A 56,339-nucleotide genomic window follows, 5' to 3' on the forward strand; every position below is an offset into this window, starting at 1 on the left:
GGTTTGCCTAACCGCGCCCTCGAACCGATCTCGAGAAGCTGGTCTTTTTGTGCCAATGACATCGAAGCAGGTCCCGCACAGGATCTGGTTCAGGCGACAATCCTTTGGATTGCGCGGACGCTAACTCCGTAAGGGTTTGGCTGAAGCGACAATTCCTTCGGAATTGCGCGGGTGGGCATTGGCAATGAGAACGATCAAGTGTCTTAAGGGCAATTGGTGGATGCCTTGGCATGCACAGGCGATGAAGGACGTGATACGCTGCGATAAGCTACGGGGAGGTGCGAATACCCTTTGATCCGTAGATTTCCGAATGGGGAAACCCACCTAAGGTGCTTGGAAAATCAGAGTAGCAGGGTGACTTGCTGCTGTGGTTTCCAAGTATCTGATATAGGTAACTTATCCTGAATACATAGGGGTAAAGTGGCGAACGCGGGGAACTGAAACATCTAAGTACCCGTAGGAAAGGACATCAACCGAGACTCCGGAAGTAGTGGCGAGCGAACCCGGACCAGGCCAGTGGCGATTGAGAGACAAGCGGAACCTTCTGGAAAGTAGGGCCATAGTGGGTGACAGCCCCGTACGCGTAATGCAATCAATCGTCCTCGAGTAAGGCGGGACACGTGAAATCCTGTCTGAAATTGGGGGGACCACCCTCCAAGCCTAAGTACTCGTGCATGACCGATAGCGAACTAGTACCGTGAGGGAAAGGTGAAAAGCACCCCGACAAGGGGAGTGAAAGAGTACCTGAAACCGATTGCCTACAAACAGTGGGAGCCCGCAAGGGTGACCACGTACCTTTTGTATAATGGGTCAGCGACTTAGTGTGACGAGCAAGCTTAAACCGCTAGGTGTAGGCGCAGCGAAAGCGAGTCTGAACAGGGCGTTCAGTTCGTCGCATTAGACCCGAAACCGAGTGATCTAGCCATGAGCAGGTTGAAGGTAAGGTAACACTTACTGGAGGACCGAACCCATAACTGTTGCAATAGTTCGGGATGACTTGTGGCTAGGGGTGAAAGGCCAATCAAACTCGGAAATAGCTGGTTCTCCGCGAAATCTATTTAGGTAGAGCGTCGACCGAATACCCCAGGGGGTAGAGCACTGGATGGGCTAGGGGTCCTCACCGGATTACCAAACCTAACCAAACTCCGAATACCTGGGAGTACTAGTCGGCAGACACACGGCGGGTGCTAACGTCCGTCGTGAAAAGGGAAACAACCCTGACCTACAGCTAAGGTCCCCAAGTTATGGCTAAGTGGGAAAGGATGTGAGGATCCCAAAACAACCAGGATGTTGGCTTAGAAGCAGCCATCATTTAAAGAAAGCGTAACAGCTCACTGGTCTAAATAAGGGTCTTTGCGCCGAAAATGTAACGGGGCTAAAGCCATACACCGAAGCTTAGGGTTCGTGAGCAATCACGAGCGGTAGCGGAGCGTTCTGTAAGCTGATGAAGCCATACCCGTGAGGGGTGGTGGAGGTATCAGAAGTGCGAATGCTGACATGAGTAACGTAAGGGGAGTGAGAGACTCCCCCGCCGAAAGACCAAGGGTTCCTGCTTAAAGCTAATCTGAGCAGGGTTAGCCGGCCCCTAAGACGAGGCGGAAACGCGTAGTCGATGGGAACCACGTTAATATTCGTGGGCTTGGAGGTAGTGACGGATCATTGAGGTAGTCCAATCTTATCGGATTGAACGGGCTGCTGCGTGGTTCCAGGAAATAGCTCCTCCTTATAAACCGTACCCGAAACCGACACTGGTGGTCTGGTAGAGTATACCAAGGCGCTTGAGAGAACTATGCTGAAGGAACTCGGCAAATTGCACGCGTAACTTCGGAAGAAGCGTGACCCTTTTCTGCGCAAGCAGAGGAGGGTGGCACAGACCAGGGGGTAGCGACTGTTTATCAAAAACACAGGGCTCTGCGAAGTCGCAAGACGACGTATAGGGTCTGACGCCTGCCCGGTGCTGGAAGGTTAAGAGGAGGGGTGCAAGCTCTGAATCGAAGCCCCAGTAAACGGCGGCCGTAACTATAACGGTCCTAAGGTAGCGAAATTCCTTGTCGGGTAAGTTCCGACCTGCACGAATGGCGTAACGACTTCCCCGCTGTCTCCAGCATAGACTCAGTGAAATTGAATTCCCCGTGAAGATGCGGGGTTCCTGCGGTTAGACGGAAAGACCCCGTGCACCTTTACTATAGCTTTACATTGGCATTCGTAGTGGCATGTGTAGGATAGGTGGTAGGCTTTGAAACCTGGGCGCCAGCTCAGGTGGAGCCACCCTTGAAATACCACCCTTATTACTATGGATGTCTAACCGCGGCCCGTTATCCGGGTCCGGGACAATGTATGGTGGGTAGTTTGACTGGGGCGGTCGCCTCCTAAAGAGTAACGGAGGCGCGCGATGGTGGGCTCAGAACGGTCGGAAATCGTTCGCTGAGTGCAATGGCATAAGCCTGCCTGACTGCGAGACTGACAAGTCGAGCAGAGACGAAAGTCGGTCATAGTGATCCGGTGGTCCCGCGTGGAAGGGCCATCGCTCAACGGATAAAAGGTACGCCGGGGATAACAGGCTGATGACCCCCAAGAGTCCATATCGACGGGGTTGTTTGGCACCTCGATGTCGACTCATCGCATCCTGGGGCTGGAGCAGGTCCCAAGGGTATGGCTGTTCGCCATTTAAAGCGGTACGTGAGTTGGGTTCAGAACGTCGTGAGACAGTTCGGTCCCTATCTGCCGTGGGTGTAGGAATATTGAAAGGATCTGTCCCTAGTACGAGAGGACCGGGATGGACGGATCTCTGGTGGACCTGTTGTGGCGCCAGCCGCATAGCAGGGTAGCTATATCCGGACGGGATAACCGCTGAAGGCATCTAAGCGGGAAACCCACCTTAAAACGAGTATTCCCTGAGAACCGTGGAAGACGACCACGTTGATAGGCCGGGTGTGGAAGAGCGGCAACGCTTGAAGCTTACCGGTACTAATAGTTCGATCGGCTTGATCGTTCTCATTCCTTATGCCCATTTGACGAAGTCAAATGGTCTTGCCAGCGCTCACGCATGAGCGGCCCTGACGGGCCAAAGCTTAAGCGAGGGCGCCGGAAAACCGGCGACGCGCAGTCGCGCTTGCGGGCTTACGCCCGAAAGCCAACTGTAGATGTCGCCTTGGCACGGAAAGACGGGCAAACAGCACAGCCGATAGTGAGCAGCATCTCTGCTCACTATTGCCTACTGCCTAATCCCTAACCCAGCTTCTCGAACAACGTGCGTTTTGCCGACCTGGTGGTTATGGCGGAGCGGCTGCACCCGATCCCATTCCGAACTCGGCCGTGAAACGCTCCAGCGCTGATGGTACTTCGTCTCAAGACGCGGGAGAGTAGGTCGCTGCCAGGTCTGCCAAACGCACGTTTTATGTGTCACATCGTACTTTCCAAAATCGAAGCCGATTTTTGGGTCGATGTGATGAAATCTTCTCTGTACGACAAGGCCCGCCAAGGGATCTCGGGCCGCGCAAGCGGCCCTTTCATTTGGTGAGCAATATACCTATCTGTAGGCCATCCTGTCCAAGGTCTCGGCTTACGTCCAAAGCAAGCAAACGCTTGCTCAGATCAGCAAGCAAACGCTTGCCTAGGGGTATCGCAGTCGCCTTCGGCGATCGCGGGTAACGCGGGGTGGAGCAGCCCGGTAGCTCGTCAGGCTCATAACCTGAAGGTCACAGGTTCAAATCCTGTCCCCGCAACCAAATCAAAAACAGCCCGCCTGGATCATACCAGGCGGGCCGTTTTGCTTTTCCACACCGAAGACGTGTCGATTTCGCCAAAGTGCGGCGAATGGGACGCGACGGTTCAACTGGGCTGAATGGCAACCGTGCTGACTTGTCCATTCGCGACCCTTCGGAGGCCGACGTCAAGCTCCGGTATCTGCTGGCAATCCTTGAGGCAGGCAAGGATCTGGCAATTGTATGTGCGGGCGATAAGGTGGGCCGTTGACGCTCTTCGAGCAACCCGACTGCACATTGCTTGACACTGTTGGTGCGTCGAGCCCGGTGGCCGAGGCTGCGGGCTTCTTTCTTGCCGCCTGATCGCTTCAGGCGCTTCGGCGCCCGGTGATGGAACTCTCCCTTGGTAAGGGAGAGCGCTACCACTGCATGGCGCCGATTTTCTTCGCAGCACCACGGGTTACTCATTTGCCACTATTGTGATTGGTGTAAGCGCTTGCGCGCTTAGTCTCGTGTTAGAACCCACGATGCGATGTCTCAATCATATTGCGAGGTCGGCTCGAGGCCGCCCGGAGCGGCAGGATAGCCAGCTGGCCTGCTGCCGGTTTTTGTCGGCCAATCCAGGTGTGGTCCAAAGAGATTTGATCCAACTCAAGGCGCTTCCGCATGTCCGGCGCTTAGATGCCTGCCTGCTGAGACGGCTCGCGTGGGAGGAAATCGATGAGCTATAGAGATATTCTGGTCTTTCTCGACGGTTCCACGGACAACAGGGCGCGGATGGAATTTGCCTTCTCTCTAGCACGAGCCCATGGCGCGAGACTGACGGGTGTTGACGTCAATGCGGCTGCCGCCTTTGAGGGAGAATGGGCCGAGCGCGCCAAATCGCTTTCAGAAACGTTCCATGCCGGCGCCGAGGACTCTGGCGTGCCAGTTCGTTTCAAGATTGCTGATCGGGATGCGGTGGGATGGAAGAACTTCTACGCGCATTATGCGGATTTGCTGATCGCAACACAGCCAAACCCCGAGGCTTCTGGCAAGGTTCTCCCCGGAGTGCCGGAGCAGGTCCTGATGTCGGCGGGAGTACCGATGATAGTGCTGCCGCAAAGCTGGAAGCCGGGGCCCATCGGCCGGCAGGTCGTAATCGCGTGGTCGCCCAGCGCTCAGGCTACGCGCGTCGTGCACGACGCCATGCCGATCCTTGCCCTTGCGCAGAAAGTGACGGCTTTTGCGTTCGATCCACTGGCCGACCAGGAGGATGCGGACGTCGAGATGCTCCGCGCGCATCTGCAGGCCCATGGGATTAAGATTGCCATCGACAAGTGGTCCAACACCGGCGACCTAGCGCCGATCGAGGCGCTGTTTGCCTCTCGTGCATTGGAAGAGGCAGATCTTATCGTGGCCGGGGCATACAGTCATTCTCGGTTCCGCGAAGCCCTATTTGGCGGGATGACGAAATCCCTGATGCAGCAATTCTCGTTGCCGGTGCTGGTGTCGCACTGAACGTCGGGCCTATGGCCACATGATCGCGCCAGCATTCTATCGGGGAACAGTCCTCGCGAGCCGGATCTTGGCATAATAACAATCGGGAAAAATCGGCCTGTTCGTGGCGATCGAATGCGACGTCGACGATGAATATTGCATTGTTCGACCAGGGAGGGTGGCTTGAGGGACGGTGCCGAGTTCGAGTTGCGTTGCTTAATGCAAAGACATCACCAAGAACCGCCGTTCGGAGGCTAATTGCTGCCCTCGCAGCCACCCGATGCGGTGCGCGCGCTTACCGTGGACTTGTCGGTGGACAGCCCTGCCGGGCCGACGACCGCTACATGGTCTTCTGCGAAGCCTACGCAAAGGCGAGCTTGAAGAAGTTCCTCAGGTTACCGCCCTGGCCGGCAGCGCGACTTCGCCGAGGGAAGGCCACAGCGCCACTGCCGTTATCGCGTCATCTAACACTGCTGAGAGCAACGGGCGATGTCATGGCCTTGCCAGACTTTGATCAGGGTCAAGGCGATGCAACTCGATCCGGGTTTTCCTGCTTGGCAAAAGGCGCACGCTAGCTCCCGTGGAGAAACACATGATCCTCAATAATCACACTCTTGTCGCGGTTACCGATGGCGAGAGCCTGCGGCTCTTCCACACCAAGGGACACGAACTGAAACTCGATCTTTTGGAAGTCGAAGGTCCAGTCCTTCAAATCGCGCATGCCGGATCCGGCGGCAGGCATCGAAGTTCAACCGCCAATCCGGACCAGTCGCGGTTGGATGAAGACGATTTTGCCGCATCGATTGCGAGGTATCTCAATCGTGAGGCCCACAATGAAGCATGGCAGCATGTACTGGTGATCGCCGATCCACGCACGCTTGGTGAAATGCGCAAGCACTACCAGCCGTCTTTGAGTGCGAAACTGGTGGGCGAAATAGGCAAGGATTACGTCAAGCATTCGGTGGAGGCGATCAAGGTCGCTGTTTCGACCGCCTAAAAGGTCGGTCTGTTTCCACAGGTGGCTCATTGTCATGAGCATGGCGTCATCACGCATGGCGAGCCGCTTTTACGGAATATCTTGGATCCTTTGGCTACCACGTTGTTGATTTGGCGCAAAGCATCCGAAGCGATTCGCCCTAACACTTAAAGAAATGTTTTCGGACGGGCCGCGATGCTGCAAACCAACACCCAATTCAATCCCGTTACCGCGCCGGGATCGGCGCGGCGAACATTTCTCGACTTCCTGTCGGCCAACAGATGGCTTGTCGGTGGACTTCTGATTGTCGTCGCCGTGGCAGCGTGGGGTCTCGCGCGCTGGCTCATCGGCCCCGAGGTTGCTGTCTATCCCGTTATACGAGGCGATCTGGTGAGGACGGTTGTGGCCAGTGGCCATGTCGAGACGCCGTTCCGCGTCAATATTGGCAGCCAGATCACCGGAACGGTCCAGGATGTGTTGGTGGGCGAAGGGCAGAGTGTTAGGCAGGGACTGCCGTTGATCGCGCTTGAACCCGGCGAGCTCAAGGCAACGGTGGTGGTCGCCGAGGGCGCGGTGGCGCAGGCCGAGGCGAGGGTGCGCCAGATGCGTGAACTTACGCTGCCGGCGGCGCAAGAGGCGCTCAAGCAGTCCCAGGCAACGCTAACTGATGCGCAAGCCACTTATCAGCGCGCGGAAGATCTGTTCAAATCTGGTTTCGGGACCAAGGAAACGTTGGACGGGGCCACCAAGGATCTCGACGTCGCGCACACGCAGGTGCGCACCGCCGAACTGCAGGTTTATACGTCTCAGCCTGGCGGGAGCGACTATGTGATGGCCGAGACCGAGCTCAATCAGGCCAAAGCAAATCTCGCCACTGCCCGGGCGCGGCTAGGTTACGCCACCATCACGTCGCCGCGCGACGGTGTCCTGATCACTCGCAACGTCGAGCGCGGCGCCGTCGTCCAGCCGGGAGGGGCGCTCCTTGTGTTGGCGCCGGCCGGTGACATCCAGCTCGTACTGCAGATCGACGAAAAGAACCTGGGACTTCTCGCTCTGGGCCAAAGCGCTCAGGCATCGGCCGATGCATATCCGGACCGACGCTTCGACGCCAAGGTGACGTATATAAATCCATCGGTCGACATCGCGCGGGCTTCGGTCGAGGTCAAGCTTACCGTCGCGAACCCGCCGGCCTATCTGCGGCAAGACATGACCGTATCGGTTGATATCGCGGTCGACCGTCGCCCATCGACGCTTATTGTTCCGGCGCGCGTCGTCCACGATCCCACCTCGGCCTCGCCTTGGGTGCTTGTCGTGCGCGATGGTCGAGCGCGCCAGCAGGCGGTGCAAATCGGGCTGCGTGCCAGCGACCAGGTCGAGATCTTGAGCGGCCTCGGTCGGGGCGACCTCGTGGTGCCAATCGCGGCGGGTGTTCGTGCTGGCCAGCGCGTTCGACCGGTGAATTCATGAGGCGCTGGCTGACATTCGCCTGGATCGCCGCGCTCCGTTTCTTGGGCGAGGGGCGCATGCAGACCGGGTTCATCCTGGGCGGCATAGCGATCGGGGTGGCTGTGATTGTCTTCATGTCGGCGATGCTGACGAGTGTGCAGACCAATTTCACCAACCGAGTGCTTACTTCGCAGCCACAGATCGAACTTCAGCCCCCCGATGAAGTAGCGCGCCCGCTGCGGCAGGAGGAGGGGGTGATAGAGGCGGCCATCGTCCAGCGCCCTACGCAGCGCGTACTCTCTGTCGACCAATGGCAGACGATCCTGACCCGGATGCGGGCCCGGTCCGACATTGTCGTCGCGACGCCTTCCGTCTCCGGCTCGGCGCTGGCGGTGCGCGGCGATGCCAGCCGCAGCATCGGCGTCGTTGGTATAGAGCCGGATGACTATTTTCGGATCGTGCGCCTGCCGGACTACATCATCGCCGGCGAGCCCAGCCTGGGGACCGACGACATTCTCGTCGGTATCGATCTCGCCAATGATCTTGGCGCTACTGTAGGCGACAAGCTGAACGTCACAACAGGAACCGGAGGCAGCCGCATCCTCACCATCCGGGGAATTTTCGACCTTGGCAGCAAAGGGGCCAACGAGCGCAATACCTATGTCCAACTGCGTACGGCGCAAAGCCTGCTCAACCTGATCGGGGGCGTCACAGGCATCGACCTGACGGTCAACGATGTCTACGCGGCTGAGACCATCGCCCAGGACATTGGCGCGGTCCTGCCGGTGAAAGCCCAGAGCTGGATCATGACCAATGCGCAGTTCTTCACCGCGATCTGGGCTCAGACCCTTTCCAGCCTTCTCATTCGCATCTTCGTCGGCCTCTCCGTCGCCTTTGGCATTGCAGCCGTCCTGGTCGTTTCCGTGCTTCAGCGCTCCAAGGACATCGGCATCCTGAGAGCCATGGGCAGCTCCCGTGGCAAGATATTGCGGGTCTTTCTCATCCAGGGCGGCATTCTGGGCTTTCTGGGGTCGCTGGCCGGAAGCGCGCTGGGTGGAGTGGCCTTGCTTATCTGGCATCTCTACGCGCGTCAGGCCAATGGGGCGGAGCTCTTTCCAATGATTGTCGAACCCAGCCTGTTCGTGACGTCAGCTCTGCTGGCGACGCTCACGGGCGTGCTCGCGGGAATGGTCCCGGCGCTGCGGGCCGCGAGACTCGACCCGGTGGAGGCGATCCGTGGCTGACCTCCTCGTCCTCGACGGGATCCGCAAATCCTACAATGTTGGCACCCCGATCGAGACCGAGGTGCTGCACGGCATTGACCTGGCCATGAAGGCAGGTGAATTCGTGGCGCTGATGGGGCCATCAGGCTGCGGCAAGAGCACGCTCCTCAACATCATCGGACTGCTGGACCGTCCAACATCGGGCCGACTGCTGATTCAAGGCGAAGACACGACGTCGCTGCCGGAATCGGCGCTGACCAGCCTGCGCGGACACGCGATCGGGTTCGTGTTCCAGTATCATCACCTCATCTCTGCATTCACCGCCCGCGAGAATGTCATCATGCCGATGCTCGTCGACCGCGGCCGGCCGGATGGTGAGATGGAAAGGCGCGCCGACGAACTGCTGGATCGGGTCGGCCTCATCAAATGGCGCGACACCCGCGCTCTGAACATGTCAGGCGGCCAACAGCAGCGTATCGCCGTGGCCCGCGCCCTGGCGATGAACCCATTCCTGGTGCTGGCGGACGAGCCGACTGGAAACCTCGACACTGCTTCCGCCCAGGGAGTGTTCGAATTGATGCGACGCTTCAACCTGGAGCGAGGCACCACCTTCCTGATCGTAACCCACAACCACGATCTCGCCGCACAATGCGACCGCATCATCGAGTTGGTCGACGGCCGGCTCACCGGCGACCGGCGCAATTCGGCCATTCGCAACGCCGCCGAGTCCGGTTGATCTTCCGTTTGGCTGCCGCCATGGAGGGCACGTCCGTCACGTCCGTTTAGTTCCGTTGTCCATTCTTCTGCTCAGACCGTTCCAAGAAGGGCTGACCAAGGTGGACGGACTGGGGCGCCAAGGCGCCATAGGTCGAGAAAGGCTCCGCCGGCGAAGCCTCGGCGCCCGTAGGCACAGGACCATCCGGGAATTGCTGCGCGTCCATTTCCTGCGTCCACACAGCCAGGGCACTTTGCCGGGTCGCTTCAGCAATTATACAGTAGCCCCTGGGATCGAGAATCGAAAGCACGGCATGATCGTCATTGCGCGCCAGGCGGAAGGCGCGGTCGATCACCTCCAGGCAAGCGGTCAGGTGGCGCGCATCGGGCAGACGCGTGTTGCGCAGCATGTCGGAAAGCCGGAAGGCCTCGAGCCCCTGATCGTGGATCGTTGTCCCCTTACGAGCGAATTCGAAGAAGACGCTGACGACGGGCAGCATGCTCCTGATCGAGGCGTAGATCGCCGCTGCCTCCTGCGGACTGCAAGCAACGAGATGCGGCGCGTCCGGCGGCACCGGTTTAGTTGCAGGACCAAATCCCAGAGAATGCGCGATCTCGGTTTCCAGCCATTGCCGAACTTCCGGCGGTGCGGTTCGAATCTGCTCGGGACTCAAGGTGATGCCGACCATTTTAGCGTCTCCCATTGATTGCTCGCAGCATCAAAGCAGCTCGGAAGCGCAATGGCCTTGATCCGCATCAACCGTCTCGGCAGGCTCAGCCAATGCAACGACCGCTTGCTGGCAAATTTTCACACAAGAGAAAAATGTGACCGCCTGAAGACGAGAGACTGACCGGTGATCAGAGGAACGCTCAAAACCGGGCCATCCTTTCCACTACCCTGGACTGGTTGTCCACGGACGCAGGGATGCGCCTTCAGGATATCCCTCCAGATCGTTGGAAAGTCCGTTCCCTTGGTCCTTTCGGCGTTGCATGTGTCGACAAGCCTCGCAACAGCGTTTTTCATTAAGTGCAATTATCCTGAATGCTTCATCGCGGTTATATGACTGAATATGACGGGAAACATTTGATCTCGATCAATGCATCGAAAATCGTCACTCAAAACGGCACCCACCAGTTTCCTTCCTTGTGGTGACGACGCTTCACGGCGGTCTACGCGACCCGGTGAGCAATCTCCTCGCGCTCTCCCGGTCTAGCTGGGAAACAACATCATGATCGACGCTCCGGCCATCACCGCCGTTGCAATCCAGCCAAGAATGATGATTGGCCGGCCGGAAGTGAAAGGCCCCATCACGGTTCGGCTTGAAGCCAGCATTATGACGACCACCATGAGCGGCACCGCGACAACGCCATTGATGACGGCGCTCCAGAACAAGGCCTTCATCGGGCTGATGGGGAGATACTGGATGATTAGCGCCACCAGGATGCTTACGGCGATGATGCCGTAGAAGCCGCGCGCGTCGTTGGCTTTCAGCTCGAGGCCCTCTTGCCATCCCATCGTTTCCGCCAGCGCGTATGCCGCCGAGCCCGCCAGCACCGGCACGCCGATCAATCCCACGCCCAGTATGCCGGCCGCAAAAAGCACGAAGGCGAAATCGCCTGCCAGTGGCCGCAGTGCGCTGGCCGCTTGTGCCGCGGTCTCAATGTTGGTGACACCCTCGACGTGGAGCGTTACGGCGGTTGCCAATATGATGAAATAGGATGTCAGGTCCGAGTAGAACATGCCGCTCCATGTGTCCCAGCGCAGCCGGCGCAGTTCGCGATCGGATTGCGTCGCCTCCTCGAGGAGAGAAGGGACGCCTTTCATGTCCTCGACCTCTTCGGACGCCTGCCAGAAGAAGAGATAGGGGCTGATCGTCGTGCCGAATATGGCCACCGCCATCGTGGCCGTATCGGAGTTCAGTGGTAGCTTGGGCCAGACGGTGCGAAGTGCCACCTCGCTCCAAGGCACGTGAACCATGAAAAGCACGGCGGCGTAGGCGAGAAGCGATAGCGTCAGCCATTTGAGGAAGCTGACATAGCGATGGTACGGAACGAACACCTGCAGGATCAGGGTAGCGAGAGTGAAGCCCACTGTGGCCAGATGCCTGTTAACACTGGTGACAAGTTCCGCGACCTCGCCCATGGCCGCTATGTCGGCGGCAATGTTCAGCGTGTTGGCCGCCAGCAGCAATACAACCACGACCCTGAGTACGACCGGCGGGAAGAACGCCTTTATGTTGGCGGCAAGTCCCTTGCCTGTAACGCGGCCGATGCGGCCGCACATCGACTGGAGCGCCGCCATCAGCGGAAAGCAAAGGGGCATCGTCCAGAGCATGTTGAGGCCGAACTGAGCGCCTGCCTGCGAGTAGGTCGCAATTCCGCTCGGATCGTCGTCGGCAACGCCGGTGATCAGACCCGGACCGACGCGCGCGAGAGGATGCTCTTTCAGCCGGCTGATCAAACCTGGCCGGCTGGTGGAGAGGGTGCCCCCCTTGGTGTTTTCTTCGATAACGTTCATTGCAGCGGATCGTGAGGACAGGGTTATCGGGCGTTACATGGTCAGGCGTGGATAAATACGCGCAGCAATCACGATCATCACCGCTGCGATGGCTGCGAGCATGATGAAGTCGGCCGCGAGCCCGTACCTGCTGGTGTTGCCAACAAGCATGAGCGCGCGCAGCGCATCGACCTCGTAGGTGAGCGGGTTTGCGAGGGAAACGACCTTCAACCAGCGCGGCATGATGTCGATGGGATATATCGCGTTGCTGGCGAAGAAGATCGGCATGGTCAGCACCTGGCCGATGCCCATGAAGCGCTCGCGAGTCCTGACGATGCAGGCGATGATAAGCGAGAATGTCGAAAACAATCCCGAGCCGAGCGCGATCATCCCGATGGCGGCCGCAAGGTGAATGGGATCGAGGTCAACCGAGATGCCCAGCAGGAGGGCGAGCAGGTAAACCATGGCGGCTTGCGAGAGCCTGCGCACGGCGGAGGATACCGCCTTGCCGATGACGAGCGCGCTGCGCGGCGCCGGGCTCACCATGTAGCGATGGAGCACCCCAAGGTCTCGTTCCCAGATGGCGGCGATGCCGTAGAAAATCGCGGCAAACAGTACGCTCTGCGCAAGGATACCCGGTGCGAGGAAGTCCAGATAACGGCCGTTATCCGTGGTAAGGCCACGCACTTGAGCCATCACCTCGCCAAACAACACCAGCCATATCGCTGGCTGGATGGCACGAGTAAGGAGTTCGCTTGGGTCGTGTCGAAGCTTCCTCACCTCCGCATCCGCCACGGCGTAGGCTTGCGTGGCGAAGCCCATCAGGGAGTCGATCGGGTCAGCCATTGACGGCGCTCCTGCGGGTTTGGCGGATATCGCGGTAGTCCCCGGACGCATCGGCTTCCTTGCCGGCAACCGCGGCAAAGACGTCATCGAGGGTTGCCTTGGGTCCGATCGATGCCTTCAGTTCGGCGGGCGTGCCACTTTCAACCAGCTTGCCGCGATGAAGAATGCCGACCTTGTCGCAGAGCGCGTCCACTTCCTGCATGACATGCGTGGTCAACAGGATGGTGGTGCCAAGGCGGGCGCGCAGGTCGCGCACGTGATCCCATACCATGTCACGGGCCACCGGGTCGAGCCCAACCGTAGGCTCGTCCATGACAAGAAGGCGAGGTCGGTGCAACGTGCTCTGTGCAATCTCAAGTCGCCGCAGCATCCCACCTGAATAATGCTGCGCGAGACGATCCGCGGCTTCCGTGAGCCCGGTCATCTCGAGTGCCTCCTTGATCCGCGCTGCCTGCTCCAAGCGAGGTATCAGGTAGAGGCGAGCCGACAGCAGAAGGTTTTCATATCCGGTGAGCGCGCCGTCTGCGGACACAAGCTGCGGCACGTATCCGATGGCGGCGCGCACGTCCCTGGATTGCCGCCTCAGATCGAAGCCAGCAATGAAGGCGTCGCCGCTGGTTGGCGGCAGCAGCGTCGTCAGCATCTTGATGAGCGTCGACTTGCCCGCGCCGTTCGGTCCGATCAATCCGAATATCTCGCCGGCGCCGACCCGAAGGTCTACCTGGTCCACTGCCGGCCGGTCACCGAAGGACTTCGACAACCGTTTGGTTTCGATCAGGAAATTGGGCTTTGGTAGCGGAGAAGTGTCCATCGGTCCTCGGCGTTCAGTCCAGGACCTTGTAGGCGCAACAAATGCGAGACTCCTTGATTTCGCTCAAAGCCTAGAGATCGCGGCGCCGATAGGCTGCGCTAAAATCTCGGCGATGAAAGGTTCCGTCATGACCCCTTCGGCATCCGATCTCCGAGGGGTTGTTCCCCATCTGAGGGCATTCGCCATTTGCTTGGTGGACGACCAGAATATTGCGGACGCGCTGATCGAGATCGTGCTTCTCGGCACCTGCAAGGGCAATCCCCGCGTCGCCGGGTACGATACCCGAATGCGGCTGTTCAATCTCATGCACCGGGAGTTTCATGGTTATGAGAGCACCAGAGCTCTAGCTCGTCTTTCAAGGCGCCCGGCGCCGCAACCCTCGCCAATCTGCGGTCTGGACAGCACCGCTGCCAGGTCGCTCCTGCGCGCACTTTGTCCTGCCGATCGTGAAGCCATCGTCCTTTTGGATGCCTGCGGCTTCTCGGAAGGCAATGCCGCGGCAATTTGCGAATGCGATCCCTTGGCCATTCGCGAACGAGCAAGGAACGCATCAGAAAAGCTCTCCCAAGCGCTGCACGCGAAACGATCGGCCGACAAGCGGGCCCTTCACCTTTGGCAAGCCGGTTGAGACTGCCGGACGATACCCTGGAGACTACTATGGACAGGAAGCACAGTTTCAACGTCGGCTACTTCATCCTTGCCCTGGTCCTGGTTGGAATGTTCCAGCTCTGGCTCGGTTGGCGGGACGTCGCGCAACTCTCCTATAGCGACGTCATGCGGCTGGTCGGCGAAGGCAAGGTGGCCTCGGTCACCCTGACCGAGACGACCATCCAGGGTCAATTCAAGGAACCACAGGAGGGCAAGGGTCTTTTCGTCGCCGCACGCGTTGACCCGGCCTCAGCCGAAGCCTTCGAGAAGGCCGGCGTGACGGTGTCGGGCGGCACCGACAGCAACTGGCTGACCACCATCCTTTCATGGATCCTGCCGGCGCTGCTTTTCTTCGGGCTCTGGATGTTTCTGTTCCGCGGCTTCGCCGAGCGGCAAGGCATGGGAGGACTGATCAACATCGGCAAGTCCAAGGCCAAGGTTTACCTTGAAAGGCAGACCGGCGTGACTTTCGACGATGTCGCCGGCGTCGACGAGGCCAAGCTCGAGCTGCAGGAGATCGTCTCCTTCCTGAAGGACAAGGACAAATATGGGCGCCTTGGCGCGCGCATTCCCAAGGGCACTCTCCTGGTCGGGCCACCCGGCACCGGCAAGACGCTGATGGCGCGCGCGGTGGCGGGCGAGGCGGGCGTGCCCTTCTTCTCGATCTCCGGTTCCGAGTTCGTCGAGATGTTCGTCGGTGTGGGTGCAGCGCGCGTCCGGGATCTCTTCGAGCAGGCTAGACAGGCCGCGCCATGCATCATCTTCATCGACGAGCTGGACGCGCTCGGTCGAGCGCGCAGCCCCTTCGCGGGCTATGGCGGCGCGGACGAGAAGGAGCAGACGCTGAACCAGCTCCTGTCGGAGTTGGACGGCTTCGATCCTCGCGTCGGCATTGTGCTTCTTGCCGCCACCAACCGTCCGGAAATTCTCGATCCGGCGCTCACCCGCGCCGGGCGGTTCGATCGGCAGGTGGTGATCGACAGGCCCGACCGGAAGGGACGCGAGGCCATTCTCAAGGTCCATGTCCGCAGCGTCGCGATGGCGCCGGGCTTGAATGTCGATGAAGTGGCGGCAATCACGCCGGGGTTCACAGGCGCCGATCTTGCCAATCTGGTCAACGAAGCAGCGATCTTCGCCACTCGGCGCAATGCCGACAAGGTGACGATGGATGATTTCACGAACGCCGTGGAGCGCATCGTGGCTGGTTCCGAACGCAAGAGCAGGCTGCTCAATCCGGGAGAACGTGAGAGAGTCGCGTACCATGAGATGGGGCATGCGCTTGCCGCGGCCGCGCTTCTCAAGACAGACCCCGTGCACAAGGTGTCAATCATCCCGCGCTCGATCGGCGCGCTCGGCTACACCATGCAGCGTCCGACCGACGATCGCTTTCTGATCACCGAAAGTGAGCTGAAGGAGCGGATGGTCGCGCTGCTGGCGGGCAGGGCAGCGGAGGATATCATCTATGGTGAGGTTTCGACCGGCGCGGCCGATGATCTCGCCAAGGCCACGGATGTGGCGCGCCAGAGCGTTACACGCTTCGGCATGAGTTCCGCCGTGGGGCAGGCGGTGCTTGAGGAACAAAAGCAGCAATGGCTGGGAGACGGGTCGCTGCGCCAGCGCGACTATTCCGAGGCCACCGCGCGGGAGGTCGATGTTGCGGTGCGCCAGATGCTGGACGAAGCCTTTGCCGCGGCGCAGGAATTGCTCAGGTCACGGTTGGGTGATCTCAAAGCGGGGGCCAGCCTGCTGCTCGAACGCGAAACCATCACACCTGACGATTTCCAGCCTTTGCGCCGCGCGCCATCCATTGCTCCCCCGATCAGGAAGGTCGCGGCAGAGCCTGCGTGACTCGAAACAAACGTAGCCCGCTAACAGCGTCCCCAACGAAATCTGATCGGTATTTGACCAAGATCAACGTCACCGCATCACCGACGGGCCAGACTCGCGACGTTGCAAGAAGTATCCCGGAACAGTGAGGTGGAAAAATGAGTGACAGCACCCTCAAGCAAGACATCATCGATGAACTGGACTTCGAGCCTAGCATCGATGCCGCCGACATCGGTGTGGCAGTGGACAACGGCGTCGTGACGCTGACGGGCCACGTCCCGACCTATGCCCAAAAGGTCAAGGTCGAAGACGTGGTGCGAAACGTCAAGGGCGTCAAGGCCATCGCGCAGGAGATGGAAGTGCGTCCATTCGGCTCCAATAAGACCGCCGATGACGAGATCGCCAAGCGCGCCGTCAACACCATCGCCTGGAACACATCGATCCCCAACGGCGCTGTGCAGATCCGCGTGCAGGATGGTTGGGTAAAGCTCACCGGCAAGGTCGAATGGCAATATCAGAAGACCGCGGCGGAGGACGCCGTGCGTCACCTCGCCGGCGTTATCACCGTAACCAACCAGATCGAGATCAAGCCGCGGCCTTCGACGTACGACATCAAACAGCGTATCGAGAGTGCCCTGAAGCGCAATGCCGAAATTGAGGCGCAAGCGATCAAGGTCAACGTCCTCGACAATGGTGCGGTGAGGCTCGAGGGCCGGGTAAGCGCCTGGTCGGAACGCAGCGCCGCGGAGCGGGCCGCATGGTCGGCAGCGGGCGTGAAAACCGTTGAAGACCGGATCACCATCGGTTGACAACCAAATGACGGGAGAGCGCGTGCCACCCGTCGCTTCAAGGTGTCGGTGCTTATAGCACTGGCACCTTTTTCAGTCTGGACAGCACCATTATTCCGATAAACCGGGATCCTCGGAATTGGCCGATATGTTTGGACCGGCCCAATAGCCGTCTATGGGCGGTACACTAGGCCGGCAGCCGCGGAGGCCAAAAATCTACGCCGCCGCAGGAGCTCAAAAGGCAGGTGCCGGCATTGGCCTCGCCACTTTCCAGGTTGCGACCGAAGCTCGGTGATCGGCCTCAGCCCTTATCGAATTGACTCGTAGCCATCTCGTTTCGGGCGTATGCTATTCCAACCATCCGTGCCGAAAGCATTAGCAAGCCGACGCTTGAAAGTGGCTCATGCTTCACCCCGAAACGGCAGGCAGACATATAATGCGCGCTGACGGACGGTAGTTCGCCATTCTTGCGATCCTTCGATGACCGGCGCGCGAAGCATAAGAATGGGGGCGGGATGGCGCGACAGCATAGGATCAAGGCTCGTGCGCTGCCCCGGAATGATCGGTCCTGCCAATGTCTCGAGTGATCTTGAACGAGCCCAAATAGTACCCGGCCCTGCCGGCGGAGGACCAAGTAATGCCTACGCGCTATAACAAGTTCGTGCATGAAGAGAATGTCCGCCGTTTCGAGAAGCGCTTGGAGACGGAGACGGACCACGGCCAGCGGACGCTCTTGAGAGAGCTCCTTGCCGAAGAGTGGAAGCAGTTACGCCACCCGCTGGAAGCACCTGATGACGAGGCAGGCAAGCCTGGGCAAACTGGATAAGACTGCTCTCTGCCCGAGCCGGCCGGATCGCGAATTTTGATTGCTTGGCCCAGGGCTATTTCAGGCAAAGCCGGGCCAACTCGCCCGGTTGCACGGATGAGCCGTGCCGATCGGGTGACTTCAGATTCGCGGGCGTCAGTTTGACATCAGCCGATTGAGCCAGACCTCATCCAGCAGCGACCGGGTAACTCCGCCGAACGCCCATTCCCTCAACCGGCTATGCCCGTAAGCTCCCGACACAATCAGCTCGGCATTCACCGAGGCAAAGAAATCGACAAGACGATTTCGTTCATCATCGTCCGCCTTGATGATTTCGGTGCGTGCCTTGATTCCGTGCCCGGCCAGGAAACTCGCGACATCACTGACACCGTCCCTGATCCAATCGTCCGGGTCGCGATCGATCGCCACAATGATGACCTCGTGAGCCATGACCATCAGCGGCACGGCGTCCGCCACCGCACGTCTCGCCTCACGTGTGTCCTTCCAGGCCACCACAATCCTGCGGGCGGGCAAATGCGCCGCGCCATGGGCCGCGACGAGAACCGGCCGGCCGGCGCGCAGCACCAGCGACCCCGGGTCAACCGTGCGGTAGGAATCACCCGTCAAGACACCCTGCGAAGCGCTCATCACAACCAGATCGGCCGCGCGAGCGATTCTGGCCAGCGCCCGATCCGGATTTTCGATTGCCCCATGCCACCCTGTCTTTACCGTGCCTGCCACAAGGCTATCGAACTCGCTGTTCCGATCTTTTAGCCGTTGGCGGATTTCATCCCGCGCCTGTTCCCAAATCTCAGCAGCGATCGCCGCGCCCTCAGGCGCCATCGTTACCGGCAGTGGAGCGTCCGCCGCGCAGAATCCGATCAGACGGGCGTCAAAACGCTTGGCAAGATCGATCCCGAGCCGCGTCAACGGTTCGATCGGATCATCGATATTCAGGTTCAGCAGAATTGATTTGTAGCTCATAGTAAGCGCTCCCATTGGTTCTCGATCAGTGACCCTATTACCGCAGGCAGAGCTCGCCTTGATGCCGATCAAAATCGCGTCCGTCGACACTCAGGGCATGCTGGACTCCAGGTGGATCACTTCGCCGTCGACCACGAAAGCACCGTTGCCGATGTGATGGAGTGTTTTCGGCTTCGGCTGTCCTGGATCGACCCAGGCTTTGAGGACCTCCAGCACGAAAAGATTGTATTTGTTGACCAGACGCGTATCGACGACGCGGCATTCGAGATTGGCGAAACACTCGGCAATCAGCGGCGCCGATACCCGCTCCGCGGGAAGGGGCGTCAACCATGCCGTTGCGAACTTGTCGGTGTCCCGGCCAGAGCAGTTGCCGACCTTGACCACCTTGTCCGCAAGGCCGACCGCGGGGATTGCGATCACGCACTCCTTCGACTGACGCAAGGCGAAAAACGAAAGGTCATTGCTCGATACGATGCACGCTATCGTTGGCGGCGTGAATGCCACCATCATGTGCCAGGTCATGGTCATGACATTCGAGCGCCCTTGCCTGGATCGCGTCGAGAGCAGAACGACTGGACCAGGCTCGATGAGTCGATAGACATCGGCAAGCGGCAGTTCCTTCATAGCCATTCCTTCCTTCGCATCTCGACAAGGACTGTTGTCGTCGCCTTCTCGCCGGCAATGCTGTTCTTCGCCTTGATCAGGGTCAAAGCTGGGAATGCGGGCCCGGCGATTGCGCGAACCGGATCGCAATCCGCCTGGATTGACCTGGATCAATGTCCGCTTCAAAGCGCCCTGCGATCTTCAAACAGATCAACAAGGGGCGTCTTAATGTCCGCTCAAGACCTTCTTCTGTTGGGAGCCGTGCTCTGCCTCGTCTTCATAGCCGGCGCCGCGATCTATTTCGATCTGGCTACGTTCAGGAGAAGCAAACACCTCTCGGCAAGCCAAGGCTTTGGGCACGTTTCACCCTCGCGCCAACCGCACAAAGGCATTGAAGCGAAGAGCAAGAAGGAAAGACATCAATGATCTGGTATCCAGAAGACGTTCGTGCACCGGAATTGCCGCCTTTCGCCAATACCAGCAAAAAATTGATACGAGCGACCGCCGCGATGCAAGCGCATTCGATGCGTGCGCTGCTGCGCTACCAGATCGAAGGCGTATCGTTTCTCAAGCGGCGGTTCGAGGATGACCTGAAGCTGATCGAGAAACTGACAGAGGGTGAGTTCGTCGACGCCTTCGACGTGTTCGCAAACTTCGTCCAGAATGCCACGTCCGACTATGCCAAAGAGGCGGGCAAGTTCGCTTCCATAGGCGCCAAGCTCGCTTCGGAGACGGCCGGCCAGGTGCGCCAAGAGGCCGAAACCACGATGGACGATATGGCTGCGGCAACGCTTGCAACCTAAAATGTTACGATCAAGAAAGAGCGGGCGGAAATCGGCCGCTGATGGGCCTTCGGCCTCAGGTGTTCCCAAGGCGGGCCATGAGAGGATGCGGCGAAAGTCTGACCAGGATGCCGTCGGGGGCGCGTTAGTCCTCGCCGAGACACCCCGGCCGGACAATGAAGCCGTGGGCATCTATCGAGATGTCGACCGGCTGTCGCATGCGTTGTTGGCCACTGCAACCGCGGGCATTTCACCTATCAGCCTGATGCAGGCTTGGCAGGATTGGATGCTGCATCTTGCCCTGTCACCTGGTAAGCAAGGCGAGGTCTATGCCAAAGCCATCGAAAAGACGGCAAGGCTGAATGACTTCCTTTTCCGCTGCACACTCGGAATGGGCACTGCGGCCCCAACCATTGCGCCGTTGGCCCAAGATAGAAGGTTCCAGCACCAGACCTGGCAGGTTTTTCCGTTCAATGCCATGCAGCAAGCCTTCCTGCTGTCCCAACAATGGTGGCACAACGCGACCGTAGGCCTTCCGGGAGTCGCCAGGAAGCATGAGCGGCTGGTCGAGTTCTACAGCCGCCAGATTCTCGACATGGCCGCGCCGTCGAATTTCCCTCCGCTCAATCCGGAGGTGATCGAGAAGACCATTACGGAAAAAGGCGCCAATTTCGTCAACGGCGCCAACAACCTGATTGATGACCTGCTTCGCCTGGCCGACGACAGGCCGCCGGTTGGTGCGGAAAACTTCCGGCCGGGTATCGAGGTCGCCGCCACACCGGGCGAAGTGATCTTCCAGAATGAACTGATGGAGTTGATCCGCTATGCGCCAATGACGGACACGGTGATGGAAGAGCCGATCCTCATCGTTCCCGCCTGGATCATGAAGTACTACATTCTCGATCTGTCGCCGCGGAATTCGCTGATCCGCTACCTGGTCCAGAGAGGGTTCACGGTCTTCTGCATCTCCTGGCGCAATCCGGGTGCCGACCAGAGCGGGTTGTCCCTGGACGACTACCGTCACCTCGGTGTCATGGCGGCCATGGATGTGGTCGGAAAAGCGACTGGGAGCCGTCGTATCCATGGAGCGGGCTACTGCCTGGGTGGGACGCTGCTGTCGATTGCCGCGTCGGCGATGGCCCGTGACGGCGATCGGCGGCTCGCCAGCTTGTCGCTTTTCGCAGCGCAGGTCGACTTCGAAGAACCGGGCGAACTCGGGCTTTTCATGGACGAGAGCCAGATCACGCTGCTCGAGGACATGATGTGGGTCGAGGGCACCCTCGACCAGCGCCGCATGGCCGGCGCTTTCCAGATGCTTCGATCTCAGGACCTGATCTGGTCGCGCATCGTGCGTGAATATCTGCTCGGCGAGCGCGCTCCGATGACCGACCTCATGGCGTGGAACGCCGACTCCACCCGCATGCCGTTCCGCATGCAGTCGCAATACTTGCGGCAGCTTTATCTGAACAATGACCTTGTCGAGGGACGCCTTTGCGTCGAGGGCAGGCCTGTTCATCTGGAAGACATTCGAGCGCCGGTGTTTGCCGTCGGGACAGAGACTGACCACGTCGCGCCATGGCGCTCGGTATTCAAGCTGACTTATCTCATCGACGCGGACATGGACTTCGTCCTGACCAGCGGCGGACACAATGCGGGCATCGTCTCTGAGCCCGGCCATCCGCGCCGTTCCTATCGGCGGCTCAGTTGTCACCACGACGATGTCCGTCCGGACGCGGATGAATGGGCGAGCAACGCGGCCCGAATATATGGCTCCTGGTGGCCGGCCTGGGTTGAATGGCTAACGCGCCATTCCAACGCTGGGATTGCCGCCGACCGGGTCGGCACTCCAGGCGAACTGAAGACGATTTGTGCGGCGCCCGGAACATATGTCCTCGAGCGATAACCTTGCTCTCAGCCGTTTGAGCCAAATCAAGGTTCGGTGACCGCTGGCACGGTATCGATAGACATGAAAAGGCGAACTGGTGGGCATCACGTGGCATCGGTGAGATAAAACATGCGCTTGTTTGCCTTGAGAGAAACCGGTCGGCTGGGTGGCGATGTCGCGCGGATCCTGGGAGTTGAACTCGAACCCCATGAGGAGCGCGATTTCGAGGACGGCGAGCACAAGGCCAGACCTCTCGTTAGCGTGCGTGGCGAAGATGTGTACGTCATTCAAAGCCTTGCAGGCGAAGCCGGCGCCTCCCCCAACGACAAGCTGCTCAAGCTTCTCTTCTACGTCGCCACATGTCGGGAGAACGGCGCGGCGCGCGTTACGGCGATCACGCCCTATTTTGCCTATGCGCGCAAGGAGCGGCAAACCAAAGCGCGCGACCCCGTCTCGACGCGTTATGTGGCGCAGTTGTTCGAAGCTGTCGGAACCGACTGCCTGGTCACCCTCGATGTCCACAACTTCGCGGCGTTTCAAAACGCCTTCCGTTGCCGAACGGTTCATCTCGATGCGGGAGCTCTCTTTCTGACCGCGCTTCGCGAACTGGCCGGTGCCGAGCCCATTGTGATGTTCTCTCCCGACGGGGGCGGCGTGAAGCGTGCGCAACTCTTGAAGGAGAGATGCGAGGCGGCGATGAGCAACGAGGTGGGGTTCGGTTTCATGGAGAAGCGCCGGAGCCGTGGCGTCGTCTCAGGCGACCTGTTCGCCGGCGAGGTGAACGGAAAAGTCGTCTTCCTCGTCGACGACATGATCAGCACCGGCGGCACGATGATCCGCGCTGCTCACGCCTGCCGGGAGCGCGGGGCAAAGGAAGTCCACGCCATAGCCACGCACGGCCTGTTCAGCAGAGGCGCGGAAGCTTTGTTCACCGACACCGCCATCGGGCGCGTTGTGGCTACCGACAGCGTGGGGTCGCCATCGAAGACGACATCCGGTCACGAAGCAAAGTTGCAGATACTTTCGATCGCGCCACTGATTGCCGAGGCGATCAAGCGCCTGCACGTAAACGGTTCGATTTCCGAATTGGCAGGCATGGAGCGGTGAGTTCTCTCTTCGCCCCGGCTATATAGGCGAGCGCCAGCGCTGGCCACCTTTTGGGATCCCGGACAACGCTATCGAGAAGGTGCGCTACGCAAAGCCGCGCTCGCAGCAACATTCGAAATGAACCGTAGAAAGCCAGGACTTCGTCGTCTGGGCGGGCGCCAAGGTGCGTCTCCAGCGTGTCGAGAAGTACGGTTCGGACCCAGCCTGCTCCCAGCATCGCGCATTCGAGACCCAGATAATTGATTTCGTCATAAGGATCGACGATGCGCATGGTGCGGTCGAATTCGAGGCAGTCAATGACCTGCATCGGTGTGCCGACATACACGTGCTCGGACCGGAGGTCACCGTGCCCCTCGACGATGCGGCCTTCCTCGATCCTCGCCTTGATCCTCGTGGCCAGTTCCTCAAACCGGGGGTCGGCTATGTCAAGTATGGGCAAGGCAGCATCTGCGACGCCGAGCGCAGGCTGCCCGAGAATGGCTCGATTGACAGCCTGTTCCTTGGCGAGGTTCTTCAGGTAGAGACCACCGTCTTCGATCTGTGGCGGACAACCCGAATAGAAGCTGGCCATCAGCTCGCCGAGCTTCTGAATGTCGCTCCTGGTCACGAGTCCATTGCGCAGTCTCGCGTCAAGCAGGTCGGCTTCGGGAAGGCGCTTCATCTTGACCAACCAGTCGACGACCCGGCCTTCTCCCGCGAGATTGAGATGTCCGCTCAGGTCACATCGTAGCGGAATAACGGAACGATAAGTGTCGGCGGCAAGCCTTTTGTTAAGCCGCAATTCCTCCTCGCAGAAGAAGCGCCGCCGAGCAAGCGCGCGGAAGTCGAGGAAGGGATATCGGACCGGTTTCTTGAGCTTATAGACGCGGTCATCAGTGAGGAAGACCCATGACATGTGGGTTTCCCGAGCCTCGACGGAAAATGCCGGGCGAGGATACGACCTCACATCGCTCAGGAAGCGCACCTTTGCCGCCAGGTCGATCATCTGACATTACCTCTGGATGCACTATTGGAACGCGTGAAGCACATCGAACAGATCGGCCAAAAGGCGCGGCGTGCCTTGATGCGCATCAAGGAATGCGGCGGTTGTTCCCTTATTGTAGCTCTTTGATCGATCCGCCGGGGAAGTTCAGGGTGACTACTCAGGCCAGCGTTGATGCTGTCACCCCAACAGCTGTGGCATCTCCAAGCCTGCCGGCCATTAATTTGATGGTTGCAGGCAGGCTGCGTGACTGTGCCGACCTCCTCACGCAGCAGGGCGAGGGCGGATTTCGCGCCAGGGCCTTCCGGCGCGCGGCCGATTTCATCTCGACGCTGTATCGCCCGGTCGATCAGATTCTCTTGCAGGAAGGCCGCGAGGGATTGGTCTCCCTGCCCACCGTTGGTACCGGGATCGCCGCCGCGATCGTGGAAATGGTCGGCACCGGGCGATGGTCACAACTGGATCGCCTGCGGGGAGAACTTGCCCCCGAGATGCTGTTCCGGAGTATTCCAGGTATCGGCGCGAAGCTCGCAGGCCGCCTTGCCGCCGATGGCCAGATCGATAACCTGGAGGAACTGGAGCAGGCCGTTCGGTTCGGCAAGCTGCACGTGAAAGGCCTCGGACCGCGCCGCAAGCGGATGATCACCGCAGCTATCGCGGAACGCCTCGGCTGGCCGAAATTTTCCCAGCAGGCCAACGCCGCTCGCCCACCTGTTTCGCTACTTTTGCAGGTTGACCGGATGTATCGGGACAGCGCCGCCGCAGGACATCTGCGCAAGATAGCGCCGAAGCGTTTCAATCCCACTGGCGACGCCTGGCTGCCCATCCTGCATGCCCGCCATGGCGGCTGGCATTTCACGGCTCTGTTCTCAAACACCCAACTCGCGCACCAGCTCGACAAGACGTCTGATTGGGTCGTCATCCACTACGAGAAGGATGGAGAGCCGGAGGGCCGATGCACCGTGGTCACCGCCTCACGGGGACCGTGGCGAGGGCAACGGATCGTTCGCGGACGTCAAGGCCCTGAAGACGAAGAGGAGGTATCGGATGAAACGCGGAATCGGAAGTGAAGACACTGAGACGCGCGAGTTGGCAGTTCCCGGTCGCAAAGTCTGCTTCATAATCGCCAAGGCACATGAATTCGACGTCAAGGTCGCCGTTACCGAGCCGGATACGGGATCGAATCCCACGGACGACAATGAGATCGCGGTGCTTCAGGACCATGACGATGATCCTGTGCATGAAGAGTTGGTCTCGCTGATCTCTGAACTCTCCATCGATGAGCAGATCGACCTGGTGGCGTTGATGTGGCTCGGCAGGGATAGCGGTGCGGCGGTCGATTGGGACGAGCTTCGCCAGCAGGCCGCCGACGCCCACAACAGACACACGGCCAGCTATCTCTGCGGCAATCCGCTGCTGGGAGACCATCTTGCGGCGGGGCTCGATGCTCTCGGGCTGTCTTGCTCCGACTGAACCGAACTTGACGCGCATCAAAGCAAAAAGCTCTGGACCGTGTTGAGCTACCGGCCTCCGATGGAGTCCGGATATGATCTACACGACAATACTGGTCCAGCTCGATATTGATGCACCGGCAAGGCCGCGCCTCGTTTTCGCGCAGGAGATCGCGAGGAAATTCGAGGCGGATCTGATCGCGTTGGTGGCGGCCGAGCCTTCCACATTAGTGTCGCCGAGCGAATCCGCCCCACTGGTGGCAGAGGTTCTGCGTGTCAGAACCCACGAAATCGAGGAGCGGATCAAGAAGCTCAAAGAGGAGTTCCTCGCCTTCGTCGGCAACGACGAGCGAGCATCATGGCGCGCTGAACTCGATGATCCCACGCGTGCCGTTGCCCTGCACGCGCGCGCGGCCGATCTGGTGATCACCGGGGCGCCGACTGCGGCTGCCGCCGGAGACTACCAAAGAACCGTCGATCCCGGCGCGTTGGTGCTGTCCCTGGGCCGGCCGGTTCTGTTCGCAGCCGACGGCCTCTCGGCCTTCAAGGGTGAGAGGGTGATGGTCGCCTGGAAGGATTGTCGTGAATCGCGGCGGGCGGTGGTCGACGCGATGCCTTTCCTGAGCAATGCCAAGGAGGTGACTGTCTTCAGCGCTGCCGAGGAAGGAAAGGTGGCCGCGCGGGATGGTGTGGCGGACGTGGTTCGCTATTTGATGAAGCATGGTGTGACAGCCCGGTCCCATTTCGTTGATGGCGAGGGAGTCTCGGCGGGCGACTCGATCGTCGTCGAGGCCGATCGTATCGGAGCCGATCTCATCGTGGCCGGCGGTTATGGCCATAGCCGTTTCCGCGAATGGGCATTCGGGGGCGCGACACGATCCCTGCTCAATTCGGGCTCGTTCCACAGGCTGTTGTCGAACTGAATAGCCCTAGCAGCCCTGTCCCATAACCCGGAAAGAGATAAGCCGATGCAATTGTTGACATCCCTGCTAGTGCCGACTTATCCGGACCCGCCGGGGCCGAAAGTTGCTTCGAATGCGGTGGCCGTGGCCAAGCAACTCGGTGCCACTCTGGATGCGGCGGTCATCAATGCCGACATTCCGGATGTCTCGAACGCCTTGTCCGGCTTGATGCTCGATCTCCCGGCGAAGATCCGCGAGGCCAATGCGGCCAGCAGGAATCGGGGCAAGGCCCTGCTGGAGACAGTCGCGGCCGAAGCTGCACGACGCAGGGTGACCTTGACCTGTCAGGAACTGAAGGCTCAGCCAGCCTTCATGCGGGACGCTGCCGCCAGGGAAGCGCGCTATTTTGATCTCTGCATGGTGGGATGGACACGCGATACCGAGTCAATCCGCGCGACCGCGGAGGAAGTGGTGTTCAGTTCCGGTCGGCCGACTTTGATTTTTCCGGGAGATGAAGATGTCGGTGCGCTCGATCACGTGGTGATCGCCTGGGACGGCAGCCGCGTGGCTGCAAGGGCGGTGGCCGATGCCAGGCCGTTCCTGGAACGGGCATCGACGATATCGATCATCACAGTGACGGATGAGAAAGCGCTATCGCGCGAAGATACTGGGGATAGGCTGGCCAATGGTCTCGCGGCACGAGGTCTCCGGGCCACGGCCAAGTTGATCCACGCCGGCGACAACAAAATCGCCTCCGTCCTCGAGGATCATGCCATAAGGATCAATGGCAGCCTCCTTGTCATGGGTGGATGGGGCCATTCTCGTATACGAGACTTCGTTCTCGGTGGGGCAACCGAGGGGATACTATCGGATCTGCGCTTGCCGGTGTTGATGTCGCATTAGGCGCCGGCGAAGTCGCGATCGTCGAAGGGGTAGAAGTGGACCGCCTTCAATTTCACAGGCTTATCATGGCCCTCGATAAGGACCTTGACCCATTGGTCGCCTAGATTGTCTTGCCAGGTGTCGGTAACGCGGCATCTTACGGCCAGATCCATGCCGACCTCGATCTTGTCCATTCGCTGTGCCATTTTGCATTCCCGTTTGGTTGTGGCGCCTATGTTTTCGCTTCCTGTCCCTCAGGTCATTCGGACCAACTACATCGACATTTCGGGTTCAAGCGTGCGCTCCTTGGCCGGCTCCGGAATCTCGGTCATCGTTGCTTCCGTCAGGAGCAGCACGCTGGCGACCGAGACGGCGTTCTCAAGCGCGATGCGCACGACCTTTGTCGGGTCGATGATGCCGGCCTCGACCAGGTCGACATATTCCTTGCGGCCGGCGTCGAAGCCGAAATTTCCCTTGCCTTCCATCATTCTGGCGATGACCACTCCGCCGTCGACGGCGGAATTCTCGGCGATCTGCCGCACGGGCACTTCGAGCGCGCGCTTCAGGATCTGGACACCGGTGCGCTCGTCGCCTTCGCAACGCGCTTCTTCCTCGGTGACCGGGCCAATGCAGCGCAGCAAAGCCAGCCCGCCACCAGGCACGATGCCCTCCGCGACTGCCGCTTTGGTGGCGCTGATGGCGTCGTCGAGCGCTTCCTTCTTGGACTTCATTTCGGCTTCCGTCGGCGCGCCCACCTTGATGACGGCCACGCCGTCGGCTAGCTTCGCAAGCCGCTCCTGGAGCTTCTCACGGTCATAATCGCTGGTCGTATCGCTGACCTCTCGCCGAATCTGCTCGACGCGTCCCTTGATGGCCTTCTGGTCGCCGCTGCCGCCGATGATGGTGGTGTTGTCCTTATCAACGACCACCCGCTTCGCGCGCCCAAGCTGGGCCATTGCAACGTTCTCGAGCTTGAGGCCCAGGTCTTCGGAAATCACCTGCCCGCCCGTCAGGATGGCAATGTCTTGCAGCATGGCTTTGCGACGATCGCCGAAGCCGGGCGCTTTCACGGCACAATTCTTGAAAGTGCCGCGGATCTGATTGACGATGAGCGTAGCCAGAGCCTCGCCCTCGACATCCTCAGCGATCACCAGCAAAGGCGAGCCTGACTTGGCCACGGCCTCGAGCAGCTTGATGAGATCGTTGAGCGTGGAGATCTTCTTTTCGACGATGAGCACGAGCGCATCCTCAAGCACCGCTTCCATCTTCTCGGCATCAGTCACGAAATAAGGAGAGAGAAAACCGCGATCGAATTGCATGCCTTCAACCACATCGAGAACGGTCTCGGTGGTCTTCGATTCTTCGACCGTGATGACTCCTTCGCCCCCGACCTTCTCCATGGCCTCGCCGATCAGCTGGCCGATGAGAGGATCGTTGTGAGCGGAGATCGTCGCCACCTGTTCCTTCTCGCGCCTCGTCGAGACCGGGCGCGAAATCTGTTTGAGTGTCTCGATCGCGCGCTTCGCCGCGCGGTCGAGACCGCGTTTAATGTCGATTGCGCTGGCGCCGGCGACCACATTGCGAACGCCGTCGGCGAATATTGCGTGGGCAAGGATAGTTGCTGTGCTCGTTCCGTCGCCGACCATGTCGCCAGTTTTCTCGGCTGCCTGTCTCAACATGCGGGCGCCGAGATTTTCTTCGGGGTCCTTCAAGTCGATTTCCTTGGCGATCGTCACTCCATCGTTGCAGACGATCGGGGCTCCCCATTTCCTTTCGATCAGAACCGATTTCGAACGCGGACCGAGCGTTACTCGCACGGCGTCTGCAAGTTGGGTCGTACCGCGAAGGATCTTTTCGCGCGCCGCCGAGCGGAACAGTACCTGTTTGTGAGCCATGGTCGTCTCCCGGTGTCAGACCTATTCACATAGCTGTGCTATCGCCGACGGGCTTTGATGCGTATCAATAGCGCCAATGGCGACACATCGTGTTGACCGGGATCAATGCCGACAAAGTCTTTGGCTGCTCTGCTGCCGCTTGGTCACATCAGGAGGTAGTCATGCGGACGAACGAAACACCGCACTACGACGCCAGCGTCAACACGACGGGCTGCTGCCCCAAATTCAACCCGGGCGGCTGGGACGATCAAGAATTGCACTTCACCGACAAGCCGTTCGTGAGGGCGACAACCCACAGCGTCATGCATGTTCCGGTGAACATGGGCAGCGTTTTTGCCCGCGCCAGCGAGCACATCGACGACGCCGGCGCCTCCGCCGAGGGCCAGTATATCGTTCTCAGCCGCGATCTGTCGCCGTGGACAAGCGAGCATCTTTTCTCGATATCGAAAGCCGTGCCGGGGGAGGAAATGACCACGCTCACGGGCGACTTCATCACCAAGGTTTTCGAAGGGGCGTTCGAGCAGGTGAGGGGCTGGCACGAGGAAATGCTTGAGCTTGCGCGCCAACGCAATCCCAAGGCTGCCGATGTATATTTCTTCTACACGACCTGCCCGAAATGCGCCGCGGCCTATGGCAAGAACTATGTCGTCGGCGTGGCGAAGATCGCCTGAAGCCGGCTCGGCTCGCGTCAGTCTCAAGGTTCAAACCAGGTGCCCCGGCGCCGCTTGGCGATCTCGGTCGCGGCACCGATCTTGGGTCCCATCGAGCCAGCGGAGAAATCCTTCCCAAAAGCTCTGTTGCTCCGACGTGCGCAGGTGCCCGGGCAGCCGGCGTGCCGCAACCCATCTAGACCGCGTCGATATTCGTGAGCATCAACAGCATACCGGCGTTCAACTGGCGCGCCAGCAGCGAGCTTGCCAGATCCTTGTCGGTGACAGCGACCAAGCGGACCTGCGGACGGTTGCCATGCGTGATCACCTGGGAATGGCCCTCGCCAATCAGCGCGGCCAGACTGACGCGGCGCGCTTGACATTGTTGCGCTGGTCTTCGGCGGTCATGGGTTCGCCGCGCCGCAACGATCGCGAAACATCACTTATCCTTCGGCCAAAGCTCTCGCAGCGATTTCTTCATCGAATTGCGGACCTGAACGATCTCGCCGTGGGAGATGTGCCGGTCGAGGAGCCGGAACACCGCCCCTATAGCCCTGTCCACGTCGATCTCGGGCTCGTAGCCAAAGCTGTTGCGAACGCAGATGGCGAAGTCGCGCTTCGTGCGTTCCCATGCCGGCTCGGCCGGGTTCCACCCTTCGAAATAGATGCCTCTTATCAGCGTTGGCAACTGAGCCGACAGATCAGCCATTTCTTCCGGCGAAAGCCAGTCGCGCACGGTGTGGAGGACCGCCTTCAACAGGCGGAAGGCGCTTTGCTCGTTCCAGTCCAGATCCTTGGCGAGTTCGTTCACCCATTGCTGCGCCTGCTCGGCGGCATGTGCGATGGACGCGTGCGAAACAGAATGTGTCATGGTTGTCATCCTTCAATCTGCTTGCATCTTGCGTTGTCGCGATCCGGGCGCATTGCGCGGGATCAAGTTTTTGCGTTCTTCAGCCGCCTGCCCTGTTCACCAGCAACTGGGCAATCCGGTCGCCCTTGGCGACGGCCGGACGGCCCGTCGGGGCACAACGGTTTGCCAAGCGCATCCCAGGTCTCCGCGGGCGCATCGTGCGGCGATTAACTCATCCGAATGTAAGGGCAGCGGTGTGATGCGCAGCCGCTCCTTGCCGCGCGACGTGGGGATGCCGGCCCATCCCGAAATCGTCGTTGGAGCACCAGACTTTGACCTTTCCGAAGACGTCTGGCGCGCAGCGATGTCAATCGAGCCTAGACCAGGCCCGCAATCCTGCAGGTGAACAAATGGGGTAGGATACCGACGGCGCCGGGTGTAACCTCACGCCCGCATGCGTCTGAGCGATAATTGAAGGGACTGTCGTGGACCGGTTCATCGCAAGGGCCAATATCGCCCATTTGGAAGACCTGCTCGCCAGAGAAACCGACCCGGAAAAGCGGCGGGTGGTCGAGACTCTGCTTGCCCGTGAAAAGCACAAGCTCGAAATCGCGATTCATCAGGCTGATACTGCTACCGAGCAAGACGGGCCTTCGAAGATCGAGGACCCTGCAGCTTAACTCGACGAAAGCTTCCTCAGTGCGGTCGCGCTGAGGAAGCAAACATTCGCGCGGTCAAGCGGCTTTGACGGCAATCTTCTTTTCGGCCTTCTGCGCTTCGGGGGTCTTGGGCAGCTTCACGGTAAGCACGCCCTTGGTGAAGCTGGCGTCGATCTTGTCGGCGTCGACCCCTTCGGGCAACTGGAATGACCGCTGGAACGAGCCGTAGCGGCGTTCCGAGAGATAGTAGTCCTTTTCCTTTTCCTCCTTCTCCTCGTTCTTTTCGCCCTTGATCGTCAGGACGCGGTTGGTGAGCTTGATGTCGACGTTCTTCTCGTCGATGCCGGGCAGTTCAGCGGTGATCTCGAATCCGTTGGACTTTTCAACGAGGTCCATGGCCGGCGCCACCGACCAGGCATCGCTGCGCAAGGCCGGCAGGTCGCGACCGAAAAGCGAACGCGTGGAGGGCAAACGGAAATCGAAGGGGTGGAAATCGTCGAAAAGCCGATCGACTTCGCGACGCAGACTCTCGAACGGCCCCATCCAGTTGTCCGACCTGGGGGCGGCAGGAGCATTCTTCTCGGATTTCACGGGCAGTTTGGTAGCAGCTTCAGCCATTGTTCGTCTCCTTTAGACAGATTTCTGGACAAGTTGCTGCCTCCGCTCTTCCACCTCCTCCCAGGAGGCACCGGAGCGGTGATAGCGAGCTCGCTCGCCAGGGGATGAACCGGCAATTTTCCGCGACTCCCATGTGCAGGACTCGTCGCATCGCCAATTCATGACTGGCCTGTCGAGATAGTCATCAAAGCCTGGGGATGAGCAGCGATCCTTGATCGGCGTCAAATAAGACGAAGAAAGCCGAACTCAGCTCAAACATCCTCCAATGCCACGCCGCACAGGAATGCGATCTCGATTTGACTGCGGTCAAGGCACTGACCTTCAGCGATCGCTATTGGCTACCTGATCAAACGGAGTCTTACGAACATGGATTTCAAAGGCAAAACGGCGATCGTCACCGGGGCCGGATCGGGAATTGGCGCAGCCATTGCCCTTGAACTGGCCACCCGTGGAGCGCATGTCGTCGTCGCGGATATCGACCATTCTTCAGCGGTGGACACCGTTACGCGGATCGCGTCTGAGGTCGGGAGTGCGCTCGCCTTCGAGGTCGATGTCGCCGACGCCGAGTCGGTCAGAGAGATGGCCAACTTCGCCGTGAAAGAGTTCGGGGGACTGCATCTCGCGGTTAACAACGCCGGTATCGGCGGGCCAAGCGAAACCACGGCCGATTATCCGCTGGAGGATTGGCGCAAGATCATCGATGTGAATCTCAACGGTGTCTTCTACTGCCTGAAATACGAGATTGCCGCCATGCTCGAGACGGGAGAAGGCGGAGCCATCGTCAACATGTCGTCCGTCTTGGGTTCGGTTGGAAGGCCGAAGGCCTGTGCCTATGTGGCGACCAAACATGCGCTGGTGGGGCTGACGAAGGTCGCGGCGATGGAGTTCGCCGCGCGAAACATCCGTATCAATGCCATCGGCCCGGCCTTCATAGACACGCCGTTGCTGACCAAGAATCTGGATCCGGACGTGATAGAAAGTCTGGCAGAATTGCACCCGGTCGGGCGGCTGGGTACACCCACGGAAGTCTCCGCGCTTACCTGTTTCCTTTTATCAAGCCAGGCAAGCTTCATAACCGGCAGCTACCACCTGATCGACGGCGGATACACAGCGAGATGATCCGCCAAGGCCGCCATGCGTCACAGAAACGATGCTGCGGGAAGCGGTGCCTGTCGAGAAATGATTCAAATCAAAGCGTCCAGCCATCGCTTGGATCAAGGTAATCCGATGTGGAATCCCGTCGCCAGCGCGCCACTTGGCCCCAGTCTTCAACTGGCTGTCTTTGATCAAGACGGTGTGCACGTGCTGATATTCCCTTGCAGGAGGGAGCCGATGGGTTGGAGAAATGCTGCGACCGGCGCACGCGTCGACGTCCATCCCACCCACTGGCGTCCGTGGAACACGGATGAAAATGATCCGGATGCTCTGCGAGACCCAAACTAGCTTTTCGGGTCGGCAACCAATGCCATGCGCACCAGATGGGATAGGCTGCCGACGCCCATCTTGTGGTGTCTGCGGAAGCTAGGTCCCTATTGCTCACATCTCATCCTGCACCTGGAAGAACGCTGGCGATCGCTGGTTCAGCACCCATGCATCCATTCGCAAACACGAGGCTCCGCCGTTTGACCGACATCAAGGCATCACATGCCACGAGATGGCAATCAGGAGGCTATCCTTTGCTCAAGCGAGGTGCCCGCATGTCCTACAAAACGATTGTCGTCAACCTGGCCGTGGACACAGACCCCGCACCGATCGTCAAGCTCGCAGCGGAGCTCGCGCAGCGCTTCGATGCTCACCTCGTCGGCCTTGCGGCCGCGGATGTTCCGCCTCTGGTTTCGACAGGAGAAGGCTTGGTCTACGAAGGCGAGGTGATGCAGATCCAACGCACCGAAATCGAAAAGCGCCTGGCCGAGATGCACGGCATTTTCGAAAAGCTCGTTCCGGCCGCGGTCAGCAGCGAGTGGATCCAGTATGTCTGCGGCCCGACCCGCGCCTTGGGCCAGGTGGCCCGCTCGGCCGATCTAATCGTGACTGCCGACGGCGGCGAGGATGTCTACCGCGCGGTCGATATTGGCAGCCTCGTTCTTGGCGCCGGTCGACCAGTGCTGGTCGCTGCGGCCAATGCCGAACATATGCTGGGCAAGACTGTGCTTGTCGCTTGGAAAGACAGCCGGGAAGCGCGAAGGGCCTTGTCCGATTCCTTGCCGTTTCTGGTTGCAGCCAACGAGGTTGTTGTCGCCACCATGCAATCCGAATCCGCGGAAGATGTTCGAGACAGCCTTGCCGATGTCGCGGCCTTTCTGGAGCAACACGGCATCACGGCGCGAACGGAAACTGTCGCTGGCGATGCTGACGCCGACAGGTTGTTGACCTTTGCGCGATCGATTCATGCGGATCTGATCGTTTCAGGAGCTTATGGTCACAGCCGGCTGAGAGAATGGGCCTTTGGCGGCGTTACACGCTCGCTGATCGGCGAGGGCAGCGTCAATCGCCTCCTGTCCAACTGACGGGATGGCCATGGTGACCCGTGCGACAGACGAGGCGGAGCGGCCGAACGCCATGGCAAACGAAGGCCATTCGATCGGTCGTTCTCCCGATCATGCCCAGAGCCCCTATTGGTCGCTCGGGACAGATCAGTTGGTGGCGGAACTGGAGACCACCACGTCCGGTCTTTCGAGCGTCGACGCGGCGGTCCGGCTCGGGAAATTCGGTCCAAACGCATTGGCGTCGCGCTCCGCCGGTTCGGCGTTGGCAGTCTTTGCCCGCCAGTTTCGCAGCCCGCTGGTGCTGATCCTTGTCTTTGCCGCAGCCGTGTCGATGTTTGTCGGCGAGGCCCGTGAAGCCGCGATTATCGGCGCGATTGTACTGGCTAGCTGCGTCCTCAGCTTCACCCAGGAGTACGGTGCCTCTCGCGCTATGGAGGCGCTGCAGCAGCGTGTTTCCCGCAAGGCAACCGTGCTGCGTGATAGCCTCGAACGCATGATCAATGTCGAGGACATCGTCCCAGGCGATGTCGTCTGCCTGTCAGCTGGCAATCTCATTCCCGTCGACGGCGTGATCCTGGAGGCGCGGGATTTCAATGTCAGCGAATCCGTCCTAACCGGCGAGACGTTCCCGGTCGTGAAGTCCGCTGGCCGGTCTGCTCCTGAAGCTGGCATCGCACAACGAACGAATGCCGTCTTCACCGGTACGTCGGTTCGCAGCGGGACGGCGAAGGTACTTGCGGTGGCCACGGGAGCGCGCACCGAGTTTGCACTGATCGCCGAGGCTTTGGAGCGGCGGATTCCCGAGACCCAGTTCGCCCGCGGCATCAGGATGTTCGGATATCTGATGACCGAGATCATGCTTGTGATCGTCATCCTGGTGTTCTTCGCCAACTTGCTGCTGCATCGGCCCTTGATCGAATCGCTGCTGTTTTCGCTTGCCCTCGCCGTTGGACTGACGCCCGAACTGCTTCCCGCGATCATCAGCGTCACTTTGGCCAGGGGCGCGCGGATGATGGCCGCCAGCGGTGTGATCGTGCGTCGCCTCGATGCGATCGAGAACCTCGGCAGCATGGACCTGCTGTGCACAGACAAGACCGGAACGCTGACGGAAGGCGTCATTCACCTCGACGGATCTTTCGATGTCGAGGGTAATGCTTCTAAGGAGGTTCTGCTCTGGGCACGGCTGAACGCGACTTTGCAGACCGGGCTGAAGAATCCCCTCGACGAGGCAATAGCGAATGCCCAGCCAGGACAGGATGATCTGCGCGGCTTCACCAAGCTTGACGAAATCCCATACGATTTCGTTCGCAAGCGGTTGTCGGTCGCCGTGAAGGGAGGAAAGGACGAACAGATACTGATCACCAAAGGTGCCGTACAGAACGTTCTCGATGCCTGTGTCTTTGTGCGAGGTTCAGACGGCCAGAAATCCCTGGGCGCGGCGGAACGCCAAGCCATCGACGAGAGGTTCAGGCGCTGGAGCGGGCAAGGGTATCGTGTTCTGGGTCTGGCAATCCGGCGATACCAGGACAATGTGGGCTTCAGCCGCGATGACGAAACGGCGATGACATTTGCGGGATTCCTGCTGTTTCTCGATCCGCCAAAGGAGGGCGTGCGTGAAACGCTGTCTGCTCTTGCCAGCAGGGGCATCGCTGTAAAGGTCATTTCCGGCGACAACCGCTATGTCGCCGCCCACCTGGCCGAGGCTGTAGGTCTGCGGTCCGACAGGATCATGACCGGCGAAGACCTGTCGAAAATGACGAAAAATGGCCTCCTGGCCGGTGTCCGCAATACCGATCTCTTCGTCGAGATCGATCCGAACCAGAAGGAGCATATTGTCGAAGCATTGCGCCGGAGTGGGCACGTCGTCGGCTATCTCGGCGACGGCATCAATGACGCGCCGGCGCTGCATGAAGCCGACATTGGCATTTCGGTCGATACGGCTGTCGATGTGGCTCGGGAGGCCGCCGACATTATCCTGCTCAAGCGCGACCTGGGTGTACTGGTGCGGGGCGTCGACGATGGCCGCAAGACGTTCGCCAATACGATGAAATACATCTCCATCACGACCAGCGCCAATTTCGGCAACATGATCAGCATGGCCGCCGCGTCGCTCTACCTGCCTTTCCTACCGCTGCTGGCCAAGCAGATCCTGCTGAACAACTTCCTTTCCGATATCCCGGCCCTAGCGATAGCGAGTGACAATGTCGACGCCGACCAGCTGCGCAGGCCGCAGCACTGGGACATCCGTTTCGTCAGGCGCTTCATGGTAAGTTTCGGTCTGGTGAGCTCCCTATTTGATTTCGCGACCTTCGCCTTCCTTCTCGTCGTGGTGCATGCCGCAGCCGCAGAATTCCAGACTGCCTGGTTTGTGGAATCACTGCTCACCCAACTTTCCATTCTCCTGGTCGTGCGTACGCGGAAGACATTCTGGCTAAGCCGTCCGAGCAGGTTGTTGGCATGCCTCGCGCTCGCGGTTGGCATCGTCGCCGTGACCATGCCCTACATGCGGTTCGCCGCTTGGTTTGGGTTTGTCCCTCTTCCACTGTCGGTACTTGCAGGCCTTCTTTCAATTTCGGCCGCCTATGTCCTTGTTTCGGAATTGACGAAGGGGTGGGTTTTCGAGCATGGCAGCCGGGCACATCGACCAACTGCAAGATTGCTGCAAAGCCGGAAGGTCCTCAGGTCCAAACAGTGAAGACCATTATAGTGGAGCGGCTCCAATCACGACCAGGATGCTGCCTGGCTTCCCAATGTTCGTTGCGTTGAATCAAAGGCGCCCTGCGTTGCCTTCGCGAGATGAAGCGACAACTCGGGGCGCGTTCAGATACGCCTGCCTCCGCATTTGCGATGGATCAAGGCTCGATCGTCCTTCGCCGGATAGATCGATGGCGACCGGTGTTGACACCGCCCCGTCGTGAACCAGTGGCAGCATCGACGCGTTGTGCCTCAGCCCGCGTCGGTTTGGAACCAGCGAAGGAACGAAAATGACCGAGCATCCCAGCACCAGTCGCTTGTCCGCCCAGGAATTGCATGACATCGATGCCTACTGGCGCGCCGCCAACTACCTGACCATCGGACAGATCTACCTGCTCGACAATCCGCTGCTTCGCGAGCCTCTCCGGCTGGAACATGTCAAGCCGAGGCTGCTGGGCCATTGGGGAACGTCACCTGGCCTCAGTTTCATCTACGCGCATCTCAATCGGGCGATCAGGCAGCGCGATGTCAATGTCATCTATGTCTGCGGTCCTGGTCATGGCGGGCCGGCGATTGTGGCAAACACCTATCTTGAGGGTACCTACAGCGAGACCAATCCGGACATTACTTTGGGCGAGGCCGGAATGAAGAAGCTCTTCAGGCAGTTCTCATTTCCAGGCGGCATCCCAAGTCATGCGGCGCCCGATGTTCCCGGCTCGATTCATGAAGGCGGCGAGCTCGGCTATGCGCTTTCGCATGCCTATGGCGCGGCCTTCGACAACCCGGACCTTGTCGTCGCTTGTGTCGTGGGTGACGGAGAGGCGGAAACTGGGCCGCTCGCCACCTCCTGGCATTCCAACAAGTTCCTCAATCCGGCGCTTGACGGCGCGGTGCTGCCCATCCTCCACCTCAACGGCTACAAGATCGCCAACCCCACGATTCTGGCTCGCATCCCCGAGGAAGAACTGCGTGCGCTGTTCATTGGCTATGGCTACGAGCCGCTGTTTGTCGAGGGCGACGATCCGGCCTTGATGCATGAGCGCATGGCAGTTGTGCTCGACGATGCCCTTGACCACATCAGGGCAATCCAGGATGCGGCCCGCGGCGGCCTAAAGTCGGCACAGCCGCGGCCGAAATGGCCGATGATTGTGCTTCGAAGCCCGAAGGGCTGGACTGGTCCCAAGGAGGTAGATGGACTGAAGACCGAGGGTTTCTGGCGTTCCCACCAGGTTCCACTTGCCGGCCTCGCCGAAAACCCCGCGCATCTGAAGATGCTTGAAGAGTGGATGAGAAGCTACCGGCCTGAAGAGCTTTTCGATGGCGCCGGCGCGCCTGTGGCCGCGATCCGCGCCACCGCGCCGGAAGGTGAAAGGCGCATGAGCGCCAATCCGCATGCCAATGGCGGCCTGCTGCGTCGGTCCTTGGAATTGCCTGGCTTGCATGAGCACGCCGTCCCGATCGAGCGGCCCGGGGATGTCAAGGCGGAGTCGACCCGGGTCATGGGTAGTTTCCTGCGCGATGTCTTGACGTTGAACCAGGGCAGCAGGAACTTCCGAATCGTCGGGCCGGACGAGACGGCTTCGAACCGCTTGCAGGATGTATTCGAGGTGACGGAGCGCGCCTGGATGGAAAGGATACTTCCCGAGGATGTGCACCTGGCGCGGGAAGGCAGGGTTCTGGAGATTCTATCCGAGCACACCTGCCAGGGCTGGCTGGAAGGTTACCTGCTTACCGGGCGCCACGGCTTCTTCTCGTGCTACGAGGCCTTCACGCACATCGTCGATTCCATGTTCAACCAGCATGCGAAATGGCTAGATGCCTGCCGCAAGCTCGCCTGGCGGCGGCCGATCGCTTCGCTGAACTATCTGTTGTCCAGCCATGTCTGGCAGCAGGAGCATAATGGGTTCAGCCATCAGGATCCGGGCTTCATCGACGTGGCCTTGAACAAGAAGGCGGACGTCGTGCGCGTCTATCTGCCGGCGGATGCCAACAGCCTGCTTTGCGTGACCGACCATGTGCTGCGGACATGGAACCGCATCAATGTCGTCGTCGCCGGCAAGGCCAATTCCTGGCAATGGCTGTCCATCGATGAGGCGAAGGTCCACTGCAACGCCGGCATCGGCATATGGGATTGGGCATCGACCGACCGAGGGGCCGAGCCGGATGTGGTGATGGCCTGCGCCGGCGACGTGCCGACGCTCGAGACGCTGGCTGCTGTGCAGATCCTCAGACGCCACATTCCCGACCTCAAGGTTCGTGTCGTCAACATCGTCGATTTGATGACCCTGCAGCCAAAGGAACATCATCCGCACGGTCTCTCGGATCGGGAGTTCGATGCGCTGTTCACCAGGGACAAGCCCGTCATCTTCGCATACCACGGATATCCATGGACCATCCATCGTCTGACCTATCGACGGACCAATCACGACAACATCCATGTACGCGGTTACAATGAGGAAGGAACGACAACGACGCCCTTCGACATGACCGTGCTGAACGGGCTTGACCGCTACCACCTTGTGCTCGGCGTTCTCGAGCGCATCCCCGAGCCGGCCGGCGCGCATATTCGGCTGAAACAGGCCATGGAAGGCAAGCTGATCGAGCATCAGGCCTATATCCGCGAGCACGGGCAAGACATGCCCGAGATACTCGGTTGGAAGTGGGAGCAGTAGTCGATGGCGAAGCGCCACGCTGACAGGATCGGACCCGCAACAGTGGGCGGGGCCAGCCGACCGTGACGGATGTAATTCTTGTCCTCAACGGCGGCTCGTCGAGCCTGAAGTTCGCCGCCTTTCAAGGCCGCGACGAGCTTCATCTGCTGGTGCGCGGCAGTGTCTCGTCTATGGGCGAGCGGCCCAGGCTTCACGTCGCGCCCACGGCAACAACGCCACCGTTCGACAGGAGCCTAGGCGAACAACCAATCTCCATCGACAAGGCATTCGAAGCCATTGCGTCCTATCTGGCAAACCGTGGCCTGTTGCGCCGGGTGCGCAAGGTCGGACACCGCATCGTGCATGGCGGTCGGGAGTTTGTTCGCGCAACGCGGCTCGATCAGCGCACGCTCGATGCCTTGCGCGGGCTCGCGCCGCTCGCCCCGATTCATCAAGCAATCAACCTGGAACTGGTCGGCTTGGCCAGCCGCCTTCTGCCCGGCGCAACGCAGGTCGGCTGCTTCGACACCGCCTTTCACGCGACGCAGCCCGAGCTCGCAAGACTTTATGGCTTGCCGCATGAGATGTCGGAGCAAGGCATCGTGTCCTATGGGTTCCATGGGCTGTCCTACAGCCATATCGCGAGCGAGCTCCGCAACCGTTACGGCGCAGCCGCCGGTGGCAGAACGATCGTTGCCCACCTTGGCAGCGGAGCGAGCCTGTGTGCGATGAAGGCAGGCGCAAGCCATGCCACCACGATGGGTTTCTCGACGCTAGACGGCCTCGTCATGAGTACGCGTTGCGGCGCGATCGATCCTGGCGTCCTCCTGCACCTCCTGCACGACCGGAAGATGTCATCCGATGGACTGATCGACTTGCTCTACGAGCGATCCGGCCTGCTGGGGGTATCCGGCATCTCCGGGAATATGCAGACGCTGCTTGCGTCGAATGACCCCGCGGCGATGCGCGCCGTCGATCTCTTCGTCTATCGCGTCGGCCGTGAGGTCGGGTCGCTCGCAGCGGCGCTCGGAGGCCTCGACACGCTCGTCTTCACCGCGGGCATCGGCGAGCATGCGCCGGTGATCCGACAGGGGATTTGCGAAGCTGCTGGATGGCTGGGCGTTGCGATCGACAGGGAGCTGAACGCAGACAGCGAAGAATTGATCAGCACCGGGGATTCCCCTGTCGATGTTCTGGTCATCGCAGCGGACGAAGAGCGTGCGGTGGCTGCAGAGTTGCTCGAGTTCGAGGCGGTTTGATCACGACAGCCGCCAGTTGGCGGGGCGCCGCTCACGTGCCAGAGTTGTCCACTCACGCGTGGGTATCCCTCAGGGGGGGGAAGCCATTCGTCGGCCCGCTACCGGTTCAAGATCTGACGGCGGACTCCCCAAGGACTGAAAGCCAAGATGGTATCTAGCTCGCCAACTTGGCGCCGAGCTTCCGCTGAACCAAGACGAGTGTCGGGTCGTCGGGGTCGGTTTTGACGGTGAAACCCATGTCGCGTTCAAGTTCGATCGCTGCGCGGTTTTCGCGGCTCTCGATCGACTCGATCGTCTCGATGTCATGGTCGTCGGCGTAACGCGCTATATAGCCGAGAAACTCCCAGCCGACGCCGAGATGTTTGCGGTCCTCGCGGATGCAAATGGCGACTTCGCCCCGGCGGTCGGCCGGATCGGCTGCGAGCGTCGCTACCGCGATCAGCATTCCGTCGGTCGAAAAGGCGAGAAAGTTATGGATGTGGGGATCGTCGGAACGGGTCATCGCCACCAAGCGCTCATGCGACACTTCCCGCAACGCGCCGAGGAAACGGAAGCGCAAATCCTCTGGCGTTACATGCTTGAAGAACTCCGCGACGAGCTGCTCGTCGTCGGGGCGAGCGCGGCGCACTTCGAACCGAAATCCCGTGTGCGTGGTGAGCGTGCTTTTCATTGTCGTCCCTTTCAGGATTGGTGCGTGAAACGGGCTCGAATGCCTCATTCCCCCATCGCCAGCAGCGTGTCCCGCTTGATGATTTCGATGCTGCGAAGGCTGAGCAGGCGGATCACACCCTTCTCTCTCAGACGGGTGAAGACCCGCGAGACGGTTTCGATTGTGAGGCCGAGATAGTCGCCAATGTCGTTTCGCGACATGGGCAGTTCCACCTGCCGCAGTCCGCCCTGACGCTCCGACATTTCGATGAAGAATGCCGCTACGCGCTCGATGGCGTTCTGGCGGCCAAGTACCAGAAGATGTTCCTGCGCCCGGGTCAGGCCTTTGAGTGCGAGAGGCAGAAGCTGGCGCGACATGTCCGTGCCTGATGGAGCGCGGAAGACCCGGACACCGGTTGCGTTGATCGCTTCGGCGAAGAAATGGTGAGTGGGGTCGGCCTCGAAGCCGAAGGTCTCTCCCGCCAGATGGAACGCGCTGATCTGCCTGCGGCCGTCGGCGAGCAGGCGGTAGATGCGGACCGCGCCGAACTCGACCTGGTAGAGGGCACCCGCCTTTTCGCCCTGGGCGTAGATCTCGGCGCCTGCCGAGAAGAAGCTCAGCGGCTGCACGGTCGCGCCGTCAAAGATGGCAGCCGGGTTCTGCTGGAGGAGGTATGACGGCAGTTCAATCTTGGCGGAGGCTTGAGCGTACATGGCTGTGGTCCCGGTGAATTCGTGACAACAGCAATCGCGCAAATCCCGCCACGCCGAAATTCGGTTATGTCCCTACGGGAAACTACTTAGGCCGAGCTCGAAAGCCCAAGATCCCTCCAGCCCTCGCCGAGCAAGTCGCGCGCTTCATGCGATTGACCACGATCAAGGCCGGCATGAATTGGCTGGGCGATTATCCGGTCAGAACCAACCATGCAGACAGGGAATTTGACCATGACCTCCGACATCATCGAAATCTGGGCCGGGATGCTCGGCTTTGCCTATCTTGCGGCCTTAGGCCTTTATTTCGAGATGCTTTCCGCTCGGAAGCGCAGTCACGTCGCGGCGAGCCATGGCTTCAGTGATCGCACCAGGCCGCGCGCGATGGAGAGCAAGCACTCCCGATAATGCCAATCCCCATCGGGTAATGCATTTCCCACTTTTTTGCCGAGCGGGCGGCAGACTTAGCCACAATCATTTCCGGACTGAGGTGTTTCATGAAGGCAATGGTGCTGGAGAGGCTGGGCACTCCTTTGAAGGCCACCGATCGCCCCGACCCTACGCCGCGACCGGGTGAAATAAGGCTCAGGGTCGAAGCCTGTGCGGTCTGCCGGACCGACCTGCATGTCGTCGACGGGGATCTGCCGCGCCCGAAGTTGCCGCTTGTCCCAGGCCACGAAATCGTCGGCATCGTGGATCTGGTTGGTGAGGGCGTGTCGCCGTCTCGGCTTGGCCAGAGAGTAGGCGTTCCTTGGCTCGGACATACCTGCGGGCATTGCCCCTATTGTGTCGCTGGCGCCGAAAATCTTTGCGACGAGCCGCTCTTCACCGGCTACACCCGCGACGGCGGCTTCGCGAGCCATGTCGTTGCCGATCAGCATTTCGCTTTCGAGCTCGACGCCGTGGCGGACCCGGTGTCGCTGGCGCCGCTCCTGTGTGCAGGGTTGATCGGCTGGCGCTGCCTCAAGAAGGCGGGCGACGGCCGAAGACTGGGCATCTATGGCTTCGGTGCCGCAGCACATATCATCACCCAGGTCGCGATCTGGCAGGGACGAGAGATATTCGCCTTCACACGTTCCGGCGACACCCAGGCCCAGCAATTCGCGCGCTCGTTGGGCGTTGTCTGGGCAGGGTCGTCCGATGAATTACCCGTCGCCGAGCTTGACGCGGCGGTCATCTTCGCACCGGTTGGCGAACTGGTGCCCGCGGCGTTGCGGGCTGTACGCAAAGGCGGCCGCGTGGTCTGCGGCGGTATCCATATGAGCGACGTCCCATCGATGCCCTACCGACTTCTCTGGGAAGAAAGAGAGTTGGTGTCAGTCGCCAATCTCACTCGCCGTGACGCGGAAGAGTTCTTTCCGATGGCACAGCGTGCTCAGGTGCGCACGCACACAAAAGTCTATCCGCTCGAGCAGGCCAATCAGGCGCTGGACGATTTGCGGATGGGCAGGCTGAGCGGCGCCGCTGTCCTGACGCCATGATGCCGCGGATAAGTTGGCGCCGGCCAGTTTGATTTAGCGCAAGGACAGCGGACGACCGCGCGAGCAGTGTGGATAGACGATGTCAGCGCTTGTGCTGTCGTACTGATGGAGGATCAATATGAACACCGTTTCCAAGCTGGGAATTGCCGTCGCCATGCTGATGGCCGGCACTACCGGTTCGGTCTGGGCTGCTTCGCTTGTCCAGGTCTCTCTTTGGGACAAGGGCGCGAGTACGGAGATGCCGATGGGCCTCGCCTACGCGACGCCAGGACTGGACATCTCAAAAGCTACCATGGGCCTCAAGGTCTCGCCCGGCGCGGTGAAGGCCGGAAAGGTCACTTTCAAGGTCAAGAACGATTCCAAGGATACCATTCACGAAATGATCGTGATGTTCCTTGCCGACCCGAAAAAGCCGCTCCCTTACATTGACGCCGAGAACCGGGTCGACGAAGACAAGGCTGGCGACAAGGGGGAGGTTTCGGAACTTGATCCGGGCAAATCAGGCGCTTTGACCGTTGACCTGCAAGCGGGAAAGTACCTGCTCATCTGTAACGTGCCAGGCCACTACGGCGCCGGCATGTGGGCCGAATTTACCGTCAATCCATAGGCTGGTCGGCCGAGGTCCGCGATCGTCGCTGCCTGCCCGGATGGACAGGTTCCCGAAGTTTGGGCGCACACCAAGATTAGTGGCTCCGGCATTTGTTGCCGCGTCGGCAATCCAAATTGCCTTCGCGACTTCCGGAGCAGCGTCTCAAAGCCCTCGCTGGCCGAGTTCGCCCATTCGCCCGATCCACTTAGCGCGTTTCGCGTCGCTGGCGCTTGCGACCATGCCGAACAAGGTTTCGCGCACCGGCCTGATCCCGACAAAGTTGAGAATGCCGCGCCGCATGCCGGCAATCCCGTGGCTGAAGAACCATATCCGGTAAACGGCCGCCGGCATTCCCATCGTCACCACCAGGCGGGCGGAGCGGCCACGCAGCAAGGATTTGGCGAAACCTTCGCCTTTGGCCGGGTAGGCGAATGCCGTGCCTGGTCGCATCACCTGCTCCAGGAAAGCCTTCAGCATGGCCGGCACGGTGCCCAGCCAAAGCGGGAAGATAAAGACGAAATGCTCCGCCCAGACGACTGCCTCTGTGGCCTCTCTTAGGCTGTCGGGAATCTTGCCATGCTCGAACTCCTCCATCGTCCGGAGCATCGGAAAGTCCAGCAAGGCGAGGTCGATCTTGCGCACGGTGTGACCAGCGCGTTCCGCGCTTTCGGTATATGCGGAAGCCAAGGCCCGGCAGAGCCGGTCGGGAGACGGGTCGGGATGGCCGATGACAACGAGGATACGGCGTGGCACCACTTGGCTCCTACCAACTGAGGGACTGCTAGCCATTCGCGGCTTCACGATGCGCGACGTGCGGTGCCATGTCGGTCAGCGCTTTGAGATTTCGTTCCGCTTTGCCGCGCGCAAAGTTCTCCAGCACCGTGCCGCCCATGGCGTCGGCCGTCAAAGTTCGCTGATCAATTCCCGCAGCAACAACCGGACATCCTTTGCTGTTTCGGCAAGTGCTGGATTTTTGACGGACCCCATCGCCGCTGCCGGATCGACCGCGGCAATTTCGACTTTGCCTGGCGAGATCTCGGTCACGATCACGTTGCAAGGCAGCATCGCGCCGATCTTGTCCTCGGCCTGCAGTGCGCGCCATGCGAAATGCGGATTGCAGGCGCCAAGGATCATGTAGGGCTTGAAATCGACGCCCAGCTTGACCTTCATCGTGTGCTGGACATCTATCCTTGTCAGGATGCCGAAGCCCTTACCGGCAAGCTTTTTGGTGACATGTTCGATCGCCGCGGCAAACGGCATGTCGAGGTTTCTGCTGAAATAGTAACTCATCGGATCTTCCTTCAACGAAATACCTTCGCCCTCAGAGCAGCTTGGTCGCGTCGTCGCTCTAGCTAGCCGCAGGGTGCCGGTGAAGCTTTGATCCAGCGCAATGAATGTTCGCCGCCTCCGGTGAATGTGGCGGTGAGGAGTTTTCCGGAATGACAATCCGAAATCTTGAATATGCCGTTTCGCCGAAATCCGTCGCTGTCATCGGCGCGACCGGGCGCATTGGCTCGGTCGGTTGCGTTGTCTTCGACAACATTGTCAGCGGCGGCTTCGAGGGAGAGATCTGGCCGGTTAATCCCAAACACTCACAGGTGGCCGGCCACCGCTGCTACGGCAGTGTTGCCGACCTGCCGGGCATTCCCGACCTGGCCGTGATCGTTACCCCTCCCGACACCGTTCCCGGGATCGTGCGCGAGCTTGCTGAGAAGGGGACACGTGCCGCCGTTGTCATCACGGCGGGGCTCAATCACGGGAACGGACTGCGCCAGGCGATGCTCGATGCAGCCAAACCTTGGCTTATGCGGATCATCGGGCCAAACACGATCGGGTTGATAGTCCCTCCAGCGAAGCTCAACGCCAGTTTCGCCCATATGGCCGCGAAGCCTGGGAACATCGCGCTGATCTCGCAGTCAGGCGCGATCGCCACATCGCTGATCGACTGGGCGGCCGAGAACAATGTCGGCTTTTCCCGGATCATTTCCCTCGGCGACATGGCGGACGTCGACGTCGGCGACTGCCTCGACATGCTGGCGGGCGATTTTCACACGCGAGCTATCGTGATGTACCTCGAAACCATACCCAATCCGCGCAAGTTCATGTCTGCCGCACGGGCGGCTGCACGCCTCAAGCCGGTTATCGCAATCAAACCTGGCCGGCACGAACAGGCGGCCAGGGCGGCGGCGACACACACAGGCGCGCTTTCGGGCGCGGACAGGGTGGTGGACGCCGCGCTGCGGCGGGCAGGGGTGCTGCGTGTGGATGATCTCGCTGAGTTGTTCGATGCCGCTGAAACGATCGCGCGCTATTCTCCGCTCGAGCGGGCGCGCGTCGGCATCGTCACAAACGGCGGCGGCGCCGGCGTTCTTGCCGTCGACAAGCTCGTCGATCGTAGTGGCGAGTTAGCTGAACTTGCGCCTTCGACCATTGCGCAGCTCGACCGTGTGCTGCCGCCGACCTGGTCGCACGCGAACCCGATCGACATCGTCGGGGACGCGGCACCGGAGCGCTATGGGGCGGCGCTCGAAGCCTTGGCGGCGGATCGGGGGACGGACGTCATCCTGGTGATGAACTGCCCCACCGGGCTTGGTTCTTCGGCAGAAGCGGCCAGGAAGGTGGCCGAGCTCGGCGACGAGGGCGAGATCGGAGGAAAACCGCTGCTGGCGTGCTGGCTCGGCGAGCGCACCGCCAACGAAGGCAGGCGCATCCTGACGGAAGCCGGCATTGCGAGCTTCGAAACGCCGGAGGATGCGGCGATCGCCGCGTCCTATCTCAGCGAATGGTCGCGGGCTCAGCGGGCGCTCCTGCGTGCGCCCTCAAGCTGGACTGAAGGCCAGGCTGCCGGCAAGGCAGCGGCGCATGCCATCTTCAGGCAAGTAGCCACCGAAGGGCGACGCATGCTGACGGAGCCGGAAGCAAAAGCGGCAATCGCCGCCTACGGCATCCCTGTGCCGCGAACCATTGTTGGAAGGTCTGCCTCTGAAGTGGCGCAGGCAGCCGGCCAGCTTCTCGAAAACTCTGAAAGAGTGGTCGTCAAATTGCTGTCGAAGGTGGTTTCGCACAAGTCGGACGTCGGCGGCGTGGTCCTCGATATTGCGACCGCCGACGAGGCTGCGGAGGCCGCCCAGTCGATCGAGACAAGCCTGCGCACGCAGTCACCAGGGACAGTGGTGGACGGCTACACCGTGCAAGCCATGGTCGTGCGCAAGCATGCACAGGAGCTCATTTTGGGTATGAACCTGGACCCGATGTTCGGCCCGGTCATTTTGTTCGGCGCCGGCGGCACAGCGGTCGAGGTTGTGAATGACACCGCGATCGCCCTGCCGCCGCTGGACGATGTGCTGGCTAGCGACGTGATCGACGCGACCAGGGTAAGCCGCCTGCTAGCCGGTTATCGCGATCGCAAGCCGGCCAACCGCGATGCGATCATCGCCGCGCTGAACGGCCTGTCGCAAATAATCGTCGACTTCCCTTGCCTGGTGTCGCTCGACATCAACCCGCTGCTGGCGGACGCAGAGGGGGTGATTGCGCTTGACGCCCGCATCGAAATCGACCCACGACGGGTGGATGAAGCGGCGCCAAACCCGGCTCTTGCGATCAGGCCCTATCCGTCAGGATGGAGTCGCGATTTTGTCTCTGACGGTTTCTCCTTCCACATCAGACCGATCAAGCCGGTTGACGTCGCGCTCTATCCCGCGTTCCTGGCCAAGATTTCGCCCGATGATCTACGGCTGCGATTCCTGTCCGTGCGGAAGAACTTTCCGGACCAGATGCTGAAGCGGCTCACCCAGCTGGACTATGATCGCGACATCGCCTTCGTCGCGCTTGAAAAGGAAACGGGAGCGCTGGCCGGAATCGGCCGGCTTTCCTGCGATCCCGATCACCGGACTGGCGAATATGCGCTGCTCGTGCGGTCGGACCTGCAGGGCCATGGCCTCGGATGGGACCTCCTGAACCAGGTCATCGACTATGCGAAGGCTGAAGGCATCGGTCGCATCGAGGGCATAGTCCTCAACGAAAACAGCAAGATGCTTACAATGTGCCGGGAGTTTGGATTCTCGGTTGCTCACCATCCCAGCGAGCCGGGCCTTTCTGTTGCGACTTTGGAGATCATCTAAGCGACGCCAAGGCCTGTCATCCGGTCTTTCTGAAGCTGGCAGTAGTTGAAGCAGCGGCCTCGACCAAGGCCATCCTCTCGGCGGTGATTTCGTCCGCATCGATTTTATGCCAGGTGTTCCCCCCTGATTTTGGTTGCATCATTCTTCGGCCTCGCCGCTGAAGCCCTGCAAGTCTTGCTAGCGCTGGAGCGTCTGAACGTAACCGGCAAGGTTTTGAATGCGTTCCGTGGTTACGGCCTCGCCGCCGTAGGGACCGTACTTCTTCACGTCGTCGGGCAGGAACTGATTGCCCCAAACGGGCATGTCGCGCGCGCCATGCTCTGGAACGAGGCCGCGGCCGTCGATCGTCGCGTAGACCCGCCAGTAGGGGAACTCCCCGCCATTGCCCCTCGTAAGCGTCGTCAAATTCGCGGGGCGCTTCCGCAATACGTCGGCCATTGGTCCGTCGCCCCTGCCGTCCGCGCCGTGGCAGACGGCGCAGGAGTTGAGATATTCCTGCTGCCCATTGCTCATCTGTTGTGCCGCCGCGGTGCTCAGCGTCAGCGTAAAAAGACCCATCGTCGTCCAGAATCTCATCGAATCCGCCTCCAGCCAATGAATCAGGCTAAGGCGTGTCGCCCACGCAGACGTTGATCGGGATCAATCCTGCTAAGCGATCGATTTGATTTAGCGCAAGGAAGGAATCCGAGCTGCTGGCTACGGCTAAGTCCACTGGGAATCTTTCCCGAACTAGGAGACGCCGCCATGCCATTCAAGACATTGCTCACGGTTACAGGGGCCGATCAGGGAGACGATGATCTGAAGCTTGCCGCCGGCCTGTGCGAAGAAATCAATGCCCATCTCTCGGCGCTTGTTCTGGTCATCGCGGCGCCTCCCGCTGGCGGAGCATATGCCGAGGTGGTTTCGCCGGCTTGGCTCGCGGAGCGAGAGGTCGAAATGGAAATGCTTCAGAAGCGGACCTCGGCCGTTTCCAAAATGCTGTCGGCGATCCCCGTATCGACTGACCTCAGCAGCGATTACCCCGAGCAGTCCTGGGCGGATGACGTCATCGGCCGGCGCGCCCGCTACGCCGACTTGACCATTGTCGGACCGGAAGTGCTCGCAAGCCAGATGCTCAAGGAAAAGATCGTTGCCGGTGCACTGTTCTCGTCCGGGAGGCCGGTCTTGCTGGTCCCGAAAGGAGCGCGCGCAACGTTGAAGCCAAAACACGTCCTTGTCGCCTGGGACGCCAGTCTGGAGGCGGCGCGTGCCGTGCGGGAATCGCTCGACATCCTGTCAAGGGCCGATGAGGTGCGCGTGGTCATGGTCGACCCGATCGAGGATGAACGGCACCATGGCGACGAACCCGGGGCGGACGTGGCGACCTATCTCTCCCGTCATGGCGCGAAGGTTACGGTAGAGCGTCTGCCGAGTTCAAATCACTCGATCGGCGAAGTTCTTCGCCAGCACGCGGTCGACACCAGCGCCGAGCTCATGGTCATGGGCGCCTACGGTCATTCTCGGTTGCGCGAGCGGATCTTCGGAGGTGTGACCAGGTCAATGATCGAGAACCCGGGATTGCCGATCATCATGGCTCGCTGAGCGTAAGACGCTGCGCTTGCATAGTCCTCTCAGGGCGATGGCGGATGGCCTGGATCTTATCCTAGCCAGCGACGAGGTGGCTTCGGCGTTTGTCTCCCAGGGCCGTCGCGGGGCGATCCAGAAACGTCGCGTGAATTGGCGTTGACCTAACGCAAAGCCGGGCTGCGATCGGCGAGGTAAAATGCTTCGATCGATGACGGAGTAAGGCAATGCAGAAAACCTTGGTCAAGTTGGCGGCGAGCGTCGCTTTGGCCCTCTGTTCAAGCCACGCATGGGCGCAGCTACCGCTAGACGCCGAACGTTACCCTCGGGGGTCTCACATGATGTGGTGGGGTGGAGGCTGGTACCCACTTATGTTCGGTCCACTGTTCATGATCCTCTTTCTCGTGGCAGTGATTGCAACCGTCGTGCTTCTGGTCCACTGGCTGAGCGGGCAGGCAATGCCACCGTATCACGCGTGGCCGGGCCGGACGCCGCTCGACACCCTCAAGGAGCGATTTGCGCGCGGTGAAATCGACAGGGTCGAATTCGAGGAACGACGGCGAGTGCTCGGCGAGTAGCGGATTTGAGCATGTGGATGAGGGCGATGTCTTCGACAGGCAAGGCCCCACCGACCTGATCCGCGGCCATGATGTGGTGATCAGCGCCGTGCATTTCTTTGATAGCCACTGCGGAACGCTGATCGCCGCCGTGCGCGATTCCGGCGTGAAGCGCTACCTCATCGCCGGTGGCGCCAACTGGGCTTCGCGAGACTCCTTCCCCATCAGCGTCGGCATGGTTAATAGTGTCGATTTCGCGGAAAGGATCGATCATGGACCAAAGCCGGCTGTCGAAGAAGGAGCGGCATCAGCTCATCCTGTCGGAGGTGCGCCGCTCGGCCTCGATCCGTATCTCCAGGCTCGCACTGCGCCTGGGTGTCGCCGGCGAGACCATCCGCCGCGACCTTATCGAGCTTGGCGATGCGGGACTGCTCAACCGCACCTATGGCGGCGCGACGATCTCTCTGGTGACATCCGAACCGGTCATCGCCGAGCGCAGCCTGACCATGATCGAGGAGCGCGCCCGGATCGGGCGCGGTGCGGCGGGATTGGTCGAGAAAGGCCAGATCGTGATGATCGATGGCGGCTCGACGACCTATGAGGTCGCGCGCAGCCTCTCGCAGCTGAAACGCGAGCTGACTGTCATCACCAATTCCATCGGCGTGGCCTCGGTGGCGGGCGCCAATCCGACGTTCCGGGTTATCCTGTGCCCAGGCACCTATGACAGCCGCGAAGCCAGCGTCGTCGGGGAGGATACGGTGGAGTTCGTCAGGCGCTACAACGCCGATATTGCCATCATCGGCGCCTCGAGCCTGTCCGCGGACGGGCCTAGCGACATGATCCCCGGGGCGGCGGCGGTCAAGCGGGCGATGATTGCGCGCGCATTGTCGACGGCGCTGGTGGTGACCAATGACAAGTTCGGCCGCAACAGCCTCGAACGCGTCTGCACACTCGACGCGCTTTCCGACATCGTCACCGATCGGGAGCCGCAGCCGGCGCTGCGCGCCATCATCGAGGCGGCTGGAACGGAACTCCGCGTCTTCAGCGGTGCCTGAGCGCCACTCCCGGAAGGCGGCCGATCAGTCGCAACCCGTATCCGCCCGAAAGAACGCCGACCGTCAGACGGGGAACAGGAACGCCGAGGCGGGATCGAAATAGATGCGCTGGCCCGTAGCGGCGGCACCGACCGGTTCCACCGCGTCCGAGGTTGGCCTGACATCGATTTCGTCTCCGCCTGCCGTGCGCGCCACGACGCGGCGGCGGTCGCCGAAGAAGGCGGTGTCGACGATCTCGACGGCAAGAGCGGCGCTCGCCGGTCCAGGCGTCAGGCTCAGTGCTTCCGGGCGCACCATCAGCCGGACTTTTTGGCCTTTGCCGAACGGCTTTGCCGTTTTCAGGCCGGAGACGATCGAACCATCCGCCAGACGCACCGTCGCCGCGCCGGCGGCGGTTTCCAGATGTTCTGCCGGCAGGAAATTCGAATTACCGATGAAACCGGCAACGAACTCGCTGGCCGGTCTGAGATAAAGATCCTCGCCGGTGCCGATCTGTTCGATGCGGCCTTCCCTGAACAGAGCGATGCGGTCCGAAAGATGCAGCGCCTCTTCCTGGTCGTGGGTGACATAGAGGATGGTGACGCCCGTCTCGCGATGGATGCGGCGGATTTCGGTCTGGATATCCTGGCGCAATTTCTTGTCGAGCGCCGACAGCGGCTCGTCCATCAACAGGATCGGCGGATCGTAGGCGAGCGCGCGGGCCAACGCCACGCGCTGCTGCTGGCCGCCCGACAATGCGCCGGGCTGGCGGTCGGCGAAGTTCTCGAGGCGCACCAGTGCCAGCATGTCGGCGACCTTGCGCCTGACCTCGCCGTCGGGCCGGCGGCGCACGCGCAGCGGAAAGGCGACATTCTCGGCGACACTCAGATGCGGAAACAGCGTGTAGCGTTGGAACACCATGCCGATGTTGCGCTTGTGCGAAGGCACCGAGAGCAATGACTTGCCTTCCAGAAGCACATCGCCGGAGCTCGGATCCTGGAAGCCGGCGATGGCGTAGAGCGTGGTCGACTTGCCTGAGCCCGAGGGGCCGAGGAACGTCAGGAACTCGCCCTTGGGCACGTCGATGGTGACGTCATGGACGGCGACGAAGGCGCCGAACGTCTTTCTCACCGCGCTTATGGACAGGAAGGACGGGGTCATCTGGACAATTTTCTGCGAAGGAGTGCGGTTACGATCATCAGGCACAGTGTCAGGCCGACGAGCAGGCTGGAGGCGGCGGCGACGACTGGGCTGAGGTCGGCGCGCAGGCTGCCCCAGATCTTGACCGGCAAGGTTTGCAAGGTCGGGCTCGCCATGAAGATCGCCACCACGACTTCGTCCCACGAGGCCAGGAAGGCAAAGATCGCCGCCGAGAAGATGCCGATGCGGATCGACGGCAAGGTGATCCTCAGCTTCGCCTGCAGCGGGCTGGCTCCGCAGACGATGGCGGCGTCCTCGATGGATTTGTCGAAACCTTCGAGCGCGGCGGTGATCGGGATAATGGCGAAGGGCAGCGCCAGAATGGTGTGGGCGATGACGAAGCCGATCGTGGTGCCGGCCAGTCCGATGCGCAGGAAGAAGGCGTAGACGGCGATGGCGAAGACGACTACCGGCAGCACCATCGGCGTCAACAACAGCCCACGCAGGAGCTGGCGTCCGCGAAACTCGCCCCTGACCAGGCTGAAAGAGGCGAACAGGCCGATGATCACGGCTGATATGGCGGCCATGGCGGCGATCTTGGCGCTGGTCAGAGCCGCGTCGATCCAGGTCGGATCAGCCAGCAATTGCTGGTACCATTTCAGCGTCCAGCCGGGTGGCGGAAAGGCCAGCCAGCGCGACGAACCGAACGACAACAGCACGATGAAGACCACCGGCAAAAGCAGGAAAGCCGCGACTGCCGCCGTGAAGCCGACAAGCGCCACGCGCAGCCATCCGAGCCGGTCATAGTCGAGCAGCATGTCAGAGCCCTCCGCCGGCGCGTCTGGCGCCGACCAGGCGAAGCTGGATCGCGTAGAGCGCCATGGTGACGACAAGCAGGACGAAGGCGGCCGCGCTTCCAAGCCCCCAGTTGAGCAGGGATTGCACCGTCTGGGCGATCATTTCGGCCAGCATCATGTTGGATGTGCCACCGAGCAAGGCGGGCGTGACGAAGTAGCCAAGCGACATGACGAAGACCATCAGGCCGCCGGCGGCGATGCCGGGAAGCGACAGCGGCAGAAGGACGCGGCGGAAAGCATCGAACGGGCTTGCGCCGCAAAGGGCGGCGGCGCGCAGTGTCATCGGGTCGATGGCGCGCAGTGTGCCGACCAGCGGCAGGATCATGAAGGGCAGCATGATGTAGACCATGCCGATGGTGACGCCGGCCAGATTGTTGATGAGCGGCAGCGGCTCGTGGATGATGCCCAGACCCATCAGTGCCCTGTTGATGACGCCGGTGCGCTGCAGCAGCACCATCCAGGCATAGGTGCGGGTGAGAAGGTTGGTCCACATCGACAGGATGATGATGCCGAAGACGATCGAACCCATGGCGGGCGGCATGATCGCCAGCATCCAGGCGACGGGAAAGGCGACCAGGATGGTGACGGCGGTGACGACCGATGCGACCAGGAAGGTATTGAGGAACACCCGCACATAGGTATCGCTGCCGAAAAGTGCCGCGTAATTCTGCAAGCCCGGTTCGGGATCGGTGACGCTGCGCAGCAAAAGCGCGACCACCGGCACGATGAAGAACAGGCCGACCAGGATGATGGCCGGCAAGGCGCTGCCGCTGCCGGCCGGCAGGCCGGCGATCGAGCCGCGTCTGAAAGAACTCTCCTGCATCGAGTGGTCCTGTCTCGAAACGGGGCGCGCAAGCCGCGCCCCGTTGATCCGCAACGGCGCTACTTGGTCTGCCAGGCGTACCAGCGCGTGGCGATCTCGTCGCGATGCTCGGCCCAGTAGTTCATGTCGAGGTTGATCTGGCCATCGACATGGGCATCGGGCAGGGCCTTGACCGCGTCGGCGGGCATCTCCGCCTTGGCCTTGGTGTTGATGGGTGCGTAGCCGCTTGCCTCGGCGAACTTCGCCTGGCCGGTCGGGCTGGTTGCGGCGGCGAGGAACTTCATCGCGCTGTCCTTGTTCTTGGCACCCTTCGGAACGACGAGCACATCGGCGGCCGTGAGGTTCTGGTTCCAGGAGACGCCGACATCGGTGCCATCCTGCTGGAGCGCGAAGACGCGCCCGTTCCAGAGTTGGCCGAAGGCGGCCTCACCAGAGGCGATCAGCTGCTGCGATTCGGCGCCGCCGCCCCACCAGACGATGTCGGACTTGATGGTGTCGAGTTTCTTGAAGGCGCGGTCGAGGTCGAGCGGATAGAGCTTGTCGGCCGGCACGCCGTCGGCCAGCAGCGCGATTTCGATGACGCCGGGCGCCGACCATTTGTAGAACGTCCGCTTGCCGGGGAATTTCTTGGTGTCGAACATGTCGGCCCAGCCACTCGGTTCACCCGGGACGGCGCCCTTGTTCCAGGCAAGCACGAAGGAATAATAGAAGCTGCCGACGGCATGCTCATTGCTGAAGCGCGGATCGAGGTCGGCCTTCGGCACGACCGCATAGTCGATCGGCTCCAGCAGCCCGTCCTTGGCCGCCTTGATGGCGAAGTCCATCTCCACGTCGACGACATCCCAGGTGACGTTCTTGGCATCGACCATGGCCTTGAGCTTGCCGTAGTCGGTCGGCCCGTCCTGCAGGACCTTGATGCCGGAGCTGGCCTCGAACGGCGCCGCCCAGGATTTGGTCTGCGCTTCCTGTGTGGTGCCGCCCCAACTGGTGAACGCCATCTCGTCGGCCTTGGCGGCGGTTGCCGCGAGCAGTCCGGCCAGAATGCCGGTCAAAATCAGTTTCATGTCATTCTCCTCTGTTGGTCTGTTCTTGTTTTTCTCGGTGCACCCGCGTCCGACGCTCCTCAGCGCATGACGAAAGGATCGGGGATCGGCTCGTCCGAGGTCTTGATCCAGACCGATTTCGAGCGCGTGTAGTCTCTGATGGCATCGAGCCCGCCCTCGCGGCCGAGGCCCGACAAGCCGTAGCCGCCGAACGGAACCAGCGGTGACACGGCGCGATAGGTGTTGACCCAGACAACGCCGGCATGGATGTCGCGCGCCATGCGGTGCGCCTTGCCGAGATTGCTGGTGAACACGCCCGAAGCCAGGCCGAAGGGCGTGTCGTTGGCGAGCGCCAGCGCTTGTGTCTCGGTGTCGAAGGCCAGTACGCTGAGCACCGGCCCAAACAATTCCTCGCGCACGCAGGGCAGGTCGCCGTCCCCGGTATCGATGATGGTCGGTGCGTAGTAGAAGCCGTCGCCGGCTGGCCGTGTTCCGCCGGTGACCAGTCTGCCGCCAGCGGCAAGGCTCTCGGCGACGATCTTCTCGATCCAGTCGCGCTGGCGCAGCGTGGCGAGCGGACCCATTTCGGTGGCCGGGTCCTGCGGATCGCCGATGCGGATCGCTTCGGCCTTGCGCTTCAGCCGAGCCAGGAATTCATCCTTGACCGA

At 60.6% G+C, this 56,339-nt stretch carries 54 protein-coding genes, 1 tRNA gene and 2 rRNA genes (1 of these 57 cut by a window edge); 33 read left to right on the forward strand and 24 right to left on the reverse strand.

The genetic code is table 11. From position 1 onward, the window contains the following. Positions 1 to 192: 192 nt before the first annotated feature. The 8 genes from A3AU_RS0119125 (at position 193) to A3AU_RS0119165 (ending at position 9,564) form a co-directional block, all read left to right on the forward strand. A 23S ribosomal RNA gene (locus tag A3AU_RS0119125) occupies positions 193 to 2,992 on the forward strand. A 272-nt stretch (positions 2,993 to 3,264) separates the two neighbouring features. After that, positions 3,265 to 3,379, forward strand: a 5S ribosomal RNA gene (gene rrf, locus A3AU_RS0119130). 272 nt (positions 3,380 to 3,651) lie between these two features. Next, positions 3,652 to 3,728: transfer RNA gene (locus A3AU_RS0119135), tRNA-Met, on the forward strand. A 696-nt stretch (positions 3,729 to 4,424) separates the two neighbouring features. Beyond that, complete coding sequence (locus A3AU_RS0119145; RefSeq protein ID WP_027054294.1) at positions 4,425 to 5,204, forward strand: universal stress protein; 780 nt, start codon at positions 4,425 to 4,427, stop codon at positions 5,202 to 5,204. A gap of 571 nt (positions 5,205 to 5,775) precedes the next feature. Further along, positions 5,776 to 6,180 carry a baeRF12 domain-containing protein gene (locus A3AU_RS0119150; RefSeq protein ID WP_027054295.1) on the forward strand — a complete coding sequence of 135 codons (405 nt, stop codon included), beginning with the start codon at positions 5,776 to 5,778 and terminating at the stop codon, positions 6,178 to 6,180. Between the two features lie 174 nt (positions 6,181 to 6,354). Continuing rightward, positions 6,355 to 7,626, forward strand: a complete 1,272-nt coding sequence (locus tag A3AU_RS0119155) for an efflux RND transporter periplasmic adaptor subunit (RefSeq protein WP_027054296.1) — start codon at positions 6,355 to 6,357, stop codon at positions 7,624 to 7,626. After that, complete coding sequence (locus A3AU_RS0119160; protein WP_027054297.1) at positions 7,623 to 8,849, forward strand: ABC transporter permease; 1,227 nt, start codon at positions 7,623 to 7,625, stop codon at positions 8,847 to 8,849. Before A3AU_RS0119155 ends, A3AU_RS0119160 begins: the two co-directional genes overlap by 4 nt. Continuing rightward, on the forward strand, positions 8,842 to 9,564 hold the full coding sequence (locus A3AU_RS0119165; RefSeq protein WP_027054298.1) for an ABC transporter ATP-binding protein: 723 nt from the start codon (positions 8,842 to 8,844) through the stop codon (positions 9,562 to 9,564). The genes A3AU_RS0119160 and A3AU_RS0119165 overlap by 8 nt, the downstream gene beginning before the upstream one ends. A gap of 46 nt (positions 9,565 to 9,610) precedes the next feature. Here the strand turns inward: A3AU_RS0119165 and A3AU_RS01000000135670 are convergent, their stop codons facing one another. The 4 genes from A3AU_RS01000000135670 to A3AU_RS0119185 form a co-directional block, all read right to left on the reverse strand. Then, the gene (locus A3AU_RS01000000135670) at positions 9,611 to 10,231 is read right to left on the reverse strand and encodes a hypothetical protein (RefSeq protein ID WP_154674615.1); all 621 of its coding nucleotides are present in this window, start codon (positions 10,229 to 10,231) and stop codon (positions 9,611 to 9,613) included. 521 nt (positions 10,232 to 10,752) lie between these two features. Continuing rightward, on the reverse strand, positions 10,753 to 12,060 hold the full coding sequence (locus tag A3AU_RS0119175; protein WP_051355404.1) for an NRAMP family divalent metal transporter: 1,308 nt from the start codon (positions 12,058 to 12,060) through the stop codon (positions 10,753 to 10,755). 33 nt (positions 12,061 to 12,093) lie between these two features. Further along, on the reverse strand, positions 12,094 to 12,885 hold the full coding sequence (locus A3AU_RS0119180; protein WP_209444660.1) for an ABC transporter permease: 792 nt from the start codon (positions 12,883 to 12,885) through the stop codon (positions 12,094 to 12,096). Then, a complete protein-coding gene (locus A3AU_RS0119185; RefSeq protein ID WP_209444661.1) occupies positions 12,878 to 13,645 on the reverse strand; it encodes an ABC transporter ATP-binding protein in 768 nt (255 codons plus the stop codon). Before A3AU_RS0119185 ends, A3AU_RS0119180 begins: the two co-directional genes overlap by 8 nt. Positions 13,646 to 13,823: 178 nt before the next feature. Here A3AU_RS0119185 and A3AU_RS0119190 point away from each other — a divergent pair, with 178 nt between their 5' ends. The 4 genes from A3AU_RS0119190 to A3AU_RS1000000139905 all read left to right on the forward strand — a co-directional run bounded on the left by A3AU_RS0119190 (position 13,824) and on the right by A3AU_RS1000000139905 (position 17,785). Next, positions 13,824 to 14,324: a hypothetical protein gene (locus tag A3AU_RS0119190; protein ID WP_209444662.1), complete on the forward strand. Its 501-nt coding sequence runs from the start codon at positions 13,824 to 13,826 to the stop codon at positions 14,322 to 14,324. Positions 14,325 to 14,353: 29 nt separating this feature from the next. Further along, a complete protein-coding gene (gene ftsH, locus A3AU_RS01000000135675; protein ID WP_032917696.1) occupies positions 14,354 to 16,192 on the forward strand; it encodes an ATP-dependent zinc metalloprotease FtsH in 1,839 nt (612 codons plus the stop codon). 137 nt (positions 16,193 to 16,329) lie between these two features. Then, on the forward strand, positions 16,330 to 16,980 hold the full coding sequence (locus tag A3AU_RS0119200) for a BON domain-containing protein (RefSeq protein ID WP_027054303.1): 651 nt from the start codon (positions 16,330 to 16,332) through the stop codon (positions 16,978 to 16,980). Positions 16,981 to 17,596: 616 nt separating this feature from the next. After that, positions 17,597 to 17,785, forward strand: coding sequence for a hypothetical protein (locus A3AU_RS1000000139905; protein WP_032917698.1), 189 nt, complete (start codon positions 17,597 to 17,599; stop codon positions 17,783 to 17,785). Between the two features lie 135 nt (positions 17,786 to 17,920). Here the strand turns inward: A3AU_RS1000000139905 and A3AU_RS0119210 are convergent, their stop codons facing one another. Continuing rightward, positions 17,921 to 18,748: a universal stress protein gene (locus A3AU_RS0119210; RefSeq protein WP_027054304.1), complete on the reverse strand. Its 828-nt coding sequence runs from the start codon at positions 18,746 to 18,748 to the stop codon at positions 17,921 to 17,923. A gap of 90 nt (positions 18,749 to 18,838) precedes the next feature. Further along, positions 18,839 to 19,372, reverse strand: a complete 534-nt coding sequence (locus A3AU_RS0119215; RefSeq protein ID WP_027054305.1) for a flavin reductase family protein — start codon at positions 19,370 to 19,372, stop codon at positions 18,839 to 18,841. Positions 19,373 to 19,809: 437 nt separating this feature from the next. On the opposite strand from A3AU_RS0119215, the gene A3AU_RS0119230 reads away from it, so the two are divergent. From A3AU_RS0119230 to A3AU_RS0119240, 3 genes are all read left to right on the forward strand, one after another. Next, on the forward strand, positions 19,810 to 20,154 hold the full coding sequence (locus A3AU_RS0119230; RefSeq protein WP_032917720.1) for a hypothetical protein: 345 nt from the start codon (positions 19,810 to 19,812) through the stop codon (positions 20,152 to 20,154). A 163-nt stretch (positions 20,155 to 20,317) separates the two neighbouring features. After that, entirely contained in the window at positions 20,318 to 22,036 is a 1,719-nt protein-coding gene (locus A3AU_RS01000000135685) for a PHA/PHB synthase family protein (protein ID WP_245235520.1), read from the forward strand. Between the two features lie 111 nt (positions 22,037 to 22,147). Further along, positions 22,148 to 23,125, forward strand: coding sequence for a ribose-phosphate diphosphokinase (locus A3AU_RS0119240; protein ID WP_027054308.1), 978 nt, complete (start codon positions 22,148 to 22,150; stop codon positions 23,123 to 23,125). Here A3AU_RS0119240 and A3AU_RS01000000135690 read toward each other — a convergent pair. Continuing rightward, positions 23,070 to 24,110: a hypothetical protein gene (locus tag A3AU_RS01000000135690; RefSeq protein WP_051355407.1), complete on the reverse strand. Its 1,041-nt coding sequence runs from the start codon at positions 24,108 to 24,110 to the stop codon at positions 23,070 to 23,072. The genes A3AU_RS0119240 and A3AU_RS01000000135690 overlap by 56 nt on opposite strands. Before the next feature lie 149 nt (positions 24,111 to 24,259). Between A3AU_RS01000000135690 and A3AU_RS0119250 the strand changes: the two genes are divergently transcribed. The 4 genes from A3AU_RS0119250 (at position 24,260) to A3AU_RS0119265 (ending at position 27,363) form a co-directional block, all read left to right on the forward strand. After that, on the forward strand, positions 24,260 to 25,177 hold the full coding sequence (locus tag A3AU_RS0119250) for a DNA-binding protein (protein WP_245235521.1): 918 nt from the start codon (positions 24,260 to 24,262) through the stop codon (positions 25,175 to 25,177). Continuing rightward, positions 25,155 to 25,580 (forward strand): DUF3775 domain-containing protein, encoded by a 426-nt coding sequence (locus A3AU_RS0119255; RefSeq protein ID WP_081294377.1) that lies wholly within the window; start codon positions 25,155 to 25,157, stop codon positions 25,578 to 25,580. The genes A3AU_RS0119250 and A3AU_RS0119255 overlap by 23 nt, the downstream gene beginning before the upstream one ends. A gap of 73 nt (positions 25,581 to 25,653) precedes the next feature. Continuing rightward, positions 25,654 to 26,481 carry a universal stress protein gene (locus A3AU_RS0119260; protein WP_027054311.1) on the forward strand — a complete coding sequence of 276 codons (828 nt, stop codon included), beginning with the start codon at positions 25,654 to 25,656 and terminating at the stop codon, positions 26,479 to 26,481. A 45-nt stretch (positions 26,482 to 26,526) separates the two neighbouring features. After that, the gene (locus A3AU_RS0119265) at positions 26,527 to 27,363 is read left to right on the forward strand and encodes a universal stress protein (protein WP_027054312.1); all 837 of its coding nucleotides are present in this window, start codon (positions 26,527 to 26,529) and stop codon (positions 27,361 to 27,363) included. Here A3AU_RS0119265 and A3AU_RS0119270 read toward each other — a convergent pair. After that, a complete protein-coding gene (locus A3AU_RS0119270) occupies positions 27,360 to 27,548 on the reverse strand; it encodes a hypothetical protein (protein WP_027054313.1) in 189 nt (62 codons plus the stop codon). The two genes, A3AU_RS0119265 and A3AU_RS0119270, sit on opposite strands and share 4 nt — an antisense overlap. 66 nt (positions 27,549 to 27,614) lie before the next feature. Then, positions 27,615 to 29,237, reverse strand: a complete 1,623-nt coding sequence (gene groL / locus A3AU_RS0119275) for a chaperonin GroEL (RefSeq protein ID WP_027054314.1) — start codon at positions 29,235 to 29,237, stop codon at positions 27,615 to 27,617. An 89-nt stretch (positions 29,238 to 29,326) separates the two neighbouring features. Between groL and A3AU_RS0119280 the strand changes: the two genes are divergently transcribed. After that, complete coding sequence (locus tag A3AU_RS0119280) at positions 29,327 to 29,908, forward strand: hydrolase (RefSeq protein ID WP_245235522.1); 582 nt, start codon at positions 29,327 to 29,329, stop codon at positions 29,906 to 29,908. A gap of 175 nt (positions 29,909 to 30,083) precedes the next feature. On the opposite strand, the gene A3AU_RS1000000140770 is transcribed toward A3AU_RS0119280, so the two are convergent. Beyond that, positions 30,084 to 30,215 (reverse strand): hypothetical protein, encoded by a 132-nt coding sequence (locus A3AU_RS1000000140770; protein WP_272481093.1) that lies wholly within the window; start codon positions 30,213 to 30,215, stop codon positions 30,084 to 30,086. A 111-nt stretch (positions 30,216 to 30,326) separates the two neighbouring features. After that, entirely contained in the window at positions 30,327 to 30,758 is a 432-nt protein-coding gene (locus A3AU_RS0119290; RefSeq protein WP_032917727.1) for a DUF2267 domain-containing protein, read from the reverse strand. 464 nt (positions 30,759 to 31,222) lie between these two features. Here A3AU_RS0119290 and A3AU_RS1000000138990 point away from each other — a divergent pair, with 464 nt between their 5' ends. Continuing rightward, a complete protein-coding gene (locus A3AU_RS1000000138990) occupies positions 31,223 to 31,417 on the forward strand; it encodes a hypothetical protein (RefSeq protein WP_027054317.1) in 195 nt (64 codons plus the stop codon). Between the two features lie 54 nt (positions 31,418 to 31,471). Here the strand turns inward: A3AU_RS1000000138990 and A3AU_RS0119300 are convergent, their stop codons facing one another. After that, positions 31,472 to 32,014, reverse strand: a complete 543-nt coding sequence (locus tag A3AU_RS0119300) for an Hsp20/alpha crystallin family protein (RefSeq protein WP_027054318.1) — start codon at positions 32,012 to 32,014, stop codon at positions 31,472 to 31,474. Positions 32,015 to 32,380: 366 nt separating this feature from the next. Here A3AU_RS0119300 and A3AU_RS0119305 point away from each other — a divergent pair, with 366 nt between their 5' ends. The 5 genes from A3AU_RS0119305 to A3AU_RS0119325 all read left to right on the forward strand — a co-directional run bounded on the left by A3AU_RS0119305 (position 32,381) and on the right by A3AU_RS0119325 (position 41,104). Next, positions 32,381 to 33,133: an SDR family NAD(P)-dependent oxidoreductase gene (locus tag A3AU_RS0119305; protein WP_027054319.1), complete on the forward strand. Its 753-nt coding sequence runs from the start codon at positions 32,381 to 32,383 to the stop codon at positions 33,131 to 33,133. Positions 33,134 to 33,711: 578 nt separating this feature from the next. Beyond that, on the forward strand, positions 33,712 to 34,521 hold the full coding sequence (locus A3AU_RS0119310; RefSeq protein WP_027054320.1) for a universal stress protein: 810 nt from the start codon (positions 33,712 to 33,714) through the stop codon (positions 34,519 to 34,521). Between the two features lie 10 nt (positions 34,522 to 34,531). Continuing rightward, positions 34,532 to 37,195 (forward strand): magnesium-translocating P-type ATPase, encoded by a 2,664-nt coding sequence (gene mgtA, locus A3AU_RS0119315; RefSeq protein ID WP_081709599.1) that lies wholly within the window; start codon positions 34,532 to 34,534, stop codon positions 37,193 to 37,195. A 289-nt stretch (positions 37,196 to 37,484) separates the two neighbouring features. Further along, positions 37,485 to 39,866, forward strand: a complete 2,382-nt coding sequence (locus A3AU_RS0119320; RefSeq protein ID WP_027054322.1) for a phosphoketolase family protein — start codon at positions 37,485 to 37,487, stop codon at positions 39,864 to 39,866. Between the two features lie 62 nt (positions 39,867 to 39,928). Further along, positions 39,929 to 41,104, forward strand: a complete 1,176-nt coding sequence (locus tag A3AU_RS0119325; protein ID WP_027054323.1) for an acetate/propionate family kinase — start codon at positions 39,929 to 39,931, stop codon at positions 41,102 to 41,104. A 154-nt stretch (positions 41,105 to 41,258) separates the two neighbouring features. Here A3AU_RS0119325 and A3AU_RS0119330 read toward each other — a convergent pair whose 3' ends face one another. Next, the gene (locus tag A3AU_RS0119330; protein WP_027054324.1) at positions 41,259 to 41,774 is read right to left on the reverse strand and encodes a GNAT family N-acetyltransferase; all 516 of its coding nucleotides are present in this window, start codon (positions 41,772 to 41,774) and stop codon (positions 41,259 to 41,261) included. Between the two features lie 44 nt (positions 41,775 to 41,818). Next, positions 41,819 to 42,466 (reverse strand): helix-turn-helix domain-containing protein, encoded by a 648-nt coding sequence (locus A3AU_RS0119335; RefSeq protein ID WP_027054325.1) that lies wholly within the window; start codon positions 42,464 to 42,466, stop codon positions 41,819 to 41,821. A 231-nt stretch (positions 42,467 to 42,697) separates the two neighbouring features. On the opposite strand from A3AU_RS0119335, the gene A3AU_RS01000000135700 reads away from it, so the two are divergent. From A3AU_RS01000000135700 to A3AU_RS0119350, 3 genes are all read left to right on the forward strand, one after another. Then, a complete protein-coding gene (locus tag A3AU_RS01000000135700) occupies positions 42,698 to 42,871 on the forward strand; it encodes a hypothetical protein (RefSeq protein WP_154674617.1) in 174 nt (57 codons plus the stop codon). An 89-nt stretch (positions 42,872 to 42,960) separates the two neighbouring features. Continuing rightward, complete coding sequence (locus tag A3AU_RS0119345; protein WP_027054326.1) at positions 42,961 to 43,944, forward strand: zinc-dependent alcohol dehydrogenase family protein; 984 nt, start codon at positions 42,961 to 42,963, stop codon at positions 43,942 to 43,944. A gap of 118 nt (positions 43,945 to 44,062) precedes the next feature. After that, positions 44,063 to 44,551 carry a cupredoxin domain-containing protein gene (locus tag A3AU_RS0119350; RefSeq protein ID WP_027054327.1) on the forward strand — a complete coding sequence of 163 codons (489 nt, stop codon included), beginning with the start codon at positions 44,063 to 44,065 and terminating at the stop codon, positions 44,549 to 44,551. A 144-nt stretch (positions 44,552 to 44,695) separates the two neighbouring features. Here the strand turns inward: A3AU_RS0119350 and A3AU_RS0119355 are convergent, their stop codons facing one another. Genes A3AU_RS0119355 through A3AU_RS0119365 form a run of 3 tightly spaced genes read right to left on the reverse strand, consistent with a single transcriptional unit; the run spans position 44,696 to position 45,823 of the window. Beyond that, entirely contained in the window at positions 44,696 to 45,286 is a 591-nt protein-coding gene (locus tag A3AU_RS0119355) for an NAD(P)H-dependent oxidoreductase (RefSeq protein ID WP_027054328.1), read from the reverse strand. 28 nt (positions 45,287 to 45,314) lie between these two features. Next, positions 45,315 to 45,440 (reverse strand): hypothetical protein, encoded by a 126-nt coding sequence (locus A3AU_RS1000000140775; RefSeq protein ID WP_272481094.1) that lies wholly within the window; start codon positions 45,438 to 45,440, stop codon positions 45,315 to 45,317. After that, entirely contained in the window at positions 45,437 to 45,823 is a 387-nt protein-coding gene (locus tag A3AU_RS0119365) for a DUF302 domain-containing protein (protein WP_027054329.1), read from the reverse strand. The genes A3AU_RS1000000140775 and A3AU_RS0119365 overlap by 4 nt, the downstream gene beginning before the upstream one ends. 149 nt (positions 45,824 to 45,972) lie before the next feature. Here A3AU_RS0119365 and A3AU_RS0119370 point away from each other — a divergent pair, with 149 nt between their 5' ends. After that, entirely contained in the window at positions 45,973 to 48,654 is a 2,682-nt protein-coding gene (locus A3AU_RS0119370) for a bifunctional acetate--CoA ligase family protein/GNAT family N-acetyltransferase (protein ID WP_027054330.1), read from the forward strand. Positions 48,655 to 48,831: 177 nt separating this feature from the next. Here A3AU_RS0119370 and A3AU_RS0119375 read toward each other — a convergent pair whose 3' ends face one another. Beyond that, positions 48,832 to 49,230, reverse strand: coding sequence for a c-type cytochrome (locus A3AU_RS0119375; RefSeq protein WP_027054331.1), 399 nt, complete (start codon positions 49,228 to 49,230; stop codon positions 48,832 to 48,834). A gap of 168 nt (positions 49,231 to 49,398) precedes the next feature. Here A3AU_RS0119375 and A3AU_RS0119380 point away from each other — a divergent pair, with 168 nt between their 5' ends. Further along, a complete protein-coding gene (locus A3AU_RS0119380) occupies positions 49,399 to 50,235 on the forward strand; it encodes a universal stress protein (protein ID WP_027054332.1) in 837 nt (278 codons plus the stop codon). A gap of 371 nt (positions 50,236 to 50,606) precedes the next feature. Then, positions 50,607 to 50,795, forward strand: coding sequence for an SHOCT domain-containing protein (locus A3AU_RS1000000140965; protein WP_418001071.1), 189 nt, complete (start codon positions 50,607 to 50,609; stop codon positions 50,793 to 50,795). Here the strand turns inward: A3AU_RS1000000140965 and A3AU_RS1000000139910 are convergent. Continuing rightward, positions 50,722 to 51,048, reverse strand: coding sequence for a hypothetical protein (locus tag A3AU_RS1000000139910; protein ID WP_167335246.1), 327 nt, complete (start codon positions 51,046 to 51,048; stop codon positions 50,722 to 50,724). The two genes, A3AU_RS1000000140965 and A3AU_RS1000000139910, sit on opposite strands and share 74 nt — an antisense overlap. Here A3AU_RS1000000139910 and A3AU_RS0119390 point away from each other — a divergent pair. Then, positions 51,047 to 51,829, forward strand: a complete 783-nt coding sequence (locus tag A3AU_RS0119390; protein ID WP_027054334.1) for a DeoR/GlpR family DNA-binding transcription regulator — start codon at positions 51,047 to 51,049, stop codon at positions 51,827 to 51,829. The genes A3AU_RS1000000139910 and A3AU_RS0119390 overlap by 2 nt on opposite strands. Positions 51,830 to 51,892: 63 nt before the next feature. On the opposite strand, the gene A3AU_RS0119395 is transcribed toward A3AU_RS0119390, so the two are convergent. The 5 genes in view from A3AU_RS0119395 to A3AU_RS0119415 are tightly spaced (at most 59 nt apart) and all read right to left on the reverse strand, a layout consistent with a single transcriptional unit that may run on beyond the window. Further along, entirely contained in the window at positions 51,893 to 52,969 is a 1,077-nt protein-coding gene (locus A3AU_RS0119395; RefSeq protein WP_027054335.1) for an ABC transporter ATP-binding protein, read from the reverse strand. Next, entirely contained in the window at positions 52,966 to 53,766 is an 801-nt protein-coding gene (locus A3AU_RS0119400) for an ABC transporter permease (RefSeq protein ID WP_027054336.1), read from the reverse strand. Before A3AU_RS0119400 ends, A3AU_RS0119395 begins: the two co-directional genes overlap by 4 nt. A 1-nt stretch (position 53,767) precedes the next feature. Beyond that, positions 53,768 to 54,628, reverse strand: coding sequence for an ABC transporter permease (locus tag A3AU_RS0119405; RefSeq protein WP_027054337.1), 861 nt, complete (start codon positions 54,626 to 54,628; stop codon positions 53,768 to 53,770). A 59-nt stretch (positions 54,629 to 54,687) separates the two neighbouring features. Further along, positions 54,688 to 55,692 carry an ABC transporter substrate-binding protein gene (locus tag A3AU_RS0119410; protein ID WP_032917709.1) on the reverse strand — a complete coding sequence of 335 codons (1,005 nt, stop codon included), beginning with the start codon at positions 55,690 to 55,692 and terminating at the stop codon, positions 54,688 to 54,690. A gap of 59 nt (positions 55,693 to 55,751) precedes the next feature. Beyond that, on the reverse strand, positions 55,752 to 56,339 hold the final stretch of the coding sequence (locus A3AU_RS0119415; protein ID WP_027054339.1) for an aldehyde dehydrogenase. It continues 882 nt past the right edge of the window; 588 of the gene's 1,470 nt are visible here — the last part of the coding sequence; its start codon lies beyond the right edge, outside the window — the gene reads right to left on this strand; its stop codon occupies positions 55,752 to 55,754.

It is taken from the genome of Mesorhizobium erdmanii USDA 3471 (genome assembly GCF_000472705.1).
Lineage (GTDB): Bacteria > Pseudomonadota > Alphaproteobacteria > Rhizobiales > Rhizobiaceae > Mesorhizobium > Mesorhizobium erdmanii.

Coding starts and splice junctions, on each gene's coding strand:
- A3AU_RS0119145 (WP_027054294.1), top strand. CDS start 4,425: ATGAGCTATAGAGATATTCTGGTCTTTCTCGACGGTTCCACGGACAAC.
- A3AU_RS0119150 (WP_027054295.1), top strand. CDS start 5,776: ATGATCCTCAATAATCACACTCTTGTCGCGGTTACCGATGGCGAGAGC.
- A3AU_RS0119155 (WP_027054296.1), top strand. CDS start 6,355: ATGCTGCAAACCAACACCCAATTCAATCCCGTTACCGCGCCGGGATCG.
- A3AU_RS0119160 (WP_027054297.1), top strand. CDS start 7,623: ATGAGGCGCTGGCTGACATTCGCCTGGATCGCCGCGCTCCGTTTCTTG.
- A3AU_RS01000000135670 (WP_154674615.1), bottom strand. CDS start 10,231: ATGGTCGGCATCACCTTGAGTCCCGAGCAGATTCGAACCGCACCGCCG.
- A3AU_RS0119175 (WP_051355404.1), bottom strand. CDS start 12,060: ATGAACGTTATCGAAGAAAACACCAAGGGGGGCACCCTCTCCACCAGC.
- A3AU_RS0119180 (WP_209444660.1), bottom strand. CDS start 12,885: ATGGCTGACCCGATCGACTCCCTGATGGGCTTCGCCACGCAAGCCTAC.
- A3AU_RS0119190 (WP_209444662.1), top strand. CDS start 13,824: ATGACCCCTTCGGCATCCGATCTCCGAGGGGTTGTTCCCCATCTGAGG.
- ftsH (WP_032917696.1), top strand. CDS start 14,354: ATGGACAGGAAGCACAGTTTCAACGTCGGCTACTTCATCCTTGCCCTG.
- A3AU_RS0119200 (WP_027054303.1), top strand. CDS start 16,330: ATGAGTGACAGCACCCTCAAGCAAGACATCATCGATGAACTGGACTTC.
- A3AU_RS1000000139905 (WP_032917698.1), top strand. CDS start 17,597: ATGCCTACGCGCTATAACAAGTTCGTGCATGAAGAGAATGTCCGCCGT.
- A3AU_RS0119210 (WP_027054304.1), bottom strand. CDS start 18,748: ATGAGCTACAAATCAATTCTGCTGAACCTGAATATCGATGATCCGATC.
- A3AU_RS0119215 (WP_027054305.1), bottom strand. CDS start 19,372: ATGAAGGAACTGCCGCTTGCCGATGTCTATCGACTCATCGAGCCTGGT.
- A3AU_RS0119240 (WP_027054308.1), top strand. CDS start 22,148: ATGCGCTTGTTTGCCTTGAGAGAAACCGGTCGGCTGGGTGGCGATGTC.
- A3AU_RS01000000135690 (WP_051355407.1), bottom strand. CDS start 24,110: ATGATCGACCTGGCGGCAAAGGTGCGCTTCCTGAGCGATGTGAGGTCG.
- A3AU_RS0119255 (WP_081294377.1), top strand. CDS start 25,155: ATGAAACGCGGAATCGGAAGTGAAGACACTGAGACGCGCGAGTTGGCA.
- A3AU_RS0119260 (WP_027054311.1), top strand. CDS start 25,654: ATGATCTACACGACAATACTGGTCCAGCTCGATATTGATGCACCGGCA.
- A3AU_RS0119265 (WP_027054312.1), top strand. CDS start 26,527: ATGCAATTGTTGACATCCCTGCTAGTGCCGACTTATCCGGACCCGCCG.
- A3AU_RS0119270 (WP_027054313.1), bottom strand. CDS start 27,548: ATGGCACAGCGAATGGACAAGATCGAGGTCGGCATGGATCTGGCCGTA.
- groL (WP_027054314.1), bottom strand. CDS start 29,237: ATGGCTCACAAACAGGTACTGTTCCGCTCGGCGGCGCGCGAAAAGATC.
- A3AU_RS0119290 (WP_032917727.1), bottom strand. CDS start 30,758: ATGACACATTCTGTTTCGCACGCGTCCATCGCACATGCCGCCGAGCAG.
- A3AU_RS0119300 (WP_027054318.1), bottom strand. CDS start 32,014: ATGGCTGAAGCTGCTACCAAACTGCCCGTGAAATCCGAGAAGAATGCT.
- A3AU_RS0119305 (WP_027054319.1), top strand. CDS start 32,381: ATGGATTTCAAAGGCAAAACGGCGATCGTCACCGGGGCCGGATCGGGA.
- A3AU_RS0119310 (WP_027054320.1), top strand. CDS start 33,712: ATGTCCTACAAAACGATTGTCGTCAACCTGGCCGTGGACACAGACCCC.
- mgtA (WP_081709599.1), top strand. CDS start 34,532: ATGGTGACCCGTGCGACAGACGAGGCGGAGCGGCCGAACGCCATGGCA.
- A3AU_RS0119320 (WP_027054322.1), top strand. CDS start 37,485: ATGACCGAGCATCCCAGCACCAGTCGCTTGTCCGCCCAGGAATTGCAT.
- A3AU_RS0119330 (WP_027054324.1), bottom strand. CDS start 41,774: ATGAAAAGCACGCTCACCACGCACACGGGATTTCGGTTCGAAGTGCGC.
- A3AU_RS0119335 (WP_027054325.1), bottom strand. CDS start 42,466: ATGTACGCTCAAGCCTCCGCCAAGATTGAACTGCCGTCATACCTCCTC.
- A3AU_RS01000000135700 (WP_154674617.1), top strand. CDS start 42,698: ATGACCTCCGACATCATCGAAATCTGGGCCGGGATGCTCGGCTTTGCC.
- A3AU_RS0119345 (WP_027054326.1), top strand. CDS start 42,961: ATGAAGGCAATGGTGCTGGAGAGGCTGGGCACTCCTTTGAAGGCCACC.
- A3AU_RS0119350 (WP_027054327.1), top strand. CDS start 44,063: ATGAACACCGTTTCCAAGCTGGGAATTGCCGTCGCCATGCTGATGGCC.
- A3AU_RS0119365 (WP_027054329.1), bottom strand. CDS start 45,823: ATGAGTTACTATTTCAGCAGAAACCTCGACATGCCGTTTGCCGCGGCG.
- A3AU_RS0119370 (WP_027054330.1), top strand. CDS start 45,973: ATGACAATCCGAAATCTTGAATATGCCGTTTCGCCGAAATCCGTCGCT.
- A3AU_RS0119375 (WP_027054331.1), bottom strand. CDS start 49,230: ATGAGATTCTGGACGACGATGGGTCTTTTTACGCTGACGCTGAGCACC.
- A3AU_RS0119380 (WP_027054332.1), top strand. CDS start 49,399: ATGCCATTCAAGACATTGCTCACGGTTACAGGGGCCGATCAGGGAGAC.
- A3AU_RS1000000140965 (WP_418001071.1), top strand. CDS start 50,607: ATGATCCTCTTTCTCGTGGCAGTGATTGCAACCGTCGTGCTTCTGGTC.
- A3AU_RS0119390 (WP_027054334.1), top strand. CDS start 51,047: ATGGACCAAAGCCGGCTGTCGAAGAAGGAGCGGCATCAGCTCATCCTG.
- A3AU_RS1000000139910 (WP_167335246.1), bottom strand. CDS start 51,048: ATGATCGATCCTTTCCGCGAAATCGACACTATTAACCATGCCGACGCT.
- A3AU_RS0119395 (WP_027054335.1), bottom strand. CDS start 52,969: ATGACCCCGTCCTTCCTGTCCATAAGCGCGGTGAGAAAGACGTTCGGC.
- A3AU_RS0119400 (WP_027054336.1), bottom strand. CDS start 53,766: ATGCTGCTCGACTATGACCGGCTCGGATGGCTGCGCGTGGCGCTTGTC.
- A3AU_RS0119405 (WP_027054337.1), bottom strand. CDS start 54,628: ATGCAGGAGAGTTCTTTCAGACGCGGCTCGATCGCCGGCCTGCCGGCC.
- A3AU_RS0119410 (WP_032917709.1), bottom strand. CDS start 55,692: ATGAAACTGATTTTGACCGGCATTCTGGCCGGACTGCTCGCGGCAACC.